Origin of the sequence: Lysobacter antibioticus HS124 (genome assembly GCF_000336385.2) — a bacterium.
Lineage (GTDB): Bacteria > Pseudomonadota > Gammaproteobacteria > Xanthomonadales > Xanthomonadaceae > Lysobacter > Lysobacter firmicutimachus.
The window spans coordinates 57,672-115,342 of the sequence record NZ_HG424620.1 but is presented as its reverse complement, the minus strand read 5'-3'; the positions used below and the strand labels follow the sequence as shown (position 1 = coordinate 115,342).

The 57,671-nt window shown below is 67.4% G+C and carries 28 protein-coding genes (1 of these 28 only partly in view); 13 read left to right on the top strand and 15 right to left on the bottom strand.

The genetic code is table 11. The features are described 5' to 3' along the window. The first annotated feature begins 653 nt into the window (after positions 1-653). From TX83_RS22250 to TX83_RS22215, 8 genes are all read left to right on the top strand, one after another. Positions 654-1,442 carry a sterol desaturase family protein gene (locus TX83_RS22250; protein WP_222423813.1) on the top strand — a complete coding sequence of 263 codons (789 nt, stop codon included), beginning with the start codon at positions 654-656 and terminating at the stop codon, positions 1,440-1,442. 99 nt (positions 1,443-1,541) lie between these two features. Beyond that, entirely contained in the window at positions 1,542-11,036 is a 9,495-nt protein-coding gene (locus tag TX83_RS22245; protein ID WP_079248388.1) for an HSAF biosynthetic non-ribosomal peptide synthetase/polyketide synthase, read from the top strand. Then, entirely contained in the window at positions 11,026-12,804 is a 1,779-nt protein-coding gene (locus TX83_RS22240) for a phytoene desaturase family protein (protein ID WP_079248387.1), read from the top strand. Before TX83_RS22245 ends, TX83_RS22240 begins: the two co-directional genes overlap by 11 nt. Positions 12,805-12,853: 49 nt before the next feature. Further along, positions 12,854-14,557, top strand: coding sequence for a phytoene desaturase family protein (locus tag TX83_RS22235; RefSeq protein ID WP_222423812.1), 1,704 nt, complete (start codon positions 12,854-12,856; stop codon positions 14,555-14,557). Beyond that, on the top strand, positions 14,554-16,017 hold the full coding sequence (locus TX83_RS22230; protein WP_064750167.1) for an MFS transporter: 1,464 nt from the start codon (positions 14,554-14,556) through the stop codon (positions 16,015-16,017). The genes TX83_RS22235 and TX83_RS22230 overlap by 4 nt, the downstream gene beginning before the upstream one ends. Positions 16,018-16,155: 138 nt before the next feature. Continuing rightward, a complete protein-coding gene (locus TX83_RS22225; protein WP_064750166.1) occupies positions 16,156-17,169 on the top strand; it encodes a M15 family metallopeptidase in 1,014 nt (337 codons plus the stop codon). A 43-nt stretch (positions 17,170-17,212) separates the two neighbouring features. Continuing rightward, on the top strand, positions 17,213-17,974 hold the full coding sequence (locus TX83_RS22220) for a hypothetical protein (RefSeq protein WP_064750165.1): 762 nt from the start codon (positions 17,213-17,215) through the stop codon (positions 17,972-17,974). A gap of 142 nt (positions 17,975-18,116) precedes the next feature. Continuing rightward, on the top strand, positions 18,117-19,178 hold the full coding sequence (locus TX83_RS22215; RefSeq protein WP_064750164.1) for a DUF5694 domain-containing protein: 1,062 nt from the start codon (positions 18,117-18,119) through the stop codon (positions 19,176-19,178). 67 nt (positions 19,179-19,245) lie between these two features. Here TX83_RS22215 and lnt read toward each other — a convergent pair whose 3' ends face one another. The 5 genes from lnt to TX83_RS22190 all read right to left on the bottom strand — a co-directional run bounded on the left by lnt (position 19,246) and on the right by TX83_RS22190 (position 38,532). After that, positions 19,246-21,708: an apolipoprotein N-acyltransferase gene (gene lnt, locus TX83_RS22210; RefSeq protein ID WP_222423811.1), complete on the bottom strand. Its 2,463-nt coding sequence runs from the start codon at positions 21,706-21,708 to the stop codon at positions 19,246-19,248. A gap of 24 nt (positions 21,709-21,732) precedes the next feature. Further along, positions 21,733-22,350 (bottom strand): hypothetical protein, encoded by a 618-nt coding sequence (locus tag TX83_RS22205; RefSeq protein ID WP_064750177.1) that lies wholly within the window; start codon positions 22,348-22,350, stop codon positions 21,733-21,735. A gap of 81 nt (positions 22,351-22,431) precedes the next feature. After that, positions 22,432-23,520 (bottom strand): SGNH/GDSL hydrolase family protein, encoded by a 1,089-nt coding sequence (locus TX83_RS22200; protein ID WP_064750163.1) that lies wholly within the window; start codon positions 23,518-23,520, stop codon positions 22,432-22,434. Positions 23,521-24,290: 770 nt separating this feature from the next. Next, positions 24,291-36,785 carry a C80 family cysteine peptidase gene (locus TX83_RS22195; RefSeq protein WP_087960780.1) on the bottom strand — a complete coding sequence of 4,165 codons (12,495 nt, stop codon included), beginning with the start codon at positions 36,783-36,785 and terminating at the stop codon, positions 24,291-24,293. A 49-nt stretch (positions 36,786-36,834) separates the two neighbouring features. Then, positions 36,835-38,532 carry a ShlB/FhaC/HecB family hemolysin secretion/activation protein gene (locus tag TX83_RS22190; RefSeq protein ID WP_079248386.1) on the bottom strand — a complete coding sequence of 566 codons (1,698 nt, stop codon included), beginning with the start codon at positions 38,530-38,532 and terminating at the stop codon, positions 36,835-36,837. 775 nt (positions 38,533-39,307) lie between these two features. Here TX83_RS22190 and mutS point away from each other — a divergent pair. Both mutS and TX83_RS22180 read left to right on the top strand, forming a co-directional pair. Then, entirely contained in the window at positions 39,308-41,851 is a 2,544-nt protein-coding gene (mutS, locus tag TX83_RS22185; RefSeq protein ID WP_064750160.1) for a DNA mismatch repair protein MutS, read from the top strand. Positions 41,852-41,957: 106 nt separating this feature from the next. After that, positions 41,958-45,320 carry an AAA family ATPase gene (locus TX83_RS22180; RefSeq protein ID WP_261370248.1) on the top strand — a complete coding sequence of 1,121 codons (3,363 nt, stop codon included), beginning with the start codon at positions 41,958-41,960 and terminating at the stop codon, positions 45,318-45,320. A 51-nt stretch (positions 45,321-45,371) separates the two neighbouring features. Here the strand turns inward: TX83_RS22180 and TX83_RS22175 are convergent, their stop codons facing one another. Beyond that, positions 45,372-45,581, bottom strand: coding sequence for a hypothetical protein (locus tag TX83_RS22175; protein ID WP_064750158.1), 210 nt, complete (start codon positions 45,579-45,581; stop codon positions 45,372-45,374). Between the two features lie 507 nt (positions 45,582-46,088). On the opposite strand from TX83_RS22175, the gene katG reads away from it, so the two are divergent. After that, a complete protein-coding gene (gene katG, locus TX83_RS22170) occupies positions 46,089-48,269 on the top strand; it encodes a catalase/peroxidase HPI (protein ID WP_064750157.1) in 2,181 nt (726 codons plus the stop codon). A 244-nt stretch (positions 48,270-48,513) separates the two neighbouring features. Continuing rightward, positions 48,514-49,143, top strand: coding sequence for a DUF937 domain-containing protein (locus tag TX83_RS22165; RefSeq protein ID WP_064750156.1), 630 nt, complete (start codon positions 48,514-48,516; stop codon positions 49,141-49,143). 286 nt (positions 49,144-49,429) lie between these two features. Here TX83_RS22165 and TX83_RS22160 read toward each other — a convergent pair whose 3' ends face one another. Continuing rightward, on the bottom strand, positions 49,430-49,849 hold the full coding sequence (locus tag TX83_RS22160) for an RNA-binding S4 domain-containing protein (RefSeq protein WP_064750155.1): 420 nt from the start codon (positions 49,847-49,849) through the stop codon (positions 49,430-49,432). 281 nt (positions 49,850-50,130) lie between these two features. Between TX83_RS22160 and TX83_RS22155 the strand changes: the two genes are divergently transcribed. After that, positions 50,131-51,648 (top strand): MATE family efflux transporter, encoded by a 1,518-nt coding sequence (locus TX83_RS22155; RefSeq protein WP_064750154.1) that lies wholly within the window; start codon positions 50,131-50,133, stop codon positions 51,646-51,648. Between the two features lie 13 nt (positions 51,649-51,661). Here TX83_RS22155 and TX83_RS22150 read toward each other — a convergent pair whose 3' ends face one another. The 8 genes from TX83_RS22150 to ffh form a co-directional block, all read right to left on the bottom strand. Then, positions 51,662-52,027 carry a hypothetical protein gene (locus TX83_RS22150; RefSeq protein WP_141233645.1) on the bottom strand — a complete coding sequence of 122 codons (366 nt, stop codon included), beginning with the start codon at positions 52,025-52,027 and terminating at the stop codon, positions 51,662-51,664. A gap of 227 nt (positions 52,028-52,254) precedes the next feature. Next, positions 52,255-52,653 (bottom strand): 50S ribosomal protein L19, encoded by a 399-nt coding sequence (gene rplS, locus TX83_RS22145; RefSeq protein WP_064750152.1) that lies wholly within the window; start codon positions 52,651-52,653, stop codon positions 52,255-52,257. A 111-nt stretch (positions 52,654-52,764) separates the two neighbouring features. Further along, positions 52,765-53,598: a tRNA (guanosine(37)-N1)-methyltransferase TrmD gene (gene trmD / locus TX83_RS22140; RefSeq protein WP_064750151.1), complete on the bottom strand. Its 834-nt coding sequence runs from the start codon at positions 53,596-53,598 to the stop codon at positions 52,765-52,767. A gap of 85 nt (positions 53,599-53,683) precedes the next feature. Further along, positions 53,684-54,199 carry a ribosome maturation factor RimM gene (rimM, locus tag TX83_RS22135; RefSeq protein WP_064750150.1) on the bottom strand — a complete coding sequence of 172 codons (516 nt, stop codon included), beginning with the start codon at positions 54,197-54,199 and terminating at the stop codon, positions 53,684-53,686. Positions 54,200-54,248: 49 nt separating this feature from the next. Continuing rightward, positions 54,249-54,506 (bottom strand): 30S ribosomal protein S16, encoded by a 258-nt coding sequence (gene rpsP / locus TX83_RS22130; RefSeq protein ID WP_064750149.1) that lies wholly within the window; start codon positions 54,504-54,506, stop codon positions 54,249-54,251. 536 nt (positions 54,507-55,042) lie between these two features. Then, complete coding sequence (locus TX83_RS22120) at positions 55,043-55,972, bottom strand: hypothetical protein (protein WP_261370247.1); 930 nt, start codon at positions 55,970-55,972, stop codon at positions 55,043-55,045. A 294-nt stretch (positions 55,973-56,266) separates the two neighbouring features. Then, positions 56,267-57,181, bottom strand: coding sequence for a hypothetical protein (locus TX83_RS22115; RefSeq protein WP_141233644.1), 915 nt, complete (start codon positions 57,179-57,181; stop codon positions 56,267-56,269). A 274-nt stretch (positions 57,182-57,455) separates the two neighbouring features. Then, positions 57,456-57,671, bottom strand: the end of a protein-coding gene (gene ffh / locus TX83_RS22110) for a signal recognition particle protein (RefSeq protein ID WP_064750146.1). The gene runs 1,152 nt beyond the window's last position; 216 of the gene's 1,368 nt are visible here — the last part of the coding sequence; the start codon falls outside the window, past its right edge; the stop codon is at positions 57,456-57,458.

Genomic DNA, 57,671 nt, shown 5'->3' with positions numbered 1-57,671 from the left:
ATATTCGTCACGCGTCTGACGTGCGGGCGTCATTATTGGGTGCCAGCGCGCGCGGCTCGCATCGTCGCCGGCGGCGATTCGGCCCACCAATACCAGCACATAATATTTCCCACTTGGGAATCAATGTTCCAAAGAATGATCGGCGTCACTCGCGCAGCGGGACTGCGCCTTTGACGGCGACTCGCGCTTGCGTCGATTATTAGCCGCCCGAGTAATCCGGCCGATTAAATCGGCGTTCGCTTCGAATCCCCTTCTGCCCACCAGCGACCATGCGCTGACCGCATGCGTCAGCTGACGCTCTTGGTCACCCCTGAGGCTCGCATGGACGTCCAGCAGTCAGGCATTGCCGCAAAAAAATCAGCCACTTGCGCCGTGCGCTCGACGGACGCATCGCACCCGCGCCGCGCGCCGCGGGATTCGCGGCGCATATTCGCGAATATTGCGGAAATATTCTCATGAGCGCGCCTCCCGACTCCGAGCGAATGGTGATTGGCGTCGCGCTAGAGAATTGTGACCAGAAACTCGAAGATTCGGTTTCACCGCATTTTCACGCCACGTCCGGAAAAACGACGGCGGTCGCGCCGGCGCAGCCTTGGCGCGACCGGCTGCGTTATATCGCCCATCCTTTGCTGATGCTGGCGGTAGCGGTTTATGTGAGCGCCGGATTAATCCTGGACTGGGACCCGGGTCCGGCCAGTTTCGCCTTCGTATTCGCCAGCATTTTCTACCTGGCGATACTCGAATTTATTATTCCGTACGAGCGCGCATGGCAGCCGAGCGGACGCGAGTGGGGCCTGTACGCGGTCTACTTCGTGCTCACCGTGGCGGCCGGCGCGCTGGCCCAATTGCCGGTCGCCGCGGCGGTGGCGGCGCTGTCGCCCCTGCATCCGACCCTGCCGTTGTGGGCCGAGATCCCGCTCGCGCTGCTGTTGAGTTCGCTGGCCAGCTACGCGATCCATCGCGCCGGCCACGACATTCCGCTGCTGTGGCGCCTGCACGGCGTGCACCACGTGCCGGACAAGGTCAACGTCGCCAACAACGGCGTCAATCACGTGTTCGACGTGGTGCTGTCGCAGTTCACGGTGCAGTTGCCGCTGGCCTTGGCCGGCTTCTCGGCGCCCTCGCTGTTCGCGGTCGGCATCTTCGTCATCGCCCAGGGCTACTTCGTCCACGCCAACATCGACGTGCGCCTGGGCTGGCTCAACCAAGTGCTCGCCAGCCCCGAGCTGCATCGCATGCATCACAGCTGCGACCGCAGCGAAGCCGGCCACTTCGGCTCGGATCTGTCGATCTGGGACCGGTTGTTCGGCAGCTACACCTGGCGGCCGGATCGGCGGCCGCGCGGGATCGGCCTGTTCGATCCCGGTTCGTTTCCGCGCACCGGCGCGGTGTTCTCGACCCTGATCCATCCGCTGCGGCCGCGCAAGAAGCGCGCGTCCTGAGCGAAGCGTTCCCCGATGGCGCGCATCGGCGCCACGCCTCCCCTCGCCCGTCCCTCACCTCCCCGGCGTCGCCAGACGTAAAGAACTAAGGACTCGATCATGACGGACCCCAGCAAGAACGCCCCCCACCGCGACCACGCCGACGGCGCCGCGCCCGCAGCCGCCGAAGCCGCCGCGCAAGCGGCCGCCGACCGCGCCCACGAGCCGCTCGAGCGCATCGCCATCGTCGGCATCGGCTGCCGCCTGCCCGGCGGCGCCTGCGACCATCGCGGCTTCTGGCAGAACCTGATCGAAGGCAAGGACTGCCTCACCGATACGCCGCTCAACCGCTACGACGTGGCTACCCTGGGCAGCCGCGACAAGAGCAAGCCCGGCCGCCTGGTCGGCGGCCGCGGCGGCTACATCGACGGCTTCGACGAATTCGATCCGGCGTTCTTCGGCATCAGCCCGCGCGAAGCCGACTACATGGACCCGCAGCAACGCAAGCTGCTGGAAGTGGCCTGGGAAGCCCTGGAAGACGGCGGCCAGAAGCCGGCCGAACTGGCCGGCCGCGACATCGGCGTGTTCGTCGGCGCCTTCACCCTGGACTACAAGATCGTCCAGTTCGCCGACCTCAGCTTCGAGACCCTGGCCGCGCACACCGCGACCGGCACGATGATGACGATGGCGTCGAACCGGATCTCGTACTGCTTCGACTTCCGCGGCCCCAGCCTGTCGATCGACACCGCCTGCAGTTCTTCGCTGGTCGCGGTGCACCTGGCCTGCCAGAGCCTGCGCCGGCGCGAGACCAGCCTGGCCCTGGCCGGCGGCACCCTGCTGCACATGACCCCGCAGTACACCATCGCCGAAACCAAGGGCGGCTTCCTGTCGCCGGAAGGCAAGTCGCGCACCTTCGACGCCGCCGCCAACGGCTACGTACGCGCCGAAGGCGTCGGCCTGGTCGCGCTCAAGCGCCTGGACGACGCGGTGCGCGACGGCGACCCGATCTACGCGGTGATCGTCGGCACCGGCGTCAACCAGGACGGCCACAGCAACGGCATTACCGTGCCCAACCCCGACGCCCAGGTGGCGCTGATCGAACGCGTCTGCCGCGAGGCCGGCATCGCCCCGGGCAGCCTGCAATACATGGAAGCGCACGGCACCTCGACCCCGGTCGGCGACCCGATCGAGGCCAAGGCGCTGGGCCGCGCGCTGGCGGTCGGGCGCAAGCCGGGCGACGAATGCTATGTGGGTTCGGTGAAGACCAACATCGGCCACACCGAGGCCGCCGCCGGCGTCGCCGGCCTGATCAAGACCGCGCTCGCGCTCAAGCACAAGACCATTCCGCCGCACATCAACCTGCAGACGGTCAACCCGGACATCGACCTGGCCTCGATGCCGTACAAGATCCCGACCCAGGTCACGCCGTGGCCGGCGCATGAGGGCCCGGCGCGCGCCGGCGTCAACTCGTTCGGTTTCGGCGGCACCAACGCGCACGTGCTGCTGGAAGAGGCGCCGGCGCGCGCGCCGCGGGCGACGACCGCCGACGACAGCGCCGGCCGCGCCGCAGGCGGCTACAACGTGCTGCCGTTGAGCGCGCGCGACGCCTCGGTGCTGCCGGCGCTGGCCGCAGGCATCGCCCGCGAACTGGATCGCGAAGGCGACGAGGCCGTCGATCTGCGCGACCTGGGCTACACCCTCGCCCATCGCCGCCAGCACTTGGAGTCGCGCCTGTCGATCGTCTACGACAGCCGCGAATCGCTGCGCGAGCGCCTGGCCGCATTCGCCGCCGGCGAAGCGCATCCGCACCTGGTCGCCGACGAACGCCGCGCGACGCCGCCGAAGCTGGCCTGGGTGTTCACCGGCATGGGCCCGCAGTGGTGGGCGATGGGTCGGCAGTTGTTCGAGAACGAACCGGTCTACCGCGAGGTCATCGAGCGCTGCGATCGCGAACTGGCCAAGCATGTCGACTGGTCGCTGATCGCGGAGATGAACGCCGCCGAAGCCGATTCGAAGATGAGCGAGACCTGGCTGGCGCAGCCGGCCAATTTCGCCGTGCAGATCGCCCTGGCGGCGATGTGGCGGGCCAAGGGCGTACGTCCCGACGCGATCGTCGGCCACAGCACCGGCGAAGTCGCGGCCTTCTACGAGGCCGGCGTCTACACCCTGGAACAGGCGGTGCGGGTGGTCGTGCACCGCAGCCGCCTGCAGCAGAAGCTGGTCGACACCGGCACCATGCTCGCGGTCAGCCTGACCGAAGCCGAAGCGCTGCGCCGAGTGCGCCCCTACGGCGACCGGGTCTCGGTCGCCGCGGTCAACAGCCCGACCGCGATCACCCTGGCCGGCGATCAGGACGCGCTGGCCGAACTGGCCGAGAAGCTGCAGGCCGAGCAGCTGTTCGCCAAGTTCCTGGCCGTGCGCGTGCCCTATCACAGCGCCAAGATGGACCTGATCAAGGACGAGCTGCTGGAATCGCTGGACGGGCTGGCGCCGCATCCGGCGCAGGTGCCGCTGTACATGACCGCCAAGCCCGGCATCGCCGCCGGCCACGAACTCGACGCCGGATACTGGTGGGAGAACGTGCGCAACAGCGTCGGCTTCCGCGCCGCGATCGACCAGATGGCCCACGACGGCTACGACCTGTTCCTGGAGATCGGCCCGCACCCGGTGCTCGGTCATTCGATCAACGAATGCTTCGCCGCGCGCGGCGCCAGCGCGCGCAGCCTGCCCTCGATCCGTCGCCAGGAAGACGAAGCCGCGCGCTTCGCCGCCTCGCTGGGCGGCCTGCACAACCTCGGCGCGGCCATCGACTGGAGCGCGCTGCATCCGCAGGGCCGTCCGCTGCCGCTGCCGCGCTATCCGTTCAAGCGCGACCGCTACTGGGTCGAGCCGCGCCCGGTCGAACAGGTCCGCCTCGGCCAGCTCGACCACGGCCTGCTCGGCCGGCGCATGGCCGTCGCCGAACCGACCTGGGAAGCCAAGCTCGACGCCGAGCGCATGCCGTACCTGGAAGACCATCGCATCCAGGGCAACGTGCTGTTCCCCGCCGCCGGCTACATCGAGATGGCGACCCAGGCGGTGCGCGCGCTGACCGGCGGCCACGAGGCCGCGATCGCCGACATCGAACTGCGCAAGGCGCTGTTCCTGTCCGACGCCGAAGCGGCGACGGTGCAGCTGTCGTTCGCCTCCGACGGCGCGACGTTCCAGGTCTCCAGCCTGTCCGCCGACGGCCAGGATCGCACCGTCCACGCCAGCGGCAGCGTGCGCGCCAGCCAGGGCCGGCGCACCGGCGCGCCCCTGGACCTGCGCGCGGTGCGCGAACGCAGCCCGCTGTTCCTGGCGCGCTCGGCCTGTTACGACGCGCTGGCGAAGATGGGCTATCACTACGGCCCGGCGTTCCAAGGCATCGAGGAAGTCTGGGTCGGCCGCGGCGAAGCCCTGGCCCGGATCGTGCCGACCGAACGCCTGCACGGCGACGCCGCCGGCCACCATTTCCATCCGGCCATGCTCGACGCCTGCTTCCAGACCCTGCTGACGCCGCAGATCCTGCAGCAAGCCGAAGACGGCCCCGCAGACACCGGCATTCGCTTGCCGCTGTCGATCGAGGAAGTGCGCACCGACGCGATCGGCGACCGCGCCCTGTGGGTGCATGCCAGCGTGCGCCACGACGGCGGCGACGAGCTGATCGGCGACATCGCCGTCTACGACGAGCATGGCGCGCCGCTCGGCCATGTCGCCGGCTTCCGCGCCGCCAACGTCGAGAACGCCAGCGCCAAGGTCAACCTGGCGACGATCGACAACTGGCTGGCCGAAACCCGCTGGGTCGAACTGCCGCCGATCGCGGCCGCCGACGAAACCGTCGCTGCAGCCGTAGACGAAGCGGCGCCGGCCGACGAGAGCGCCGCGGCGGGCTGGCTGATCCTCGCCGACGCCCAGGGCGTGGGCGACGAACTGGCGACGCTGGCCCAGGCGCGCGGCGAGCGCGTGCACATCGTCCGCCCCGGCAAGCGCTACAAGCTGGAAAAGGATCTGCGCGAATCGACCGTGGTGCCGGGTGCGTTCAAGGACCTGCAGCGCCTGTTCGCCGACCTGGCCAAGGCCGGTGAAGGCGCGTTCGCCCGGGTCGTGCACTTGTGGAATCTCGACCAGCCGCACCTGGAACAGGTCGACGCGACCGAACTCAAGGCGGGCAACGCCCGCGGCGCCTATTCGCTCATCGCGCTGAGCCAATCGCTGCTGGCTTCGCAGCCCGATGCGCGTCTGCACGTGGCGACCCGCGCCGCGCAGGCGGTGGCCGACCGCGACGACGTCGAACCGCTGGGCGCGCCGGCCTGGGGCATCGGCCGGGTGTTGTGGTATCAGGAGCTGGTCGCCCAGCGCGGCAAGCTGATCGACCTGCAGGCCGCCGGCGAGGAAACCGCGGAGGCCGCCGACGCCGCGCGCCGCAGCGAAGCCCAGGCCCTGCTCGCCGAAGTGCTGCAGCAAGACGAGGACGAGATCGCCCTGCGCGACGGCAAGCGCTACACCAGCCGTCTGCAGCCGGCCGCTGGGCTGAACAAGCCGTTGCCGTTGCGCCTGCGCGCCGACGGCGCCTACCTGGTGACCGGCGCGTTCGGCGCGCTGGGCCGCCTGCTCTGCCGCACCCTGGTCAAGCGCGGCGCGCGCAAGCTGATCCTGGTCGGCCGCAGCAAACTGCCGCCGCGCGCGCAATGGCGCGACACCGATCCGGCCAGCGCGATCGGCCGCAACGTACGCTTCATCAAGCAGTTGGAGCTGCTCGGCGCCGAACCGATCCTGGCCCAGCTCGACGTCACCGACGAAGGCGCGCTGGCAGCCTGGCTGCAGGACTACAAGCAACGCGACCTGCCGCCGATCCGCGGCGCTTTCCACCTGGCCGGCCAGGTCCGCGACACCCTGCTCGGCGAAATGACCCGCGATGCCTTCGACCCGGTCTACGACCCCAAGGTGATCGGCGGCTGGCTGCTGCATCGGCACCTGATCGACCAGCCGCTGGAGCACTTCGTCCTGTTCGCCTCGATCGCTTCGCTGGTGACCACCGCCGGCCAGACCAACTACGCCGCCGGCAACGCCTTCCTCGACGCCCTCGCCCACCATCGCCGCGCGCTCGGCCTGCCGGCGCTGAGCCTGGACTGGGGCCCGTGGGCCACCGGCATGATCGAAGAGCTCGGCCTGATCGACCATTACCGCAACAGCCGCGGCATGAGCTCGCTCTCGCCCGACGCCGGCATGGACGTGCTCGAACGCGTCATCGGCCAGGACCGCGCCCAGTTGTTGGTCGCGACCGTGGTCGACTGGCCGATCTTCCTCGCCTGGTACGCCTCGCCGCCGCCGTTGGTGAGCGAACTGGCCAAGCACGGCGCCGGCGCCGACAGCGGCGAGCGCGGCAGCTTCGTCGAAACCTTCCGCGCCGCCGATGGCGACACCCGCCGGCGCCTGCTCGACGAGCGCTTCCACGCCCTGATCGCCCAGGTGATGCGGATCAAGAGCGAGCAGATCGACACCGACGCCAGCCTCAACGCGCTCGGCCTGGATTCGCTGCTGGCGATGGAGCTGCGCGCGCGCATCCACACCGAGCTCAAGGTCGCCCTGCCGGTGGTCACCCTGCTCAGCAGCAGCTCGATCGGCACCCTCGGCGACCAGCTCTACGCCGGCCTGGCCGAACTGGTCGCGGGCGACGGCGAAGACGCCGGCGACTCGGGCTTCGTCGCCCACAGCGACGAAACCCGTTACCCACTGACCCAGAACCAGAACGCGCTGTGGTTCCTCAAGCAGCTCAACCCCGACGGCTTCGCCTACAACATCGGCGGCGCGGTGGAGGTGCGCACCGAACTGGAACCGGAACTGATGTTCGAGGCCGTGCGCCGGCTGATCGCGCGCCATCCCAGCCTGCGCGCGAACTTCATGCTCGACCAGGGCCAGGCGGTGCAGAAGATCTCGGCCGAAGGCAAGCACGACCTGGCCCTGTTCGACGTCCAGGACAAGCCCTGGGACGAGGTCTACCAGCAGATCATCCGCGAGTACCGCAAGCCCTACGACCTCGAGCACGACCCGCTGGTGCGCTTCCGCCTGTTCAAGCGCGGCAAGGACCGCTGGGTGATCATGAAGGCCGTCCACCACATCATTTCGGACGCGATCTCCACCTTCACCTTCATCGAGGAACTGCTGGAGATCTACGAGGGCCTGCGCCGCGGCGAACAGGTCGAGCTGGCGCCGGTGCGCGCGCGCTATCTCGATTTCCTCAACTGGCAGAACCGTTTCCTCGCCACCCGCGACGCGGCCAAGATGCTGGACTACTGGCAGGACCACCTGCCCGCGCAGGTGCCGATCCTCAACCTGCCGACCGACAAGCCGCGCCCGATCGTGCAGACCCACAACGGCGCATCGGAGTTCTTCGCCCTCGACCCCGAGCTCAGCGCGCGCATCCACCAGCTGGCGCGCGACAACGGCGTCACCGTGTTCATGGTGCTGCTGAGCGCCTACTACCTGTTGCTGCACCGCTACACCGGCCAGGACGACGTGATCGTCGGCAGCCCGGTCATGGGCCGCACCCAGGAGGAGTTCGCCCAGGTCTACGGCTACTTCGTCAATCCGCTGCCGCTGCACGTCAACCTGGCTTCGCAGCCGAACATCGCCGAGCTGCTGGCGCAGGTGCAGCGCATCGTGCTCAACGGCCTGGACAACCAGGAGTACCCGTTCGTGCTGCTGGTCGAGAAGCTCGGCCTGCAGCACGATCCGAGCCGCTCGGCGGTGTTCCAGGCGATGTTCATCCTGCTCGCGCACAAGGTCGCGACCGAGAAATACGGCTATCGCCTGGAGTACATCGAACTGCCGGAAGAGGAAGGCCAGTTCGACCTGACCCTGTCGGCCTACGAGGACGAAGCCGACCAGCGCTTCCACTGCGTGTTCAAGTACAACACCGACCTGTTCCTGCCGCAGACCATGCAGCGCCTGGCCGGACACTACGTCAACCTGCTCGAGGAACTGACCCGGGCCCCGGCCACGACCTCGATCGCCCGGCTGCGCTTGCTCGGCGACGACGAGCGCCGCACGGTGCTGGAACAGTGGAGCGGCGCGGCCGACACCGTCGCCGCCGATCGCCCGGCGCACGAACTGATCGGCGAGATCGCCCGCGCCCGTCCCGACGCGATCGCGGTGTCGGCGCCGAGCGAATCCGGCGCGGTGCGCCAGCTCGGCTACGGCGAGTTGGAGCGGCGCTCCAACCGCCTGGCGCGCAAGCTGCGCGAGCTCGGCGTCGGCGAAGGCACCGTGGTGGCGTTGTGCCTGGACAAGTCGCCCGAGCTGATCGTGACCCTGCTGGCCGTGCTCAAGGCCGGCGGCGCCTACCTGCCGCTGGACCCGGACTACCCCGCTGAGCGCCTGGCCTATATGGCCACGCACGCCGAGGCCAGATTCGCCGTGGTCGACGAAACCCGCCGCGCGCGCCTGGCCGGCTGGGGCGGCGAGGTGCTGACCCCGGACGACCTGCACCTGATCGCCGACGCCGACACCGACGCCTCGGCCCTGGATCTGGCCGTGCCGCTGTCCGCGACCGCCTACGTCATCTACACCTCCGGCTCCACCGGCAAGCCCAAGGCGGTGCGGGTCACCCACGCCAACCTGGCCTCGGCCTACGCCGGCTGGCAGCGCGAATACCGCTTGGGCGAGACCCAGGCCCATCTGCAGATGGCCAGCTTCTCCTTCGACGTGTTCGCCGGCGACCTGGTGCGGGCGCTGTGCTCCGGCGCCAAGCTGGTGCTGGTGCCGCGCGAACTGCTGTTCAACACCGAGCGCCTGTACCGGACCATGCTCGACGAGCGGGTCGACGCCGCCGAGTTCGTGCCGGCGGTGGTGCGCTCGGTGATGGACTATTGCGAACGCGAAGGCAAGCGCCTGGACTTCATGCGCCTGCTCGCGGTCGGCTCGGACGTGTGGAAGGTGGAGGAGTACCGGCGCCTGCGCGCCCTGGCCGGGCCGTCCAGCCGGGTGGTGAACTCCTACGGCCTCAGCGAAGCGACCATCGACAGCACCTACTTCGAAGGCCCGACCGACGACCTCGATCCCAGCCGCATGGTGCCGATCGGCCGGCCGTTCCCGAACAGCGAGCTGTACATCCTCGATGCGCACCGCCAGCCGGTGCCGGCCGGGGTGCCGGGCGAGCTGTGGATCGGCGGCGCCGGCGTCAGCGCCGGCTACGTCGGCGACGATGCGCAGACCGCGCAGCGCTTCGTCGAGCTCGAACTCGGCGACGGCCGCCTGCGCCGGCTGTACCGCACGGGCGATCTGGCGCGCTGGAGCGCGTCCGGCGAAGTGCAACTGATCGGCCGCGTCGACAGCCAGGTCAAGGTGCGCGGGCACCGGGTCGAGATCGGCGAGATCGAATCCCAGCTCGCCGCCTGGCCGGCGATCCGCGAAGCGGTGCTGACCGTGCGCGAAGACGGCCGCGGCGAAGCCTCGCTGTGCGCCTATTGCGTGCCGGCCGAATCCGGCGTGGCCTTGAACTGGCGCGCGCTGCGCGAGCATCTGGCCAGCTATCTGCCGACCTTCATGATCCCGGCGCGCTTCGTCCAGCTCGACGCCCTGCCCTTGTCGGCCAACGGCAAGGTCGACCTGGCCGCGCTGCCGGCCCCGGACGCCAACGCCGGCGCGGCCGAGTTCGAGCCGCCGACCACCCTGTTCGAACTGCGCATGGCCGAACACTGGCAACGCCTGCTCGGCCTGGAGCAGGTCGGCCTGCAGGACGACTTCTTCGAGGTCGGCGGCAGCTCGATCAAGCTGATCGAACTGATCTACAACCTGCAGACCGAGTTCAACATCGCCATCGCGGTCAGCCAGCTGTTCAAGGTCACCACCTTGCACGGCATGGCCAAGACCGTAGAAGCGATCAGCACCGGCCGCATCGCCGGCGCCCAGCCCTACCTGCGCTTCAACGTCGGCCACGGCCAGACCATCTTCTGCTTCCCGCCCGCCGGCGGCCACGGCCTGGTCTACCGTCAGCTCGCGGTGCATCTGCCGGAGTACGAGTTCGTCTCGTTCAACTACATCCTCGGCGACGAGAAGGTGGCCAGCTACGCCGACCTGATCGAAGGCATCCATGCCGACGGCCACTGCACCCTGTTCGGCTACTCGCTGGGCGGCAACCTCGCCTTCGAAGTAGCCAAGGAACTGGAGCGCCGCGGCCGCGAGGTGCCGAACGTGGTGATCATGGACTCGTACCGGATCCCGGAGTCGTTCGAACTCGGCAACGAGCACTTCGAGGCCTTCGAACGCGAACTCAGCGAACATCTGCGCAAGCACACCGGTTCGGACATCGTCGCCGAGGAAACCCTGCAGCAGGCCAAGGACTACATCCGCTTCTGCAGCCAGACCCCGAACACCGGCGTGATCTCGGCCCCGGTCAGCGTGATCTCGGACGAAGACAAGGTGGTGTTCTACGGCAACGGCCAGCGCGGCACCTGGCACGGCAGCTCCAGCACCCGCACCGAAGTGTTCAAGGGCTTCGGCAAGCACGCCGACATGCTCGACCAGGACTACATCGCGCTCAACGCCGCCCTGGCGCGCGGCATCCTGGTCGGGGAGGTCAGCGATGCCGGCTGATTCCGGACACCGCCCCGAAGCGCCGGCGCCCGCCGGCGCCAAATCCCCCGTCGGGCCGCGCTGGGAGGCGCGCGCCCGCGGTCCCGGCGACAAGCCGCGCGTGATCGTGATCGGCGCCGGCGTGGCCGGCCTGGCCTCGGGCTGCTACGGCCAGATGAGCGGCATGGAAACCCGCATCTTCGAAAAGCACGTGTTGCCGGGCGGATGCTGCACCGCCTGGTCGCGCCAGGGCTACATCTTCGATTACTGCATCGAATGGCTCAACGGCACCGCGGCCGGCAACGACGCCAACCGGGTCTGGCGCGAACTGGGCGCGCTAGACGGCAAGTCGATCCGCCTGTTCGACAGCTTCAACACCGTCAGCGACGAGCACGGCCGCTCGGTCACCTTCTACAACGACCCCGACCGGCTCGAACGCCATCTGATCGAGCTGTCGCCGGTCGACGCCCCCCTGATCCGGCAGTTCTGCGCGGACTTGCGCCGCTTCGCCGGCATGGCCTTGCATCCGTTCCTGAAGCCTCCGCCGCTGGAGAACTGGCGCGACAAATACGCCACCCTGCGCCAGGTGTTGCCGGCGTTCCGGCTGTTCTGGCGCAACGGCGCGACCCAGATGAACGATTTCGCCGACCGTTTCCAGGACCCGTTGCTGCGGCGCGGCTTGCGCAACATCTTCTTCCAGGACCCGGGCAATTTCTCGCTGGTGCCCTACCTGTACAACATCGCCGAGGCGCACAACGGCAACGTCGGTTTCCCGCAGGGCGGCTCGCTCGGGCTGTCGCGCTCGATCGAGTCGCGCTACCTCGAACTGGGCGGGCGCATCGATTACCGCGCCCGGGTCAGCCGGATCCTGGTCGAGAACGGGCGCGCGGTCGGTATCGAGCTCAAGAACGGCGAACGCCACTACGCCGATCACGTGATCGCCGCCTGCGACGGCCTGACCGCACTGCGCAGCCTGCTCGACGGCAAGTACGGCAATCCGCGCGTGGACAAGCTCTACGACCAGGTGCTCGATCGGCCGGGCGAGCGCTACCCGGGCGTGGTCTCGGCCTTCGTCGGCTTCGAGGGCGATCTGCCGCCGGATACGCCGCACAGCACCACGTACCTGCTCTCGGCCGAGGACGCCGCAGCCCTGCCCGGCGCGATCCAGGGCAGCCTGGTGGTGCAGCTGCGTTCGCGCTACTGCGACGGTTTCGCCCCGCCCGGTCATTCGATCCTGCACTGCACTTACTTCAGCGACTACGACTACTGGAAGCGCCTGCGCAGCAGCGACCGCAAGCAGTACTGGGCGCTCAAGCGCCAGGTCGCCGAGTTCGTGCGCGACTTCCTCGAACGCCGCCACTCCGGCCTGGGCGCGCGCATCCGACTGGTCGACGTCGGCACTCCAGCCTCGACCGAACGCTACACCGGCAATTACAAGGGCGCGATCCTGGCCTGGAAATCGCCGGAAGCCGACGATCTGATGGCCGATCTGGTCAAGAAAGACCGCATGCGCCTGCGCGGGCTGGGCGGCTTCTCGATGGCCGGCCATTGGGTCGGCGGCGGCGGCCTGATCCGCTCCGCCGCCACCGGCCGCTTCGCGATCCAGTTCCTGTGCCGGGAATTCGGCCTGCCGTTCAAGGCCTGGGAAAGCGGCAACACGGCACCGTGGCGGATCGAACAGCTCGGCCACTTCCCGCAATTGGACAAGGGACCGCCGCTGGAGCGAAGCGTGCCGAAACTGCGCGCCGTCGAATCCCCCGCCCCGATCGCAACGGCGCCCGTCGCCTGACCGCCAAGGAAGCCAGGACATGTCGCATACACCGGGCAACAGAGAAAGCATGATCATCATCGGCGCGGGGCTGGGCGGCCTGTCCACCGGCTGCTACGCGCAGATGAACGGCTACAAGACCCAGATCTTCGAGATGCACGAAATCCCCGGCGGCTGCTGCACCGCCTGGGAGCGCGGCGATTTCACCTTCGACTGCTGCATCAGCTGGCTGCTCGGCAACGGCCCGGGCAACGAGATGCACCAGATCTGGATGGAACTCGGCGCCCTGCAAGGCAAGCAGATGCGCCACTTCGACGTGTTCAACATCGTCCGCGGCAGCAACGGGCAGGTGGTGTACTTCTACTCCGACCCGGACCGGCTGGAAGCGCATCTGCTGGAAATCTCGCCGGCCGACGCCAAGCTGATCCGCGACTTCGTCGGCGGGCTGCGCAAGTTCCGCAAGGCGCTGGCGGTGTACCCCTTCCTCAAGCCGGTCGGGCTGATGGGGCGCTGGGAACGCTGGAAGATGCTGGCTTCCTTCATCCCCTACTTCAACGCCATCCGCAAGTCGATCACGGTGCTGATGACCGACTACTCGGCCAAATTCAAGGACCCGTTCCTGCGCGAGGCGTTCAATTTCATCCTCTACGAAAAGCACCAGAACTTCCCGGTGCTGCCGTTCTACTTCCAGCTCGCCTCGCACGCGAATCTCTCGGCCGGCGTGCCCGAAGGCGGTTCGCTGGGCCTGGCCAAATCGATCGAGGCGCGCTACCGCCGGCTCGGCGGCCAGGTGCACTACAACGCCAAGGTCGAGGAGATCCTGGTCGAGGACGATCGCGCGGTCGGCGTGCGCCTGAGCGACGGTCGCGAGTTCCGCGCCGACATCGTGGTCTCCGCCGCCGACGGCTACACCACGATGATGCGCTTCCTCAAGGGCCGCTACCTCAACGACACCTTCCGCAAGCTCTATACCGAGACCATCAACGAACCGCACATGGTGTTTCCGGGCTATTTCATCGCCTTCCTCGGCCTGGACAAGCCCTTCCCCGAAGGCGAGCCGTGCACCACGTATCTGCTCGAACCGGAAGAGGCGGAGGAGATGATCGGCATCCGCCATCCCAGCATCAACGTGCAGTTCCGCAGCCGGCATTATCCCGAACTGGCGCCGGACGGCACCAGCATCGTCTACGCCACCTACTTCTGCGACATCGCGCCGTGGCGCGCGCTCAACGAAGGCCCCGAGCAGGTCAGCCGGGTGCGCAAGGGCGAGGAACTGCACACCCTGCCGGTGCGGCGCGGTCACGAGTACCACGCCGCCAAGCGCCGGGTCAGCAACGCCATGATCCGCTTCCTGGAAAAGCGCTACCCCGGGCTCAAGGACTCGATCAGCGTGCGCGACGTGTCCAGCCCGCTGACCCAGGTGCGCTACACCGGCAACTTCGACGGCACCGTGCTCGGCTGGCAGCCGTTCGTGGAAAGCGGCGAGACCCTGGAGGAAGCGATCAAGGAACACGGCCCGGTGATGCAAGGCTTGTCGAACTTCTACATCTCCGGCGTGTGGGCGACCACCGGCGGTCTCATCCGCGCCGCCGCCGCCGGCCGCCACGTCATGCATTTCATCTGCAAGGACGACGGCAAGGACTTCACCGCCAGCATCGATGAAACCGCGCCGCCGCCGACCCACCTGATCGTACCGGTCGGTCCCGCCGCGCACGGCGTGGCGGCGCCGCAGGGCTTTCCGCAACTGGCCGCGGCGCGGGCGGTCGGCGCATGAGCGCGGCCGCGGCGACGGATCGCCGCGCGGTCGGCGGGCTGATGCTGGCGGTGTTCCTGGGCGCGCTGGAGCAGACCGTGGTCGCGACCGCGCTGCCGGCGATCGTGCGCGAACTGCAGCGTATCGACCTGCTCGGCTGGACGATCTCGATCTATCTGCTCGCCACCGCCGCGGCCACGCCGGTGATCGCCAAACTCGGCGACCTGCACGGCCGGCGCCGGCTGATGCACGCCTGCGTCGCGCTGTTCGTCCTGGGCTCGCTGGCCTGCGCGCTGGCGCCGAGCCTGCCGGCGCTGATCGCCGCACGCGCCGTGCAAGGCGTCGGCGGCGCCGGACTGATCGTGATCGCGCAGGCGTCGGTCGCCGAAATCGCCGGGCCGCGCGAACGCAGCCGATACACCGGACTGTTCGCGATGGTGTGGGCGTTGGCCGGCCTGATCGGACCGGTGCTCGGCGGCTTGCTGACCGATACGCTGGGCTGGCGCGCGGTGTTCTGGATCAACTTGCCGCTGGGCGCGCTGGCGCTGTGGGCCGGCGCACCCGCGTTGCGCCGGCTCGGCGCCGGCCGGCCGGGCGGACGCATCGACCTGGCCGGCACCGCGCTGTTCGTGTTCGCCACCTGCGCCCTGCTGACCGCGCTGTCCTGGGGCGGCGGCCGCTACGCGTGGCTGTCCGCGCCGGTGCTCGGCGGCTTCGGCCTGGCCGCGCTGGGCGCGCTGGCGTTCGCCCGCCGACAAGGCCGCAGCGCCGAGCCGATGTTGCCGCCGGCGTTGCTGCGCGATGCGGTGATCGGCCCGGCCTTGCTGGTCTGTCTGCTCATGTACGGCTTCTACATCGCCGTGGCGGTGCTGATTCCGGCCTACTTCCAGATCGGCCACGGCCTGCCCGCTTCGCGCGCCGGGTTGCTGCTGGTGCCGGCGCTGGTGTCCGGCGCGATCGGCGCGTTATGGGCCGGGCGCTACGCCGCACGCAGCGGCGACTATCGGCGCCCGGTGTTGGCCACGCTGCCGATCGCGATGCTGGCCGCGCTGGCGATGGGCGTGTGGGCGCAGTCGCTGAGCCCGCTGGCGGCGGCCCTGTTGTTCGCCGCCGTCGGCCTGGGCACTGGCCCGTGCAGCGCGCTGGTCAACGTGATCGCGCAGAACGCCGCACCGGCCGAGCAGCTCGGCGCGGTCACCGGCGCGATGGCGTTCGCGCGCACGCTGGGCGCGGCGATCGTCACCACCGCCGGATCGGCGCTGATCCTCATGCACGTGCGCGGCAGCGGCGGCGAGTTCGCCGGCGCGCGGTTGAGCGAACTGGCCGCCCAGACCTTGCCGGCGCCGACTCGCGAACTGTTCCGCGCCGGCTTCGCCCAGTTGTTCTTCGCCACCGCGCTGGCGATGGCCGCGACCTGGCTGGTCTATGCGGCGATCCGTTCGCCGGTGCTGAACCTGCGCCCGGCCGCGGCCGAGTCCTGAGACAGGCGCTGAATTGCGAACCCGCTCGCAGTTCGGCGCCTGGATCGGCGCCGGACTAGGGTCGTTCCCAGGTAGCGCCGGCCCAGGCCGCGTCGTGCAATGCGCCTACAGGGGCGCAATTACGACGAGGGACCGCTCATGGACAGCGTCAACGGCGCATCGCGCAGCAACGAAACCCAGTCCGCCAACGCCAGCGATCCGGCCCAGGCCACACCGACCGCGAGCGAGCTGCGCGAAGACGAACTGCGCGAAACGTTGCGCGAAAATCCGCAGGCGGTGGCTGCGCTGGACCGTCTGGTCGCCGACCGGAATTTCGCCCAGCTGACCGACGAGCAGAAAGTCGAGTCGCTGAATTCCTTCGCCGCCGCGCCCAACGCCGCCACCGCGAGCTATCTGCAAGGCGCCGCCGAACTCAGCCTGAATCCGCAGGCCACACCGAGCGGCCTGACCCCCGACGCCGGCACCCTGACGCTCGACGGCGTCACTTACGGCATCGAACAAGGGCGCCTGCTCGATGCCCAGGGCCGGACGGTCGGCACCATCCGCAACGACGGCAGCCTGCAATTGGCGGTCGAGACCGCGCCGCGCAGCGTCTACGACAACATCTCCACCCGGGTGCAGCTGCAAGAACTCGACGGCACCCAGATGCGCAACGTGCTCGACCTGCACGCGGCCGATCCGCGCGGCCGCCTGGACAACCCCAACCTCAACCAAGAGGTCGCCAACCGGGTCACCGCGGTGATCGAACAGGCCCGCCGCGAAGGCATGAACATGCGCGTGGACACCGCCTACCGCAGCTTCCCCGAGCAGGACGCGCTGTACGCGCAGGGCCGCACCGCGCCCGGCAACCGGGTCACCAACGCGCGCGGCGGTCAGTCCTGGCACAACTACGGCGTCGCGGTCGACGTGGTGTTCAACGACGCCAACGGCCGGCCGAGCTGGGCCGAAACCAACAACTGGGACCGCTACGGCCAGATCGCGGTGTCGCAGGGCCTGGAATGGGGCGGCAATTGGCAAGGCTTGGTCGACCGTCCGCATGTCGAGTACCACCCCGGCTTCGACGCCGGCGATGCGCGTCACATGCAGCAGAGCCATCGCCAGGGCGGGCTGGAAGCGGTCTGGGACCGCATGGGCATCGGCCAGCGGCCTTGATCCGCAGAACCGCCGCGCATCCGCGCGCTAGACTGCCTCGGCCATGAACGCCGAACGTCTCGCCACGATCGACCGATGCCGCGCTGCGAAACCCGCGCCGCGGCGCCGCTGGGCCCGCATCGCCGCCGGCGCGCTGAGCCTGGTCTTGCCGCTGGCCTTGTCCGCCTGCCTGGCCGGGCCGCCGCCGGCCACCGCCAGCGCAGCGGCGATCGTCGATTCGCAACCGCTGACGGGCACCGGCGCGGTCGCCTTCCATCCGCAGCGCGCGCTGCTGGCCTGGGCCGACGGCAACCGCTGGCACACGCTCGACCTCGACAGCGGCCGGCGCAGCGACCATCTCGCCGAGTCGCCGGTGGCCGACCTGGGCTTCGCCGCCGACGGCGACCTGTGGCTGATCGCCGACCGCGCCGAGCGTTGGCGCGACGGCCAGCGCGCGTGCCGCAGCGAGGCCGGCGATCTCAGCCGCTGGTTCGGCGCCGATGCCGAGGGCGCGGCGGTGGCCCGCTACAGTCATTCCGACGGCATCGGCCCGCTGCGCCAGCAACTGTGGCTGTCGTCCGACTGCCGCACCGTGCGCGAAGACACGCGGCCTTTGCCCGCGCACATCCGCGACGTCGGCGACGACCCGGGCGAACCGCTGCGCACCGGCGCCGCGCCGGCGTCGAGCGGCCTGGCCGCGCAACTGCCCTCGCTCGGCGCCGACGGCACCGCCCCGCGCCGCACCCTCGCCCTCTCCCACGACGGCCGCTGGCGCGTACTCGAAGAAAACGGCCAGCGCATCCTGCGCCGCACCGACGCCCCCTGACCCCACGCTCCAGCGCTGGCCCTTCGACCTCGAATCCCCAATCCCCGCAGCCTCCGCGCAGCGGCCGCGACTGACACATGGCACTGTCGCGCCGCACGCCCGCCGTCCTACCGTCGCCGGACGTTTTCTACACGGTGCGAGCATGAGCAAGCAGTGGGCGGTGTGGGGGTTGGCGCTGGCGGCCGCGACGGCGCAGGCGCAGCAGGTCGATCTGTCGGCGCTGGACAAGAACATGCACGGCCGCCCGGCGCAGGTGCTGGTGCTCGGCACCGTGCATCTGTCGGACATGCCGAAGACCTTCGACGCCAAGGCGCTGGCGCCGCTGCTCGACCGGGTCGCCGCGTTCGAGCCCGAGATCATCACCATCGAGTCGATCTCCGGCGAAAGCTGCGACCTGGTCGCGCGCCACCCGGCCGTCTACAGCGCGGACGACTTCAAACCCTATTGCCGCGACACTTCGGACGCGCGCGCGGCGACCGGCCTGGACGTGCCGGCGGCGATCGCCGAAGCCAACCGGACCCTCAAGCAGTGGCCGGCCCAGCCCAGCGCGGCGCAACGCCGGCGTCTGGCCGCGGTGTTCCTGGCCGCCGGCGATTCGACCTCGGCCCTGGTGCAATGGCTGTACCTGCCGGCCGCCGAACGCCGCGCCGGCGACGGCCTCGACGCCAAGCTCGTCGCCCGACTGGAAAAAGCGCGCGCCGGCCGCAGCGAGAACGAACTGATCGCCGCGCCGCTGGCGGTGCGCGCCGGCTTGCAGCGGGTCCACCCGACCGACGACCACACCGGCGACGCCGTCGACGTCTCCGACCCGCAGGCCTACGGCCAGGCGATCATGGCCGCCTGGGCCTCGGCCAAGGAGGCCTCCAAGACAGTGCGCGAACGCGACGATGCGCTGCGCCGCGGCCAGGACATGCTGGCCCTGTACCGCTACATCAATCGCCCGGACGTGCTCGGCGTCGTCGCCGACGGCGATTTCGGCGCAGCGATGCGCGAGGCCTCGCCGCAGCGCCTGGCCCAGGTCTACGTCGCCGGCTGGGAAACCCGCAACCTGCGCATGGTCGCCAACATCCGCGCCAGCTTCCGCGAGCGTCCCGGCGCGCGCGTGCTGGCGATCGTCGGCAGCCAGCACAAGCCCTGGTTCGACTCGCTGCTGGGGCAGATGCAGGGCGTGGAGATCGTCGACCTGCAGCAAGTGCTGAAGTGAGTCGCCGATCCGGCCGTCGCCCGCTGTCCCAGCGGGCGCGGTCCGCCGGCCAGGCGCCGGTTCGCCGTCACACGGCCAACAGGCGCATCGCCAGCCACGCCGGAACGCCGAGGTAGAACGCCGCCCGCCCCAGCCACTCCAGCGCGTCGCGCAACGCCGCCGCGTGCGCGCTGCGCAGCGCGACCGCCAGCGCCGCGACCGCCTCGATCGCGATCCGCAGCGCGGCGGCGAACAGCATCAGGCCGATCGACCACGAGGCCCACCAGATCGCCAGGCCGGTCAGGTAGGCGACCAGCCCGTAGCTGTAGTACTCGCCGAACGTACCGCCGAAGGCGATGATCTGGTGCAGGCGGAACGCGACCAGCGCCAGCAGCAGCGGGAACAAGCCGAACTTCAGCAAGGCATGGTCGAGCCGCGGCCGGCGCGCGTCGGCGCGGCTTTGCGCCAATTCGGCCAGGCCGGCGGCGAACCGGCCTTCCAGGCGCCACGGCGCGCCCGCCGCCGCGGTCATGCGCTGCAACGCGCGCGGGTTCGCCCGCGCCAGGCCGCGCGACCACAGCGGGCCTTCGGCCAGGCGCAGATCGGCGCCGCCGCGCGGCAGCGGGACGTACCAGGGCCGCAGCGCGACGATCGACGCCAGCGGAAGCTCGATCCGTTGCCGGCGCCGATCCAGCACCAGCAACCTCGCTTCGACACGCGCCTGAGCGGCGAAGCTGCGCTCGATCGCCCACGCCGCCACGAGCGGCGCGACCACCAGCACGGCGAACAGCATCAGCTGCGACAAGGACTGGATCTGCAGCCCGGTGCGCAGCAGCATGTCGGCGGCCAGCCACAGCAAGCCCGCGCCCGCGCACAGCCGCAGCGCGCCGCTCGCCGCGCGCCACAACGGCGTCAGTACGACGACCTCGAGCGTCGCTGGCGCCGCGTCGGCGGCAGCGGTGCGGCCGCGCGCGGTCCGCCACAGCGTGAACGCCGCCAGGCCGAGCAGGAACACCGCCGCGGCACGCCCGACCCAATCGCCCCAGCGCACCATCAGGGTCGGCGCCGGATCGCGGGCGCTGACGAACGCGGTCAACACCGCCTGGTCGCCGGTCGAGGTGCTGGCCAACACCTCGCCGGTGTCGTCGATGATCGCGCTGAGCCCGTTGGTGGTGACGCGCACCTGCGGCAGGCGGGTTTCGATGCTGCGGAAGGCCGCCACCGCCAGGTGCAGGCGCGCGCCGACCGGGTAATCGGTGAACCAGGAATCGTTGGACAGGCCGACGATGGCCTGCGCGCCGAGCCGGGCGCCGTCGATGGCCAAGTCGGTCTCCACATCGTCCAGGCAAATCAGCGGCACCACGTTGACCTCGCGCCCGTCGGCGCTGCGCAACGGCAGTACCCGCGCGCCGTCGCCCGGGCGCCAGCCGCCGGTCCACGGCAACCAGCGGCGCAGCCGTGGCCCGTCCAGCCAGGCCGGCACGTGCTCGGTCAACGGGAAGGGGTGGGTCTTGCGATACATGCCGAGCAAACCGCGGCCCGGTTCGAGGAAAGCGGCCGCGTTGTATTCGCCTTGTCCGTCGCGATCGTACGTACCGAACACCAGCGGCACGCCCGCGGCATCGACGAAGCCCTGGATCTCGCGATCCAGCGCCGCGCCGTCCTCGCTGCGCGGGTTGCCGTAGCTGGTCGGGTACACGGTTTCCGACCACAGCAGCACGTCGGCGCCGTGGTCGCGGATCGCCGACCACGACAGCGCGTAATGCGTGTCCAGCACCTTGCGCACCACCGCATAGGCGCCGATCTGCTTACGCAGGCGTTCGTAATCGGTGATGCTCGCCTGGACCATGGCCACGCGCAGCGTCGGCGCATCGGCGGCCGGCGGCGCCTGCAGGCCGTCGCGCCTTACCGCGCCGTAACCGGCCATGCAGGCCACGATCCCGGCGCCCAACCATAGCGGCTTCAGCAACGCGCGCGCGCCGAGGCCGCGGCGCTCGATCGCGGCCGCCAGCGCCTCGTTGACCAGCAGCAACAGCAGCGTCAGGCCCACGGCGCCGCCGAGGTCGGCGACCTGGCGCAGCGTCGCGGACGGAAACAGGCCGTGGCCCAGCGTGTCGCCCAGCAGCTTGGGCGCCAGCCACTCGCAGGCCACCCAGGCGCAGGCCGCAGCCAGCGCGCGCAACAGCACGCCATAACGGCGTCCGGCCCATTGCCGGACCAGCGCGTAGGCCAGGAACTGCGGCTGCATCAGCGGCGCCAGCGCCAGCAGCAGCGCGGTCGCCGTCGCCGCGCCCATGCCGGTGTAGGCGCCGATCGCCGCACCGAACCAATGCAACACCGCGGCGACGAAGGCGACGCTCATCAACGCCGCGTTGGCCAACGCGCCCGAGGCGGTGCCGACGCGGTTCAAGGCCAGCAGCCACGGCACCAGGGCGACGAAGCCCAGTCCCCAGGCGGGGCCGCCGCGAGCGTACAGGCCGAGCAACACCGCGGTGGCGAGGATGCCGGCGTAGCTACGCCAGCGGGGCTGGGACAGCCGCTCCGTGGTCAAGTCGAAGAACTCCGTGTCGCGGTCTTAGCGCGGGGGGATCTGGATCTGCCGCAACGGCAGGCCGGGCGGCGCCAGCGCCGGCGGCACGACCCGGTCGGCCGGCATCGCGATCGGCCGGCCCTGCGCGTCGTGCAGGACGAAATCGGGCGAGAACATCAGGATCGGCTCGATCGCCACGCCCTCGTCGGTCACCTGGTGGTGGCGCACGTAGCCCGGCGGCAGCGCGAAATCCTCCGGCACCGCCAGCCCGACCAGCGGCGGGCTGGTGCCGGGCGGGTTGAACGCGCCCAGGCCGGTGCGGATGCCCGCCTGCTGCAGCGCCTCGATGACCTGCGCGCCGGTAGGTTCGGGATCGCCGGGCTGGAAGTAAGCGGCCAGATCGTCGGGGTCTTGGTTCGGCATGGCCAGCCTCCCCTGCGTCGCGTCGCGCGGCGCGCGAGGCGCTGAAGCGAGCCGCTCGTCGCTGGCGCCGTTCGCCGCATCGCCTGGCGCATCCGCCTGGGCGACGGTGCCGGCAGCGCCGGAAGCCGGTTCGTGCATCGACCACCATCCCGCCAGTGCCAGTGCCAGCGCCACCGCGACGACCGCCGCCCACGCCAACTTGCCGCCGCGGGCGACGGGCGCCTTGTCGATCACGCGCATGCCCTCGCCGTCCGCGCGGGACGGCGGGGCATGCGGCGGGCGACGCTCGGCCACGGTTCGGTACTCCGCCGGTCGCGCCGATCAGGGATTGGCCGGCTGATACACCGACAACGCCCAGCCCATGCGCTCGTGCCCGTACTGGTTCCAGATCGGGCTGCGGCCGTTGCTGAAGCTCGAGTAGCGCGGCGCGCCGGTGCCCGTGCTGCCGCCCCACAGACCGGCCGATACCGTGCCGCCGGTGTAGGTCGGATGGGTGTCGTCGGACTGGATGTAGTCGAACGAGCTGGACGAGGAGACGAACTTGGCGTTGGCGTCGCGCAGGGTCGAGCGCAGGGTCACCGCGGTGCGGTTGATGTAGCTGGCCTCGCTCTCGCCGGACACGTAGCGCAGCGCGTCGGCGTCGACCTTACCGTCGCCATTGCTGTCGTAGTCCGCGCCCATGTACTGGGCGAAGCTGTCCACGCACTGGAAGCCCTTCTGGCGCGCGTATTCGCACATCCAGTAGTTCATCTTGGCGATCGCCGGCAGGAACCGGTCGCGCAGGTTCACCGTCTGCCCGGTGCCGGCGTCGCGGCACGAGCTCTGCACGTTGTCGGCGTTGTAGCCCGGGTAGTACAGGTTGGAAATGACCTTCAGCCGGGTATTGGCGTGCGCGTTGGCGTTGATGTAGTCCATCGCCGCCGCGACGTAGGTCTTGCAGGAATTGATCGCCGCATCCAGCCCGCTGTAATCGCAGGTGCCGCTCTGCGACTTGAACGCCGAACGCGCCTGCAGGCCGTCGTTGCCGCACATCTCGAAGCTCACCACCCGGGTCGAGGCGGCCTGCATGTAGGAGCGCTCGGCGACGATCTTGTTCTCGTAGACGTCGCGCGCCACCGCGCCCGATTTGGCCCGGCGCACGCTTTCGATGTCCGCATTCCAGCGCGCCGACAGGTACTCGGCGTCCACGGTCGGCGCCGAATAACGCGCCGCGTTGCTGATCGAACCGTTGTAGCCGGCGAAGATCGAATCGCCGTAAGCGACCACCCGGTACTTGGCCGCGGTCCCGGCCCGGTCGATGGTCCACGACACGTTCTGGTTGAGCGTATTGGCCAGGCCCGGAGCCGACAGCGCGAGCAGCGCGGCAGCCGAGAGCCACCGCCCCGCCTTGTTGCGGAACAGAGTCTTCATCCGTAATTCCCCTTCGAGATGGAATGCGCCACGGACACCGACCGGTGCCCGATGAGAAAACGCGAAACCCGAATCACGACGAGGAGGCTCCGGAACCCGGGGCGTTTCTCCCCCTGTCATCGCCCCCGGACGCTAGCGTACGGTTTCAAGCCGACGCAATGTGCGCTGCAACAGGCACAGTGAGCGACGTCACGTTTTCAAACACCCCGTGTTCTCCGTCGTCTCTACAATTGTTCAAAACTACGAATTGTTCAAAACTACGAAGATCATCAGCACATTTACGATTTGTGCGTCGCAGGCGAGCACAGGCATTGGCTTACAGCGGAACAATGCGCAGAACCACCAGCTTCAACCATCGATGGCGGTTCTCGCCTCAAAGCCAATCGTCGCCCCTCGAGCCGACATCCGGGCCAAATCTTCCCGCAAGTCCGACACCTGGGTTGGCGTCGGCGGCCAGATCTTGAGCCGCCGCTTCATAGTCAAGCCCTCTTGGATTCGATCCGATCAGACTAGAGGCTCGCTTGTCTGGCTCGCCCATTCGAACGACGTAGCGCGCCGCGGAGCCATCGCCACGGCACCGGTTACGCGATAGTGATCGCGCAACCGGTGACACATGAACCATAGAGGCCGAGACTACGCCAACGGCCAGATGGTACCGTGCATAGCACGCATGCCCCAAGGAGCAGCGGCATCTCCTACTACTGCTGACGATAGAGGGAGGCATCGCGCGTTGCGTCCCGGCCTTCCCGAGTCGCAAGCGCGCAACATCCTCATTTGCCAGTAGTTGGTTTCTGCACTTTCGGAACAGCGGGCTTGGCGGTCTTATCGTCGCTACGGCCATAGTTCACGACACCGGGCCTGGTCGCCGAATCCTTGAACGTCCTAACCCCATCGGGGTTCCAGGTTTCCTTCACCCGGGCGCCGACGCTCTTGTAGTACTCGGCCAGTTCGTTGGCATCGTTGATGATCGACCATTTACCGCGGTCCACCATCGCTACCGGGAACTCACCCGGCCTAGCCACCACGCCCAGAAGCCCTCCATCCTTTTTGACTTTGCTAGCTTCGTTTTTGAGCATGTAGCTAGAAAAGTTCACTTGCGGACCGTGTCGAATCACGTTGTGCTCGATGGCCTCGACGGGACGATTCTCGTCGACTGCGGCAACCGATCGATTGATTCCACCCATGATCGAGCGTTCGGTTTTGGACCCGACCAACGGCGTATGCGGCCGGCCGGCCCCGCGGAACGTCAGCATGTCGTGCGCGTCGTAGTCGCCGGTGAACGGCAGCGCTTGCCAATTCCCCTTTTCCTTGAGCGCGCTCAACGATTCTTCCAGCCGATCCATGTCGATCGGATAGACATTGCCATCGACCGCGTCGCCAAGACCGTGATCACTGCTGAGATAGATCCCTTTGAGTTTTCCGTTCTTGTCCCAATGGCCTACGTAGCCTTCGATTCCGGCGTCGCGCACTTTCTGCATTTCAGGAGAGTTCTCCCCATAAGCCTTCGCCATCGACGACGATTTGATAGTTTTTTCGAGGATGTCGTGTCCTTTCGCTGCAGCGCCTTTTTCAAGAGCCGCCAACGTAGCCGGGCCGGCCGCTCTGAAACTGATCGCAAAGTTGCCTTGGCGCGAGGCCTCTTCGATCGCCAGTCGATGTTGCGGGGTCACGAATTCCCGCTCGACCTGCTCGATGATCGCACGGTCTTTCGGCACACTCGCGCTCGACCCGCTTTCGGCCTGGCGTTTGTGCCCGGTTTCGGCCGTACCCGCACCAGTCTTCGACTTCAGCGGCGGGTATGAAACGCCCGTGCCCGCACCGCCGCCGATACCCGTGCCCCGCTGCAAGGGCTCCGGACGCGCAGGGCTGGAAACACCACGGCCGAATGCCACTTGCGTCGTCTTCGGCGCTCCGGCCCGATCGGGAGCGCGCTGACCGCGCCCTTCAGCCGGTTTCGAAGCCCTCGCAGAGCCAGCACCTGCCGTCACAGACAATTGCGAACCGTCCGCCTCCACCTTGGGCGCTTGTCCAACGCTGTCGGGGAAACTGCTCGCGTCATACGGAAGCGCCGTGACCTTGATGATTCGCTTTATTCCATCCTTCTTGCCTTTAGAAGTATCCGACAACGGCAACGATTCGCGCTTTTCCATGAATTTCGGGTTCTCGGGAACAAGTACTTCATCGATGCGCAACTTCGTTCCCGGCGGCATCAGCACCTCGTCTTCGCCCTTAAACGCGGCGACCGCCCCTATATCACGTGCAGCGTGCCCCGGCGGCAAATCGATTACCAAAATGGTGTCATTAATCCACGACTTACTCGGCGAGGTGCTCAGAAAAGATTCCGAGGTAACAATACTTCCTACACTCATGTAAGAGCGCTTTAAACCCTCCAGTCCAGCCGTATCCAAAGCCAAACCACGATACGTGACCTCCAGGCCCTGCGGCGGCGGCAGCTTCAGCATCGCCCGTGTCATATCCCCCAAGAACGCGCGCGCTGCACCTTCAAATTCGGCCGAATTAAGGGGGGTATCTTCGTCATTTAAATAGCCCTTCGCCAGCAGCATATCTCTCAACGCCCATGTATTCTCCTGGCCGCGCAGGAACTTATTGATAGGCGAGTAGCTCTGACCGGAATACGTCCGTATCAATGCAGCCTCAGTGTCCGTTAGTCCGGCTATTCCCTGCTTTTCCACCTCCTGCTTCGCCGCGGCCGCTTCCGCTTCCGCTTTCATTTTCATTTTGCTGGCAGCACCTGCCATCAACTTCGCAAAGTCCGCCCCGCTCGACGGCGGCGGCGGCGGCGGCGGCAGACCTGCGGCCAGCGGCGGCGCAGACGCGCTCGCGTCGCCGCCTCGGTCGGACTCGTCAGCCGACGTATCGCTCGGCCTGCCCAGTCCGCCGGTCTCGACCCGACGCTTTTGCCCGCCATCATTCAGACCCACACGACCATCGTAGCCCTTGACCGGCACATCGATGCCGCGCGCTTGCAGGCCTCGGCCCACATCCTGCGCCAAACCCGGACGGGTGCAACTGCCGGTATCACAGCCCACGGTATTCACCTTGGCCAAGTCCACCGGCGCGCGACCGTCTTGCGACAACTCGTCGCGCAGTCCGGTCACTTCCTGCACCAATCCAGCCGCGTCCAGCCCAGCCAAACGCTTGCTGCTCGTGCCGCCTCCGGCACCATCGCCATGGCCGAACAGTTCGAGTTTGGTCCGGCCGCCGTCGGGGTGCAGCTTGCCGGCCACGACGACATGGTTGCCTTGCGCGTCGCGCTCCATCAGCACACTGTTATCCGGGTGCTTTTCGAACGCGCGCCGCGCCGACTGCACGCTGATCGCGTCGCCTGGCTGCAAATTTACGAGCACACGCTGGTCGTACTTGTCCGTAGGTTTCGAGGCGCCGCCCGTCCGCTTGCCGGCGTCTTCGGGTCGTTCCGCCGGAGCGAACGGATCGCAGCACACTCGCTCCCTGCGCAAGTCGCGCATCGCATCGAACCCGCGTTTAACCGCCTGATCCAACAACGCCTTCGTCTTGGGATCGTTCTTGAAACCGTCGAAATAGGCTTGGTAGTCCGCTTTGAACTTCGAAGCGTCCGGCTCGACAGTTTGATGCCCGTTGAGGATGCCGTGCTTCGCCTTGCCTTCGGTCTGGTTCAGCGTCCACAGCATTTCGTGCAACGAGTGCCCGCCGTCGTAGGTGAGGAACATTCCGGCGGCCAGCATCGCGTGACGAGGATCGATCTGTGCGCCCTTCTTGTTGGCTGCATCCACCATATGGACGATCAGGTTGGTCGAGCCCGACACCCCCGAACCGAATGGAATGCCATTTTCCAGTTCGAGCATGGCCGCGGTAGTCGGCTTTTCGCTCTTGTGCGCGCCCGACAACTCCCTCAAGCGCTCGCTATCCGGATAGATCGGTTCGTTACTGAGAGTCGGCCGCTTGGAGGAGCCTCCATCGGCGGACGTACCAGCCGCTGGCGGTTGATGGGCCAACGTAATACCCGCCATGCGGCCCGAGGGTATTACCTTCTCGCGAATGTCCGGCGGCGCGGCATTTGCGGCAAGCTGCGTGGAACGCTGGCCAATCTTGAGGATATTGCCCGGATCGACCCGTCCAACCGAGGACTGAATAGCCCCGTAGTTGTCGTTCGCCGTCCTCACGCCGGGCAACTCGATACTCCCGCTACTGCCACTTTTAAGTTCGGTGGCCAATTTGACTGCCAAGAACGGGCGAGCGATGACGTCCAAGCCGTCCTGAACCGGCTTGTTCAGAATCGTCTTCAATAGCTCCTTACGGCGCGCCACCACCTTGTCATACGCATCCGGATCCGCCGGAGACGTGAGCGAAAGAAACTCTTTGTACTCCGGATTCTTCTTTTCGAACTCGGCCATCCAGAAGCGCCGGTTATCGCTCTTGTCGAGCGTGCTACGCAAGGTCTCGATTGCTCTATCGAAGTTGCGGTCGCTTTCCTTTTCGGCGATGGACTTCCACAGCGCGGCTCCGAACTGCTCCATAGACCGCTTGACGTCCTCGGGTGGATTGCGCACGAGATGATCGACCATCGCAGTCTCGAAGGTGCGCCCGTAAACGTTGTCGAATAGGCGCGTCGCCGGCGGCTGCTGATCCCGGCCGTATTCAGCAAGTTCGCCATCCAAGCGCGCAGCCAGATCCTTGAGCTTCCGGCCTTGCGGAACCTCGCCACTGCCCAGAGACGTCACTGCCTTCTCCAACATCGACCGTACGTCGCCAGTTTTTAGGTCGTGCTTAAGCCACTGACTTTCTGCGTCGGCCAACAATCCTTCCAATGACTTGCGAGCCGGACCAGACGGCAGTTCGCTGATCGTCTGCTGTACCCCGGACATCCAGTTGGTCATCACCTCGGTGGGCCCCCGAGCCATATCCCGCGGCGCCGGATTGGTCGGTTTCTGGGACTCCGCAACGGATTTTTGCAGATCGTGCGAAATCGCAGCCAATTCCCGCTGCGAAGCCTTCTTCTGGAAGTCATTCGACACCAAAGCGTCGACCCGAGACTTCAGCGTTTTGAACGCATCATCGTCGGACAGCTTTTTCTGATGGCTCTCTAGGATCCGACTCCATGCTTGTTCGGAATTCTCGCTTTCCGCCAAACTCTTGATTTCGGCGGTCAACGACTTCCACTCTTGTTCCAAGCGCTCCTTAGCCTTGGCCTTTGGGGCCTTATCGATCGAAGATTGCGGTGCGCCTTCCAGCATCGAAGCAAGAACCTCCGCTCGCTCCCTATCGACAGCGGCCTTCTCGAACTCCTTAGTCTGAACCGCGCCCAGCCGTTGCTTCAATTTGGCCAGTTCGGCGTCGGGCACGCTCGAACGGTAACGGTCCAATTCGTTTCTCACCACATCGTCGCTAAGCACTTTTTGCCCGCCATCGGCATCGGTCCGGCCGTCACCGCGACGATTACGGCCCAGCCCGCCCTCTTCAACCGGACGTTTGTGCCCGGTCTCGGTCAGCCCAACACGGCCATCGTAGCCCTTGACCGGCACATCGATGCCACGCGCCTGCAGGTCTTGGCCCACGTCCTGCGCCAAACCCGGACGGGTGCAGCTGCCGGTATCGCAGCCCACGGTATTCACCTTGGCCAGGTCCACCTGCGCCCGACCACCTTGCGACAGCTCGTCGCGCAGCCCTGCAACTTCCTGCGCCAGCCCGGCTGCGTCCAGTCCGGCCAGACGCGTGCTGCCCGCTCCGTCTCCGGCGCCATCGCCGTGGCCGACCAACTCGAGCTTGGTCCGGCCGCCTTCGGCACGTAGCTCGCCTTCCACTACGGCGTGGTTGCCCAGCGCGTCGCGCTTGATCAACACGCTATTATCCGGATGCTTGTCGAAGATCCGCTTCGCGGACGCCTCGCTGGTCGCGTCGGACTCCAACTGCACGATCACGCGCTGATCGTATTTGTCCGTCGGCTTGGCCGCGTCAGCGGAGTCCTTGTTCACCGTCGTCAGCGATTGCGAACGGCCCGCTTCCACCTCAGGCCCCTGTCGATCATCTCCATTCGCTACCACCGAACGCGCAGCGTCCGACTGCGCTACCTCGGTATCGGCGCCATCTACGGCACGGCCGTTCGGCGAATCGGGCACTTCTGCCAGATTCGTGCGTCCCGTCTCCTGGTCGTTACCCACCCTGCCTCGGCCTCGCTCACTGCCGCCGGCACCGTCGGCGCTCTCGGCCGCGCGCGGCGCCTGCGTCCGCGATAGAGCATCGCCAGCGGCCGATCGAGAACGGCCGTCACCAACAGCAGGGCTGGCAACCCCGTCCGGCTTCGTAGCAACAGATTCGCCGCTGGACCTGCTCGGCGCATTGGGAACCACTGCCGGATTCGTGCGGCCCGCCCGCTGATTGTCGGCCAATCCGATGCGACCTCGGTCGCCGCCGCGGGTATCGGTGCTTTCGGCCACGCGCGGCAGTTGCACCTGCAACGAAGCATCGCCGGCGACCGACTGAGAACGACCGTCGTCCTGAGCAGGGCTCGTAGTGCCGTCCGGTTTCGCAGCTACCGATTCGGCTTCGGGTTTGCGCGGAGCAGTCGCTGCATCGTCCGCTTTGCGCGAAGAGCGACTTCCGTCCGACGCGCCGCTCTTTCCGCTATCCGAAGAGCCGATCTTCTTTCCCAGTGATTCTTTTACGTCGCCCACGCCGATGGTGATGCCGGCGGAGTTTCCGGCGATTTTCCTATCTTCGGTGACGGTTTCGAGCTTTCTAGCGTCTGTATTGACCCTGCCTCGAGTGCCGCCGGCCGCGTTGACGCTTAAGCCTGCCAATGTCGCATGCTGAGTGGCCTCGTAGTGCACTTGATCGACGCGCTCGATCGACAGGTCGACCGACGCCAAACCGGTTTTGCTGATACCTCCGCCGCCGCCGCCGCTGCCGCCGTCCTTATGCCGTGAGTCCTGCAATTCTTCGGCCACGATGCGCCCAGCGACGTCGAGACTTCCGCCGCCGTTCTCGTCGACCAGATGCCCACCTTTGAGATGAACGTTGCCACCGACCTTAGCCACCAGGTTTTTCGATGCCTTGATCCCCGACTGGGTATTGGTCAGCGCGCTGTTGTCGTAGTCCGCCCCGCCGCCGCCGTTCACCGAGAACGTGGGTGCGACGATGCTCTGCGTCGTCACGGCCGCGCCCACGGTAGCGCCCCAGTTGCCGGTCTCGTGCCGCATCTGGCTGGTGTCTTGGACAGACTCGACCTTCAGATTGCGGCCGACATCGAGCGTGACATCGTCCGCCTCGACCGTTGCGCCCACCAGCGCGGTATCGCGCTTGGACTTCAGCGTGACCGAGCCACCATTTACTTGGGTATGGGAATAGCTGGCACCGGATTCGACCGTCTTGTCGATACTGCCCTGATAGCCCGTAGACAAGCCAATCCCGGCGCCGCCCGGCGCCACCGACGCGCTGGCTTCGAGCAGAGTAACATCGTGAGACTGAGTCGTACTTTCCGAATGCGTGGTGGTCTTGGCAGCGCCCAGCTTGATATCGCGAGCCGAGTCCAACTCCACCGACCCTTTTCCGCCATCCAAAGTGACGCCACTCAAGGCGATATCACCCTGAGTGCTCTTGATCTTGATATTGCCGACGATCGAGCTGGTGTTCTCGCTTCGGGTCGAAGACTTCGACGTAGTTTCTTCGTGCCTGATCCCTACTTTCGTGGAAGAGGCGGCAAGATCATTGAACGCCAGGTTGGTCGCATCGCCAGCCGCCTGGAGTGCGGTCAGACCGGGGTCGACTTCCATGCCCTCCTTGGTCTTGTTCGCCAACGTCATCGATTTTCCGACTGTGTCGGCCACCGAGCTTTGAACCGAGCTGCTCAGACCGGCGAAAGTATTTTTGGTTTGGGTGCTACGCTCGTCCACGTCCTCGTACTTCGTGGTCTTGACGTCGGCCGCGACGATGGAGATATCGCCGTTGACACGATTGTCTCCCTCGCCCTTTACCGCGCGTATATCGGCGCCGCCCAAATCAGCGGTGCCGCCGGCGATCACATCGAGTTTGGATCCGAAGTTAAACTTGGCATTGCGATTCTTGACCGTATCGTGCGTGGTCGTTTCCTCTACACGCTCGTAGCCGATCCGGGCACTGCCCAGCTCTCCGGTTATCACCTTATCACTGCCCGCAGACTGGTTCTGCGGCGTCGCCACGGCGACCTTGGGGCCATCCAGGCCCCACTCGGCGCCCGCGCCATAGCCGCCGATACCTCCCTGCACGCCCACCACCAGACCTTCTTTGACGACCTTAGTTTCGGTATGACTGTAGTCTTGCGACGTCTTCGCCGTCGAATTCCGTCCGGCCTTGAAGGTGCCCTGGTCGGCCGCGTATTCGCCTCCTTCCAGCGCTATATCCCGACCGGCCTCAACCTTGAGCGTGCTGCCTTCTCCGCTCGCGACGATTTGGGTGCCCTGAGCGATCGCGCTCACCGTCTTGGTGGTTTCGCTGGAGGAGCCAAGACCAAGGAAACCAGCACTGCCGGTCTTATGCTGAAGCCGGGATTCAACCTCGTGGATATCGCTGGTCAGGACATCGTTGCCCGCCGTCAGCTCGATATCCTTGCCGGTTATCCGTGCCGCTTGCAACTTAATGTCTTTGTCCGCCTGAATAGACACTCGGCCCGTGGCATCGACAGCGCCCTTGTCCGCGACGATCAAGTCGCCCTTGTCGTTGTAGGTAGTTCGGGCCTGGCTGGCGAACGAGCCTTCTGTCTTGACCGCCACATCGGCCGCCGCAATCGAGGCGCCCACATTGGTGACGTCGCCCTTCGCGGAAATTTCGATCTTCCTACCCGCGCGAATTCCGCCATCCAACCCCACGCCCGACGCGTTGTCGACCGTCGACGTGGAATCGATCTTCACATTACCACGCGCAGATATCGAACCGTTGACGTTCGAAACACCGCCGGCGTCAGCGCTGATGCGTACGTCCTTGCCTGCGGAAACGCCGGCTACGCCATCGGCACGCCCTTCCTTGATCGCCGTCAACGTCTTCGATGCCAGATATAGCGTCGGCACTAGCACGTCTTGACCGTCGACCTGCGTCGCGACCAGCCAGACGATATCGCGATCAAGTTTGTCCAGCTGCGCCCGGGTCGGCTCGACCCCGACCGTCAAGCCGATAGCGTCGTCGACCTGGCCGGCATTGAACAGCAGCTGTTGGGCCAGACGCAGGCCATTGGAATGGTAGTAGGAATTGAGGAATCCGCCGGTCAGCCGCTTGACCTGCTGGTCGATCAGCTCGTTGATCAAATAGTTGTCGCCAATCACGCTGATCGTGCGGCCCGGGTTGTATCCGACTTGCTGGAAAAAATACTCCGAACCGTAGAACTGGCTTTGATCGATGAACGGCAGTCGCGTTTCATAAAGCGGATAGATGCCCGGATCGGACTTGGCGGCCTTGTCGGGACTCTGCGCGCGATTGGGAACGAACTTCTTGGCTCCGACCCCGCTCAGCGCGTTTTTCCACACATCCGCCGGCCGCAAGGATTGGATCAACTCGCCCAGATTGACCGCCACGGCGAAGTTGCCTTCCACCGTCTCCACTTGCCGGGACCCGACGGAGACAGTTAACGGCTTATTGTTTTCGCGCTTGGCGCCGTCGCCATTGATGAAGGCCCCACTGCCATCGGCGTGCAGAACGCTGCCGCCGGCCGCAATGGTCGCCGGCTTATCGGCCGTAAACTTCAGCGGATCCTTGCTTGCGACATTTCCCTTGAACGCATTCCAGCGCTCAATCAGCGTATCGTAGTCTACGGCCCTCCAATCCGGTCCGAAAACCTTGGATAGCAGCTGATTGTAGACCGGAATATCTTCGAACTGCTGGATCGCATAATTCACCTCGCGCGAGTCCCAATTAATCCCAGCGATGCCGAGACCCTCGCTCCATTCCTTGGAGTAGATATTGTCGAGCAGTTCCCAAAGGCTATTGAATTCCTTGTTTCCCCGCTGCTCCAGCGCTTTCACCTTAATTTCGATGTAAGTCTCGCGCTGCAGATACTCCTGCAAGCTCACCTGACGCATCACGCCGATGTTCTCGACGGTTCCGCCCACATGCAGATCGTTACCAGACAGGATCTGGCCGCTGTTTTTGACCGTCGCAGCCTTGCCTTTCTGCGCGGCTTGATTCAAGCGCATCTCTCCACCGGCTTCGATGACGCCTTGAGCCGTAACCTTAATATCGGAGCCCAACGTCTCTAGCCCCTTCCCTTTGTCGACGAAAGTGCCGTTGTAGGTCTGACCGATAAAAAGTTCGTACTTGTCTTTGCGGATGGCATTATGGTAGTCGATATGCTCCTTTCTACCTCTCGACTCCCCAGTGACTTTCACCCCGCCCGAACTGGTCACTTCGTTCTGTAGCCGCTCGGCGTCGATGGCGATATCGCGCTTAGCGACGATACGACCGCCCGCGGCATTCGTCACCGCCCGGGCATCGATCTTGACATCGCGCAACGCCTCGATCTCGGCGCCCGACTCGTTCCGCAGCTCGTCGCTGCGCAACTGGATATCGCCCTTCGCCCACAACAAGGAGCGGTTCCGGATGTCGCCGGCCGAGTTCAATGCGATATCGCCGCCCGAGAGGAGACCGTTATCGAGGTCGATGTCGCCGGCCGCATTGATGCGTATATCGCCGATGTTCTCCAGATCCCGGTCCGCGCTGTAGCGACCAACGTTCAGGGTCAAGGCGCCATGGGCCGAAGGGGCCAGCGTCGTGCCGGTCAGGCGGAAGTCCCCGCCGCCGCGAAGGGTCAGCTCGGCGTTGCGACCGCTGACGATCTTGCCGGTATTGGCGTACGAGCCGGCGTCCAACGTCGCGTCCTGGCCAGCTTCGATAGTCCCTTGCGTTTGATTGTCCAGTGCGGCGGCGCTGAGCTTGGCATCAGTGCTCGCCGCGATGCGACCGCTATTAGTCAGTTGAGCAGCCTTAGCCATAACTCGGTCGGCGCTCAGCTCACCGCTGTTATGAATGAGGTCCGCCGTCACGCTCAGCCCATCGGCCGCCTGCAACGCGCTGCCGGGCCCGGTGTTATCGACTCGGGCCGCCGCAATATCCAAGTTGCCGGCCGCAACAGTACCGCGACTGTTATTACGCAACGCCCGAGCAGCAATGGAAATCCGATCGGTCGCGGCGATCGTTCCGCCCGTATTGGTGATGTCGCGCGCCGCTCGAAATTGAGCGTTTCCGGCCGATTGCAAAGTCGCCTGATCGTTGACGATTTCGCCACCATCCAGACTGGTGGACTCGCCCGCCGCGATTATTGCGCCTTCTGCGTTCGTGATCGAGCCAGCGCTCTTCAGGTCAATGTACGTCGCCGAGACCGTACCCTTCTCTCGATTTTCTATTGAACCCGCCGTCGCGCTTACGTTCTTAGTCGCGCTGATTTCGGCCGCTTGATTGTAGAGTTCGCCCGTCGCGGTAATCGATACGCTGTCCGCCACGATGCCGGAACCATTGCTGTTTCGCACACCCGCACCTGACGTGATCGCGAGCGCCCCAAGCGAGCCTATCGTAGCCTGATCGAAATTGGTGACGCCGGACTTGGCAGAAACCGTCGCCGCCTTGGCGCCGAACAGCTTCGCCCTTCCGCTATTGCTCACCGCGCCCTCTCGGCTGGCGACAACGAGTTCGCCCGAAGAGGCGATAGACGAACCACCTTCGTTGACGACCCCTGCTGTAGCGGCGACGGTCGCGGTCTTGTCGGCCAGGATGCGACTCCCTCCGATGTTGTTCAACGTACCGTCGCTATTGATGTCCAAACGATCGCTGGCTTCTACCGAGGCGCCGCTATCGTTGTAAACACCGGCTCCAGAGCGCATATCCACTTTCGCTCCAGATATAGTCGCCCCGTCATTGCGCAGTGCGCCGCCGGCGCTCAGGGTCACGTCGCCACCGCCCCACACGGCCTGATCGGAATTGACGAGGTCGCCGCCCACATTCAAGCTGGAACGCACGCCGCCGTACACCTGCGCAAGCGCGCCGTGATTCAGCATCTGCGCCGCGCTCAGGCTCAAATCGCCTTGGGACAGCAACTGACCTCGATTGTCCACCTGGCCCGAAGCCGAAAGCGACAGGGCATCCACGCCGCTGACCACGCCCGTATTGGTCACGCTGCCAGCACGCACATTCAACGCCGCACCGGCCCTCACTTGACCGGTATCCGCGTTGTCCAAGCTACCCAGGACGAAGCCGGCGTTCTGCACGCTCTCGATCCGCCCGCTATTCACCAAGCCGGCCGCGCTTACCTGCACACCCGCATCGGCAGCGACGGTCGCGCCACGCTCGACGACAAGGGCCCCATCGGAAGAGATGTGAATATCGCCGCTGGACGTGATTGTTCCGGCGTGACGAACCCCAAGACCCGATTCGGTGCTGATCAACTGCACCGCCGAGCCGTGCATCGCACCCACCGCCGAGCCGCTGATGGCGTATTGCGGCGCGCCTTCGACCGCGCCATCCGCTAGTTTGCGCACTTCGCGCGTCCCGACGTCGTACGCGTTCAAACCCGCTGCAAACTTCAGTTGCGCGTCGCCTGCGACGGCGCCATTGAGCTCGATGCTCCTGGCGACAACGTCGAAGAATCGCAGTCCGGTCGTGTTGACTGGGCCCGCGATATTGACCTGCCCACCGCCGACTTCGAACCCAGCGCCGGCCTGAATCGGCCTGCCCGTGGTCAGAAGCAGGCTATTGGCATTAATCGTGGACAGGCCGTTGACGTAAAGGCCGTTCTGATTAGCGATGAGCAGATCCGCCGACTTGCCAAATACTTCCAATGCGCCGCTAATGCGCGATGCTTCATTACCGGTGACTTCTGCCAGAATCGCATTTGCGGGCCTGGACAGATTCGGATTATTGATCGTGTCCCCGCCGATCTTCGAAACCCCATCCGCCTGGCTATTGTTGAAGACGACGCCGGGAGCGGAAACGTCGAACCGCGTGAACTTGTTGTGCGACAGTCCGCTCGCGTTAGGATCAACGATATTGATCAACGCGGTGCCGTTCGCGGTGTTTGATACCGACGGCGCGGATGCGCCAGCAGTTTGGTCTGGCGTCGCCTGCGCGAGCACGCTCCCCGGCAAGTGGCAAGCCAGCGCCAGCATTAGGCACAGAGCGCGCGGAACGAAGGCCCGCCCAGCCCCTCCGGCCGAACTCTGGGGCGATTTCTTCGCGCCGCAGGTTATTTCCGCAACGGGAATCAGGGCACCGGTTCGGATGTCGAAAATGAGGCGGTAGAGCTTGGCGTTCATATATCACCTGGTATGAGCATGCTTTCGGTCCGTCTTGCACGGGATTCGATTAGAATTTCAAATTTGCGGTCATATACACGACCGCCTCGTCCGGATAGCCCTTGGGCCGATCCACGGGTTTGGCATAAGACAGCGACCATCTGGTCATTGCGGTTTGCCCTCTGATTCCGATTACCGCGCCCGATAGACGCTCGGATGGGCGGCCGCGATCCTTGGCGACGCCTAAATCGAAACCGACGAAGGGTGTCAAGCGTCCTTTTGCGAGAGGCAGTTCCAAAGTGTTCGACAGATATGCGCCGCTGTCGCCATACACCGTGCCGCCCTTGAATCCGCGCACGGTGAATTCGTCGCCCAGGGTCATTTTGTTGGCCGCCAGAAGAGGCCCGTCGCCGTACTGCCAGCCCCCACGCGCGGCGTAGTTGAAGGCCGCGCGCCCTTGCCAAGAACGCGACCAACTGAAATTTCCCGATATTTTGTCGTACAGCGCCGGCCGGATGCCACGCACATCGGGCTGAGTGTCGTTCGCGCCCAGCCAGCTCAATCCTTTTCCATAGGCGACATCCAGGTAGTAGACGCCACCGGCGAGTTTTCCGACGCGAGTCAGGCCCAACGAGATATCGGTGTACTTGCGACTGTTGACGTCGAGCCGATAGCCGTCGATGAAGTTTTCGTTGCTGCGCTGGGCGAGCCGCGCGAAAAAAGTGTACTTGCCGGTCTGCTCTCGACCGAAAACCCGTTCGACCTTTAGGCTATTGTCTTCGGAACGGCCGCTCGACAAATAGCGCCCGAAATTCCCGCCGATAAGTCTTTTGTATTCCGATCGGGTGTGACGCAGTTCGAAGTCCCAGTAGCCCAACGGCACGGTGCCGTACGCGCTCCAATTTTTTTCCTGGTCCGGGCCTTCGCGAAAGTAGCGCTGACCGTAGCTAACGCCCCAGAAGTCGCTACCCGCCCCTTTGAACATCAGTTCGGCATTCACGCGATAGCGCCCGGCGTCATGATCTCCGGTTCCGGAGTTATCGAGCCCTACACTGAAGCCCCAGGGCTTCGAACGTCGCTGCGCGATATTCAGATACGAATACGAAAGCGTTTCCGCCGGCACGATATCGATCGTCGCTGCGCCCAAGCCTCCGTTAAGAATCTCTACGGATTGATCGATGTCGCGTATATTGAGTTTGCGTCCGGTCGTTTTCGGCAGCGTCGCCAGCAACAAGCGTTGTCGCCAGGTTCGCGCCGGAGCGCCATCGATTCGCCAGCCCTGCACCTGCCCCCAGTTCACCTGAACTTGCAACAGGCCCGACTTTATGTTTTGCCGATTCAAAGTGACCGTAGTGGTCACATAGCCCATTTGACCGTAATAGTTCGTCAGATCTCGGACCAAGGCCAGCATCTCACCTGCGCCCATGCGGGTGTTTTCATAGCGCGCCAGTACCTTATCTCTAGCTGCCGATGCCTCCGGATCTCCAATCACGATGATTTTGGTTATTAGGAAGGCCGCCCCACCTTCGCTTGCAGTTCCCTGACGCTGGGACGTCTCCGGCACAGGCCGCTTTTTCTCCTCGTCCAGTTGCCGCTGGATGTTCTCTTCCAGGCGTTGCCGTTCAAGGCGGTTGCGCACCGCATCGAGTTCATTGGGAGGCGCCATGCCGTGCGATTGCGCATAGCAGATCGGCACTGGCAGCAGCCAGATTCCGCCAATCACCAATGCACGGACCTTTGTTTGGAATTTTCGCCTAGAAGGAATCATGTGAGCCTCGAGTCCATCTGTCGCTCACGCCCGACAGCGTATGCGCAATGCAGTCCGACGCTGGAGAGTTGGGACTGCGTTGCCGGCGAGCACGCCGGAATGCGCACTTTTCGGCGCAGAGAGGGGATGCAATGGACGCAAATCCGAACATGCATCACAATTTAGATGCCTTCTATTGGCACCTCCATCGGCAAAGTTCCTAGACGATCGTTTTCGCGAAGCGGCCGAACTAAGACATGTCTTATTTGATCCATTTCACACATTTTTTTGCTGTCGTGCTTATCTCGAAGGCCCGCAAGTCCCCCAACCTCTCTGGGCATCTTTCTCTAAGCGTGAAGCGTGGCGTTGGCCGATGGCGATGCTCGCCCTTTTGCTCCCGCCCAGTCCCTGGACCAGCCCATGCTGACGGCTCGAACAATCATTACGATCTCGATTCAATAAGGAGCAGTCCGACTTGACCTCAGCTCTCCGAGCTGCGCCAACGCATCTCGCCTACGCCATAGACAAGCTGCAGACAGCTCACCGACGGTCTCGCAGCCGTCGAGGCGGCTGCTAGCCCTGGAAGCTGAGAGCACTCTCGCTAGCAAGGTGACTGGCCAAATATTGCGCAGCCGATGCCGACTCGGCCTAGCCACCCCGCCGGGCGGCCACCCCACCCGGACTGGCATACTGTCACCCCGCCGGCGCCCCGCGCCGCCCCGTTCATCGTCCAACGCCGCGCTACGTGTCCGCTTCCGAATCCTCCGCCCGCAATAACGACGCCCATACCCCGCTGATGCGCCAGTTCTTCGCCGCCAAGGCGGAGCACCCGGACGTATTGCTGTTTTTCCGCATGGGCGATTTCTACGAGCTGTTCTACGACGACGCGCGCAAGGCGGCGCGGTTGCTCGATATCACCCTGACCCAGCGCGGCGCTTCGGCCGGTCAGCCGATTCCGATGGCCGGGGTGCCGCACCATTCGGCCGAGGGCTACCTGGCGCGCCTGGTCGCGCTGGGCGAATCGGTGGCGATCTGCGAGCAGATCGGCGACCCGGCGCTGGCCAAGGGCATCGTCGAACGCAAGGTGGTGCGGATCATCACCCCGGGCACGGTCACCGACGAAGCCCTGCTCAACGAGCGCCGCGATACGCTGCTGCTGGCGGTGGCGCGCGGCAAGCACGGTTACGGCGTGGCCTGGGCCGATCTGGCCGCGGGCCGCTTCCTGGTCAACGAAGTCGCCAGCGAGGACGCGCTGGAAGCCGAGCTGGCGCGGCTGGAGCCGGCCGAACTGCTGGTCGCCGACGAGGACGGCTGGGCGCCGTTCGTGGCCGAGCGCACCGGCGTGCGCCGGCGGCCGCCGTGGCTGTTCGACAGCGACAGCGGCCGCCGCCAGCTGCTGCGTTTCTTCGGCCTGCACGACCTGTCCGGTTTCGGCCTGGAAGACAAGCCGCTGGCGATCGCCGCGGCCGCGGCCTTGCTCGGCTATGTCGAGGAAACCCAGAAACAGCGCCTGCCGCATCTGACTTCGATCGCGATCGAGTCCGGCGACGGCGCGATCGCGATGAACGCCGCGACCCGGCGCCATCTGGAACTGGACAGCCGCATCGACGGCGACAGCCGCACCACCCTGCTCGGCGTGCTCGACAGCACGGTCACGCCGATGGGCGGGCGCTTGCTGCGGCGTTGGCTGCACCGCCCGCTGCGCGATCGCGACACGCTGCGCCATCGCCATCAGGCGGTAGCGACGCTGATCGAATCGCGCGTCGGGGACGAGGTGCGCGAGCGCTTCCGCGCGCTCGGCGACCTGGAGCGCATCCTCTCGCGCATCGCCCTGCGCAGTGCGCGCCCGCGCGACCTGTCGACCCTGCGCGACGGCCTCGGCCTGCTGCCGGACGTGCGCGGCCTGCTCTCGCCGCTGGACGCGCCGCGGCTGGCCGCGCTGTGCGCCGAACTCGGCGAGCACGACGAGCACGCGCACCTGCTGGCGCAGGCGATCGTGCCGCAGCCGCCGGTGCTGGCCCGCGACGGCGGCGTGTTCGCAGCCGGCTACGACGCCGAACTCGACGAACTGCGCACGCTGTCGACCAACGCCGATCAGTTCCTGGTCGACCTGGAAACGCGCGAACGCGCCAGCAGCGGCATCCCGACCCTCAAGGTCGGCTACAACCGCGTCCACGGCTATTACCTGGAAATCAGCAAGGCCCAGGCCGACAAGGCGCCGACCCACTACACCCGCCGCCAGACCCTCAGCAACGCCGAGCGCTACATCACCGAAGAACTCAAGCAGTTCGAGGACAAGGTGTTGTCGGCGCGCGAACGCGCGCTGGCGCGCGAGCGGCTGCTGTACGAACAGCTGCTGGACGCGCTCAACGAACGCCTGGAACCGCTCAAGCGCTGCGCCGCGGCGCTGTCCGAGCTGGACGTGCTGTGCGCTTTCGCCGAGCGCGCGGCGAGCTTGGACTGGTCGCTGCCGGAATTGAGCGAGCAGCCCGGCCTGCGCATCGAACGCGGCCGCCATCCGGTGGTCGAGGCGGTGCGCAAGGAACCGTTCGAACCCAACGACCTGATCCTCGACGAGGCCAACGGCCGCCGCATGCTGGTCATCACCGGCCCGAACATGGGCGGCAAGTCGACCTACATGCGCCAGAACGCGCTGATCGTGCTGCTGGCCCACATCGGCAGCTTCGTGCCGGCGGCGCGGGCGACGATCGGCCCGATCGACCGCATCCTGACCCGCATCGGCGCCGGCGACGACCTCGCCCGCGGCCAGTCGACCTTCATGGTCGAGATGAGCGAGACCAGCTACATCCTCCATCACGCCACCGACCGTTCGCTGGTGCTGATGGACGAGATCGGCCGCGGCACCTCGACCTACGACGGCCTGGCCCTGGCCGAGGCTTGCGCGCGCCATCTGGCCCACCACAACCGCGCCTACACCCTGTTCGCCACCCACTACTTCGAGCTGACCGCGCTGGCCGAGCCTGGCAACGGCATCGCCAACGTCCACCTCGACGCGGTCGAGCACGGCGAGCAACTGGTGTTCATGCACGCGGTCAAGGACGGCCCGGCCGACCGCAGCTTCGGCCTGCAGGTCGCGGCGCTGGCCGGCCTGCCCAAGTCGGTGGTCAAGCAGGCGCGCGGACGCCTGGCCGAACTGGAACAGCAGGGCCGCGACACGCCCAAGCCTTCGTTCGCCCAGGCCGCGCTCGACGCGCCGCAGCAGTTCGGATTGTTCGCGCCGTCCTCGGCCGCGCTCGACGCGCTGGCCGCGGTCGATCCGGACGAACTCACCCCGAAGCAGGCGCTGGAAGCGCTGTACCGGATCAAAGCGCTGAGCTGAGCCGCCGCGCCCGGCTCGGCCCGGGCGCGGTTTCGCCTCCTGCGTTCGCAGTCCCCGGCGCGCGGCCACCGCTACACTGACGCCCGGAACGGACACCGGAGCGCTCGTGGAAGCCTTGTTATTCGTGGTCGGCGTGGTCGCTGGCCTGATTCTCGCCCGTCTCTACCGAACGCCGCCGCCGGCGAATGCGCAATCGGCCCTCGCCGCAACCGGCGACGCCGGCGACGACGACACCGCGCATGCCAGCGCCGATGAGGGCGAGAGCGGCGATGCCACGCCGCCGGTCGCGCAGACCGGCGAGGAAACCCCGCAGGACCGCCTGTTCGCGCTGATCCGCCGCATCGATGCGGTCGACGAACGCATCCAGCGCCCGCAGGACCTGCTCGCCCTGGCCGAATTCCACCAGGGCGCCGACCTGCTCGCCGGCGAGGCCTTCAGCGCCGAGGAACTGCTGCGCCATCTCAACGGCAGCGGCTACGTGCTGCAGTCGATGATCGCCAAGGCCCTGCCGCGACGCACCGACGTGGCGCTGGACGCGGTCGTCGACCACGCCGGCCAGTTCGGCGGCTATCCGCTGCACTTCCTGCTCGAACACCTGCAACGGCAGCCGGACGCAAGCGCCTTGCCGCGGCTGATGCGGTACGCGCAGGCCTGGTGGTGGGACTTCGCCCCGACCCGGCAACAACTGCGCGACTACCTGCAATGGGCCGCCGCCTTCCCGCCGGCGCCGGCGCCCGAGGGCCTGGACGAACTCGACGAACAACAGGCCGCGCACTTGCGCGAGCTGCTGCAGAAGTTCCAGTCGCCGCTGCTGCAGCCCTTGCTGGACCGGCTCGACGGCATCGCCGGCGCGCGCCGCGAGACCCGCGTGCTCGGCGCCTTCGGCCGGGTCAATCCCAGCCCCAAGCCGGCCGTGCGCATCGTCCACGATGCGCTGGCGCAGCAATTGCAACGCCTGCGCGAGTCCTTCGACGGCGACGGCGGCGGCTCGGTGCTGGTGGTCGGCGAACACGGCGTCGGCAAGACCGTGCTGGTCGACTTGCTGGTCGAACGCCTGCAAGGCGACGGCTGGCTGGTGTTCGAAGCCTCGGCGGCGGAAGTGCTGTCCGGACAGAGCTACATCGGCGAACTGGAAGGGCGCGTGCGCGAAATGCTCGCCGTGCTCGACCGCCGACGCGCGCTGTGGCGCGCGCCGGAGTTCTTCGACCTGCTGGCCAAGGGCGCGCATTCGCGCGACCCGCGCGGCCTGCTCGACTTGGTGCTGCCGGCGATCGAGCGCGGCCAGCTGCGCCTGATCGGCGAGGTGACCCCGCGCCAGTTGGCCGAACTGCTGGTCGCGCGTCCGGTGATCAAGCATCACTTCGAACTGCTGCAGCTGGCGCCGCTGGACCCGGCCGCGCTGGCGCCGATCGCCAGCGAATGGGCGCGCCTGGAAGCCGCGCGCCTGGGCCGCGAAGTCGCCGACGAGCGCACCCTGGCCGAAGCCGCGCGCATGGCCGCGCAGTACTTCCCCGAGCAGCAGGAGCCCGGGCGCCTGCTGCGCCTGCTCGGCGACGCCCTGCAGGGCGCGCTGAACCAGCCGCCGCCGGCGCTGCCGCTGGACGGCGAGCGCCTGTTGGCGACGGTGGCCGAACGCAGCGGCCTGCCGCTGGACATCGTCGACGACCGCCAGAGTCTGGACCTGGAGCGGCTGCGCGGTTTCTTCCGCCAACGCGTGCTCGGCCAGGACGAAGCCGTCGACGCCCTGCTCGACCGCATCGCCCTGCTCAAGGCCGGCCTGATCGACAGCGCGCGGCCGATCGGCGTGTTCCTGTTCGCCGGCCCCACCGGCACCGGCAAGACCGAGCTGGCCAAGGCGCTCGGCGAGCTGCTGTTCGGCAGCGACGAGCGTCTGCTGCGGCTGGACATGAGCGAGTTCCAGTCCGAGGACTCGGCCTGGCGCCTGACCGCCGACGACGGCGGCGGCAGCGGCGGCGTGCGTTCGCTGACCGCGCGCATCCGCGAGCAGCCGTTCTCGGTGGTGCTGCTGGACGAATTCGAGAAAGCCCACCCCAAGGTCTGGGACCTGTTCCTGCAGGTGTTCGACGACGCCCGCCTCAGCGACCGCAGCGGCCACACCGCCGACTTCCGCCACAGCATCATCATCCTCACCAGCAACGTCGGCTCGACCATCTCGCGCAACGCCGGCCCCGGCTTCACCGCGGTGCGCGGCGGCTACTCGCGCGACGCGGTGGAGAAGGCGCTGTTCGAGACCTTCCGTCGCGAGTTCATCAACCGCCTCGACCGGGTGGTGCTGTTCAACCCGCTCGACCGCAGCCTGATGCGCGAGATCCTGCACAAGGAACTCAAGCGCGTGCTGACCCGGCGCGGCCTGCGCAACCGCGACTGGGCGGTGGAATGGGAGCCCTCGGCGATCGAATTCCTGCTCGACCGCGGCTTCACCCCCGATCTCGGCGCGCGCCCGCTGCGCCGGGCCATCGAGCACTACCTGCTGGCGCCGCTGGCGCGCAGCATCGTCGAACACCGCGCGCCGCAGGGCGACCAGTTTCTGTTCGTGCGCAGCGCCGGCGACCGGCTCGAGGTGCAGTTCATCGATCCCGATGCCTCGGCGCAGACCGCCGCGGCCGGGCGCGACCGCGCGACGGCGGCGGCGCTTGGCGATCTGCGCGACCTGGTCTATTCGCCGGCCGCCGGCACCGAGACGGCCGCTCGCCTGGACGCGCACTTGCAGCATCTGGAAAACGCCGTCGACGACGGCGACTGGAGCGCGGCCCGCGACGCCGACTACGCCCGCATGGCCCAGGCCGAATTCTGGTCGGCGCCCGATCGCCACGGCGTGCTCGACCGGATCGAACGCCGCGACCGCATCGAGAGCGCGCTCGACACCGCCCGCCGCCTGCACCGGCGCCTGCACCAGGACGGCGGCAACGACGAGTTCGCCGGGCGCCTGGCGCAGTTGCTGTTCCTGCTCGACCCGGCGGTCGCCGCGCTGCGCGCGCAGCGGCCGCAGGACGCACTGCTGGAAATCGACGCCGACGCGGCCGCGCAGCAGCGCCACGGCGCCGAGCTGCGCCTGTGGTGGCAGCGCCTGCTCGGCATGTACCTGGCCTGGGCGCAGCGACGCAATATGCGGGTGGAAGTGCTGCGCCAGGATGCCGAGCGCTGCCGGGCCTGGCTCGCGGTCAGCGGCTTCGGCGCCTACGACCTGCTGCAGGACGAATCCGGCCTGCACGTCTACGAAGAGCAGGACGATGGCGTGACCCAGCGGGTTTCGTTGTCGGTGCAGGTCGCGCCCGACCTGCCCGGCCGCGCACGCACGCCGCAGGCGGCCGGCGACGGCGAACGGCGCATCGTCCGCCGCTACCGCCACGCCCCGTCGCCGCTGGTGCGCGATGGCGTGCGCGGCTGGCGCAGCGGCCGTCTCGACCGCGTGCTCGGCGGCGAGTTCGACGTGATCCAGAACGGTTGAGCCGCGACGGCGCGGCGCGCGGCGGACGCGGACGTCCGCCGCGCCGGTACATCAGCCGGTCTCGCAACCGGCCAGGCACTCGCGGTAGGCGCGGCTGCAATGGGCGCTGCTGCCGCCCGGCGGGACCTGCGCGCGGCAATCGTTCATCAATTCCTGGCAGGCGCTGTAGCAGTCGGGGTCGTAGGCCAACGCGGTGGCGCCGAAGCCCAGCCCGAACACCAGCGCGACGAACGCCGCACGGGTCGCATCGATACGCTTCATTCCTGATCTCTCCTTAGACAGGGTCGGACGCCGGCTGGCGCCCGCGCCAGTATCGGCACCCGCCGAACCGCGATCCGCGACCGACTGCGCGGCCTGCGACGACGACGCGGCGACGCGATTCCCGCGCACGGTCACATCGCCGCAAACGCGGCGCTCGCATCATCGCCCGACGACGCGACCCGGCAAGTGTGCTCTGTCATAGCCCAGCCCTATCGGATACGTCGAAAGGATCGATTTCACATCGAGATCGCGCCGCCCTATCGTCCCGTTGTCCCCAAGACACGGACCGCCAGCGATGAGCCAGCAGGACGCACAACGTGTGTTTGCCCCGAACGCGGCTGTCGCCGTCGCTACGTGCTGCGCCGCAGCGAAACGCAGCGCCGCCGCGTCTATCGACGTCCTCCCTCCCCCCTCCTAGAACAACCGCGAGCGCGGCGTGCCGCCCGCTCGTCGGCGTCCGCTGCAACGATTCCCACCGTCGTCCCTTCACCGTCAAAGGCCTACACCATGTCGACTGAAAGCAAATGCCCGTTCAACCACGCCGCCGGCGGCGGCACCTCCAACCGCGACTGGTGGCCGAACCAACTCAACCTCAAGATGCTGCACCAGCAGGGTCCGCAGTCCGATCCGATGGGCGAGGAGTTCGACTACGCCGCGGCGTTCAAGAGCCTGGACCTGGCCGCGGTGAAGCAGGACCTGCACGCGTTGATGACCGATTCGCAGGAATGGTGGCCGGCCGACTTCGGCCACTACGGCCCGTTGTTCATCCGCATGGCCTGGCATAGCGCCGGCACCTATCGCATCTCCGACGGCCGCGGCGGCGCCGGCGCCGGCCAACAGCGCTTCGCCCCGCTCAACAGCTGGCCGGACAACGGCAACCTGGACAAGGCGCGCCGCCTGCTGTGGCCGATCAAGCAGAAGTACGGCAACAAGATCTCCTGGGCCGACCTGATGATCCTGGCCGGCAACGTCGCCCTGGAATCGATGGGCTTCAAGACCTTCGGTTTCGCCGGCGGCCGCGCCGACGTGTGGGAACCGGAAGAACACGTTTACTGGGGCGCCGAAACCACCTGGCTGGGCGACAAGCGCTACAGCGGCGACCGGGTGCTGGAAAACCCGCTCGGCGCGGTGCAGATGGGCCTGATCTACGTCAATCCGCAGGGCCCCAACGGCAATCCCGACCCGATCGCCGCCGCGCGCGACATCCGCGAGACCTTCGCCCGCATGGCGATGGACGACGAAGAGACCGTGGCCCTGATCGCCGGCGGCCACACCTTCGGCAAGACCCACGGCGCCGGCCCCGAGTCGCACGTCGGCCGCGAGCCCGAAGGCGCCGAACTGGAGCAGCAGGGCCTGGGTTGGGCCAGCAGCTACGGCAGCGGCCTCGGCGGCGACGCCATCACCAGCGGCCTGGAAGTGACCTGGACCAGCACCCCGACCCAGTGGAGCAACGGCTTCTTCGCCAATCTGTTCGGCTACGAGTGGGAGCTCAGCAAGAGCCCGGCCGGCGCCCACCAGTGGGTGGCCAAGAACGGCGCCGGCGCCGACACCATTCCCGACGCCTTCGACCCGAACAAGCGCCGCGCGCCGACCATGCTGACCACCGATCTGTCGCTGCGCTTCGACCCGGCGTACGAAAAGATCTCGCGCCGCTTCTTCGAAAATCCCGACCAGTTCGCCGAGGCCTTCGCCCGCGCCTGGTTCAAGCTGACCCACCGCGACATGGGCCCGCGCGCGCGCTACCTCGGCCCGGAAGTGCCGGCCGAAGCGCTGATCTGGCAGGACCCGGTGCCGGCCGTCGACCACGCGCTGATCGACGAGCAGGACGCGGCGGCGCTGAAGGACAAGATCCTCGCCTACGGTCTGCCGATCGCCCACCTGATCTCCGCCGCCTGGGCCTCGGCCTCGACCTTCCGCGGCTCCGACAAGCGCGGCGGCGCCAACGGCGCGCGCATCCGCCTGGCGCCGCAGAAGGACTGGGAGGTCAACCAGCCGGCGCAGTTGGCCAAGGTGCTGTCGGCCCTGGAAGCGATCCAGCGCGACTTCAATGCCGCGCAGTCCGGCGGCAAGAAGGTCTCGCTGGCCGACCTGATCGTGCTGGCCGGCGCGGCCGGCGTCGAACAGGCGGCCAAGAACGCCGGCGTCGCGGTCAAGGTGCCCTTCACCCCGGGGCGCACCGACGCGACCCAGGAGCAGACCGACGTCGATTCCTTCGCCGTGCTCGAGCCGGTCGCCGACGGCTTCCGCAACTATCTCGGCGGCAAGTTCGGCGCCAGCGCCGAGTCCTTGCTGATCGACAAGGCGCAGCTGCTCAACCTCAGCGCACCGGAACTCACCGTGCTGGTCGGCGGCCTGCGCGTGCTCGGCGCCAACGCCGGGCAGAGCCGGCACGGCGTGTTCACCCATCGCGCCGACACGCTCAGCAACGACTTCTTCGTCAACCTGCTCGACATGGGCACGGTGTGGAAGGCGACCTCCGACGCCAAGGACAGCTTCGAAGGCCGCGACCGCAAGAGCGGCGAACTGAAGTGGACCGCGACCCGGGTCGACCTGGTGTTCGGTTCGCACTCGCAGCTGCGCGCGCTGGCCGAGGTCTACGCCAGCGGCGACGCCAAGGAGAAGTTCGTGCACGACTTCGTCGCCGCCTGGAACAAGGTGATGAACGCCGATCGTTTCGAGCTGGCCTGATCGGGCCGCGACGGCGGGCGCGCTCATCGCGTCCGCAGCGCTTCCCCGTCGCGGAGCCGTGTCCGCGACCTCCGACGCCCGGCTCCGGCCGGGCGTCGGTTTTTCAGTCGACGCGAACGCCATCGATCATCGTCGAATGCCCGTCCATCGGCCGACTAATGTGCCAGCGAAAAAAAACCGCAAATCTCACCCCGCGCTCACTGGCGGGCGCTAGCATCTGGATTCCTCGCAACGGACCACCCCGATGAGCGCTTCGCTGACCGACGATCTCCTCAACCAACTCCAGGGCCAGCCGCTCGCGCAGCTGGGCAGCCAGCTCGGCCTGTCGGGGCCGCAAACCCAGAGCGCAGTCGGCGCGGCGCTGCCGTTGCTGCTCGGCGCGCTGGGCCGCAACGCCAGCCAGCCGCAGGGCGCGGAAGCGCTGTTCGGCGCCCTGCAACGCGATCATGCGGGCGGCGGCGGCAGCGGCCTGGACTTAGGCAGCGTGCTCGGCGCGGTGCTCGGCGGCGGCGGCGGCCGCCAGACCGACGGTGCCGGCATCCTCGGCCACATTTTCGGCGGCCGCGAAGAGGCCGCGGCGCAGGGCCTGGGCCAGAGCACCGGCCTCGGCGGCAACCAGGCCAGCGCCTTGCTGAAGATGCTCGCGCCGATCGTGCTGTCCTACCTCGCCCAGCGCATGCTTTCCGGCGGCAATCAGGCCGCGGCCTCGCCGCAGCAACTGGGCCAAGTGCTGGGCCAGGAGCATCAGCGCATCCAGCAGCAGGACGCCACCAGCGGCCTGCTCGGCGCGGTGCTCGACCAGGACGGCGACGGCCAGCTCGGCCTCGGCGACTTGCTCAAGATCGGCGGCAGCCTGCTCGGCGGCAAGCGCTGAGCCCCGCCTTCCGGCGCCCGCGCCGGAACTTGCCGAACGGCCGCCTTGCGCGGCCGTTCGCGCATCTGCGCGGCGCATGATCGGCTCGGCACGGTGCTGAAGTTTCTGGAGGCCGGCCGGCGCGGGCATGAGGGCCGGGGAGCGCGCAGGCGAACGAAAAGCGCGGCGAGCCCTGCCTACCGCCGTTCCGGCGAAGGCGCGAATCCAGGGCGCTATCGCGACATGGCTGCGAGGCCGGCGGATGCGCGCCGGCGCGGGCATCGCGGGCGAGACGCGCGGCGATGCCTCACATCGCGTCGATATCGCCCAACGCGCGGATCAACCGCCGCGCACGTTTGTCCGGCTTGGTTTCCGGCGCGCGATAACCGGTGCGCTCGGCCACGCGCATGGCGCGCGCCTGCTCGCGGGCCAGACGCGAAGCTTCGCTTTCGGCGTAGAGCGTCTGCGCAACGCTGGCCGGGCCGCGGGTGTCGCTGAGGCCGAGCACGACGATCTCGAACGCTTCCTCGCCGCGCGCCACCCGCATCGCATCGCCGACGCGCACCGCACGCGAGGCCTTGGCGCGCTGGCCGCCGACCTCGACCTTCCCGGTCCCCACCGCCTGCCGTGCGAGACTGCGGGTCTTGAAGAAACGCGCGGCCCACAGCCACAGGTCCAGGCGGACCGACGCTTGCGGCGCGACTTTGGATTCGTGCTGGTCGCTCATCGTCGCGAACGATACCACCGCGATCGTGACCGGACAGCGGACACGCGACCGCAGGCGCGCCGCGGCGGACGACCGGCAATCGGGACGGCCGCCGCCGCGAGGGTCCCGCCGCCCCCGAGATCGCGCGCCATCGGCACGCAGCGCCGAAGACGACCGGTCGCGCGCCGCAGCCCGCGACGCCCGGTGAACACCGGTCACGTCCGCTCACGCATCGGCACCTGCGGCCACGGTCCGCTCACCGCGTTGGCGGCATACTTCCCCATCCCCGCCCGGACCGCCTCATGTCCTCCAGCCACGCCCGCGGCAGCCATCTGCTGACCGAAGGCCCGATCGGCCGCACCATGATCTCGTTCGCGCTGCCGATCATGGCCGGCAACGCAGCGCAATCACTCAACGGCTCGATCAATTCGATCTGGGTCGGGCGCTACCTCGGCGAGGCCGCGTTGACCGCGACCGCGAACGCCAACAACATCATGTTCTTCCTGATCGGCTCGATCTTCGGCATCGGCATGGCCGCGACGATCCTGATCGGCCAGGCCACCGGCGCGCGCGACCTCGCCCGCGCGCGGCGGGTCATGGGCACCAGCGCCAGCTTCTTCATCGGCCTGTCGGCGCTGATCGCCGCGGCCGGCTGGTTCCTCGCCGACCCGGTGCTGCGCGCGATGGGCACGCCGGCCGCGGCGCTGCCGCTGGCCGAGCAGTACCTGCAGGTGATTTTCCTGTCGATGCCGTTCCTGTACGCCTTCGCCTTCGTCTCCGCGGCGCTGCGCGGCGCCGGCGATTCGCGCACGCCGTTCCGCTTCCTGTTGCTGTCGGTGGCGCTGGACATCGCCCTCAACCCGCTGCTGATCTTCGGCTGGGGGCCGGTGCCGGCGCTGGGCATCGCCGGCTCGGCGGCCTCGACCTTCTTCGCCCAGGGCGTGAGCCTGGCGGCGATGCTGCTGCACCTGCGGCGCAAGCGCCATCCGTTGTGGCTGGGCCGGCAAGACGCGCACCTGTTGAAGATCGATCCCGACGTGCTGCGCGCGCTGATCGTCAAAGGCGTGCCGATGGGCCTGCAAATGGTGCTGATCTCGCTGGCGATGATCGCGATGATCTCGCTGGTCAACGCCCACGGCACCGTCACCGCCGCCGGCTACGGCGCCGCGCTGCAGTTGTGGACCTATGTGCAGATGCCGGCGATGGCGATCGGCGCGGCCTGTTCCTCGATCGCCGCGCAAAGCGTCGGCGCCGGGCGCTGGGACCGGGTCGGCGCGGCGGCCCGCACCGGCACGATGTTCAACTTCCTCATGACCGGCGCGCTGATCGCCCCGCTGATCCTGTTCGACCGCTATACCCTGGCGCTGTTCCTGCCCGAGGGCAGCGCCTCGTTCGAGATCGCCCGCCACCTCAACCACATCTCGGTGTGGTCGTTCCTGTTCTTCGGCGTCAGCTTCGTGATCTCCGGCGTGGTACGCGCCACCGGCGCGGTGATTCCGCCGCTGCTGATCCTCGGCTTCGCCCTGTGGGGCATCCGGGTGCCGTTCGCGACCTGGCTGCAGCCGACGCTGGGCACCGACGCGCTGTGGTGGAGTTTCCCGGTCAGCGCGCTGTGCTCGATGCTGATGTCGATCGCCTATTACCGCTGGGGCGGCTGGCGCAAGGCGCGGATGATGGCCGCGCCTGAGCGCGTCGCCGCACCGGCCGCCGCCCGCACCATCGCCGCGCCGGCGGAAGTGCCGGCGCAGCCGCCGGCGCCGGTCGCCGACGCCAGCCCGGACGACGGCCGCATCGCCGCGGTAGCCGCCAAGGCCGACTGAAGCCGACGCGGATTCAGATCTCTTCCAGCGGCACGGTGAATACGCCGGCCTCGCCCTGCTCGTAAGCCGCGCGCCAGACCCGATAGCCTTCCAGGTCGTCCTCGCGCACCGGCATCGAGCCGATCACCCGCGGCTCGACCTCGGCCACGCGCGTGCCGACGATCGGGAAATGCCCCTCCAGCGGCCGGCTCTTGAGCTCGCGCACGTCCTCCAGGTGTTCGCGCAACACCTCGTCGCGGGCATGCACGGCGAACTTGCGCAGCGACAGGGCGTCGCGACCGTCGGCCAACGCGTCGATGCGCAGCACCCAAAAGAAGCCCCACACGCCGTCGCTGCGCAGATAGGTGCAGATGTCGCCTTCGGACAAACCCGGATTCACGGTGCGCTCCTGCCGCGGGGGCGGCCTGATGGCGAACGCTGCGGGCGCAGACGCCGCGTCGGGAATCTAGCGCGAACCGGGGCGTCGCGCACAGCGTCCGCGCGCACCGGCCGTCGGCGCGCAGGCGAACCTTGGACGCCCGCCGCGGCCGCAAACGCGAACGGCCGCCCGAAGGCGGCCGTTGCGGGCGCCGCGCGATACGCGCGACGCAGGCTCTACGACGACGATTACTCGGCGGTCGGAGCGTTCTTGGCGCGCGCGTAGGCGGCCAGATCTTCCTTGATGCGCGCCTTCTTGCCTTCCAGGCCGCGCAGGTAGTACAGCTTGCCCGAGCGGACCTTGCCGCGGCGCTTGACGTTGACCGAATCGATCACGGCGCTGTGGGTCTGGAACACGCGCTCGACGCCGAAGCCGTGGGAAATCTTGCGCACGGTGAACGAGGAGTTCAGGCCGGCGTTCTTCTTCGCGATGACCACGCCTTCGTAGGCCTGGACGCGCTCGCGGTTGCCTTCCTTGACCTTCACGTTGACGACGACGGTGTCGCCGGGGCTGAACTCGGGCAGCTTGCGCTGGACCTGTTCGGCTTCGAAATTCTGCAGCAGGGTGTGGATCGACGGCTTGTTCATGGGTGCGGCCTGTTGGATTAGTTGTTGCGCGAGTGCACGTGGACCCGCGTCATGGCATGGGTACAGCTAAGCGGCTAATTATAGCGGCGTTTTTCCCCGGATGGCTAGGGCTCAGGCGCTTGCGCCCGGGTCCCGGCCGGTCTCGCCCGCGGCCGCGACGGCCGGATCGAGCCTGGAAACGGTTTCGGCCACGCCCGCGGCGGCCTGGGCAGCCAGTTCGGCCCGGTAAGCCGCCAGCAACTGGCGGTCGGCCTTGGACAGGGCAGCCTCGTCGAGCAGGTCCGGGCGGCGTTGCCAGGTCCGGCCCAGCGACTGCTGGCGGCGCCACTTGGCGATCAGGGCATGGTTGCCCGACATCAGCACCGCCGGCACCGCGCCCAGCTCGTGCTCGACCGGGCGGGTGTAGTGCGGGCAGTCCAGCAGGCCGTCCTCGAAGCTGTCCTGGACCGCGGACTCGGCGTCGTTGAGCGCGCCCTCCTGCAGCCGCGCGACTGCGTCGACCACTACCGCCGCCGCCAGTTCGCCGCCGGACAGGACGTAGTCGCCGATCGACACTTCCTCGTCCACCTCGGCCTGGATCAGCCGCTCGTCGACGCCCTCGTAGCGTCCGCACAGCAGGATCAGGCGCTCATGCCCGGCCAATTCGCGGACCTTGGCCTGGTCCAGGCGCGCGCCCTGCGGGCTCAGATAGACCACCCGCGCCGGCGTCGGGTCGGCCGCGCGCGCGGCGCGGATCGCCGCCCGCAGCGGTTCGATCAGCATCACCATGCCCGGGCCGCCGCCGAACGGGCGGTCGTCGACGCGGCGGTAATTGCCCTCGGCGTAATCGCGCGGATTCCAGCCGTGCAGCGCCAACAGCCCGCGCTCGCCGGCCCGGCCGACCACGCCGAACGCCGCGCATTGCGCGACGAACTCGGGGAACAGGCTGACGATGTCGATGCGCATAGGGCCAGGAGCCAGCGAGGAGGAGTCGGGAGACAGCCGCAGCGGAGCCGGTTTTCGCCGATTCCCGGCGGCCGTCCGCCGAGCGCTAGAAATCGGGGTCCCAGTCGACCGTGACCAGATTGGCCTCGAAATCGACCGACAGCACGTACTGCGGAATCACGAACGGAATCATGCGCTCGCGCTCGTCGTCGCGCGCGACCAGCACATCGTTGGCGCCGGTCGCGAACAGATGCGAGACGGTGCCCAGCGACACGCCTTCGGTGGTGACCACGCGCAGGCCTTCCAAGTCGACCCAGTAGTACTCGCCCGGCTTGGGCGGCGGCAGCGCAGAGCGCGGCACGTAGATTTCGGTCCCGCGCATGGCCTCGACCGCGTCGCGGTCGGTCACGTCGGGAAAGGTGGCGATCAGGTACTTGCCGCTTTCGCGCCCGCGCACCCCGGACAATTCGCGCTCGCGCCCTTGCGGGTCGCGCACGGTCCAAGGCTGGTAGCGGAAGATCGCGGCGCGCGGCTCGGTCCAGGACTCGAGCTTGACTTCGCCGCGAATGCCGAAAGCGCCGAGCACCCTGCCCAACAGGATGCGGCGCGTCGTATCGCTCATGATGCGAAGGTCGGGCCGCGCCGCCGAAAACGGTGCGCGGCCCGCCGGATCAGGCGGCCGGAGCGGCCTTGGCGGCCTGCTTGTACAGGTCGGCGACCTTGTCGGTCAGCTGGGCGCCCTTGGAGACCCAGTGCTTGACGCGCTCGAGGTCGAGCTCGACGCGCTTCTCGTTGCCGGCGGCCACCGGGTTGTAGAAACCGACGCGCTCGATGTTGCGGCCGTCGCGGGCGCTGCGGCTGTCGGTGACGATGATGTGGTAGAACGGACGCTTCTTGGCGCCGCCGCGGGTCAGTCGGATCTTGACCATGAGGGTTGCTTTCCTGTGTTGCCCAGCCGTCGGAATGACGGGGTAAGCCGGAAAGTCTAACCGATTCGCGGGCTTAAGCAAACCTGCCGCCCTCGCCGGGGCCACAGCTCCGGTGCCCGCCTGCCGCCAACCGCCCGATGCCGGGCCCGGAGCGCCGGGCGTCCCTGCCCGGCCTCCCCGATCCACGCCCGGCCCACAGCCGCCGTCCCTGGCGCCCGTCCAGGCCGGGCGTCGCCGCCGGCTCCACTCCCTCGGAACCGGGCGGGCGGGTCTGCTGCCCCGCCCTCGCCGGCTCCCCCGGAGCCGGCGCATCGGCGTCCGCCCCCTCGCGGACGCCGACGCAGACCTGGCTGCGCCAGGTCGCGATGCTTTGGAGTCGCCGATGCAACGGCATTGCCGCGCGGTGCAGCGGCCTGGCCTGCGGCTGCGGTTCGATGACGACGCCCCCGATGCGCCCGTAGCCGCCGATGCAAACCATGCTGCGCGGACGCCGTCTCCCGGCACGAGAACCGCCGCGCCGCCGCGGCCGCGCAGGCTCAGGCCTTGTAGCGGAGGGTGCCGCGCAAGGCGGTGACGCCGGCCTCGCAGTGCTGCTCGAAATCCATCAGCAACTGGGTCACCAGGCCGCTGACCGGGTCGACCTCGATCTTCTTGATCGTCGCAGTGCCGGAAATCCGGTTGCAGCCGCGGCCGTTGCCGCCGAAGTCGAAGCCCATCCGCACCGTATCGGCGAAACGCGCGATCGGGTACGTGCCCGGCGCCAGGGTCTTGCCGGTGGGCGCCTGCACGAACGCCATCCAGTCGTCGCGCTGGCCGGAGGCGGCATAGGTCAGATAGCGGTTGTTGCCCTGCAGGGCGAAAACACTGGTGTCGCCGGCGTAGCTCTTCTTGATGCCGCCGCCGATGTAGTCGCCGACGTCGCTGTCCAGGCTCAGCGCCAGCGGTTGCACGTTGTAGCGCAGCACGCCCGCCAACAGCGGTGCGGTCTCGCGCTCGCAGCGCTGCAGCGCGGTGGCCTCCAGCGCGGTCACCGCGCCGTTGGCGTCGAACTCGATCTGCTGGATGTAGACCGAGCCCCAGGTTTCGTTGCAGCCGCGGCCGTTGCCGCCGATGTCGATGCCCGGCGACAGGCCGGTGCGGAACGCCGAGCGCTCGGCGTAGTAGTAACGGCCGCGCTGGAACTTCTGTCCCTGCGGCGCGGCCAGGTCGATGCGCCAGTTGTCGACGCCGGAGCGCACGTTCATCGACAACGCCTGGGCATTGCCGGACACGGTGATGGTCGAATCGGCGTGGGTGTAGACCTTGGACTGGCCGGCGCCGATGTAATCGCCGGCCTGGCTGACGTAGGAGTACAAGGCATCGGCGGCGGCGACCGGCGCGGCGGCGACGCCGATCAGGGCCAGCGCGAACGCGCCGGCCAGGCGGGAATTGCGGGAATTGCGGGAACTGCGCTGCTGCAAAGCCATGCGTACGACCTCCGTGTGTGTGCGCCGCGCGATGGCGGCGAGTGCATGCGGCTGCGAGACGACGGCGGGAAGAGGCGCGGCCTTGCCTGCGATGGGCGCGAAGGCCGGTGATCCGCGTCGTGCATGCATAGGATCGGTTGCGCGGGTCTCGCTGGCCGAGAACCGCGCACCCGCTCGTCGGCGACCGCCGGCTTCGATGCGAAGCGCGGTCGCAACTTGCGCGCCGCTTTCGATCAGGCACAAAAAAAAAGGCCGGCGCATCCGCGCCGGCCTTCGACCGAGAGCCAGGGCCGGTCAGAGTTTGTGGCGGATGACGCCGCGCACTGCGTCGCCGTCCGCGCAGCGGTACTCGAAGTCCGCCCACAGCGCGGTCGCCGCTCCGGCGCTGCTGTAGCGCACGTCCTTGATCTGCAGGGTGCCGGACATGCCCTCGCACAGGAACGCGTGGTGGCCGCTACGCGAATACATATCCAGGCCCAAGGCATTGGCGCTGGCGACGGAAGCGAGCGCGTACGTACCCTTGAGCAGGCGCTTACCGGTAGGCGGCGTGAGTTTCAGACGCCAACGGTTCTGGCGTCCGTCGACCTCGTAGCTGAGCAGGCTGTCGGTTCCGTTCAGCGCGAACAACGACGTGTCGCCGGCGTAGCCCAGATCGACGTTCCTGACCGGATCGCTGAAGGTCCGCTTGAACTTGAACGACAGCGGCGCGACGTTGTGGCTCATCGCCACGGTCAGCAAGGGCATCACATCGTGGTCGCAGCGCTGCTGGACCACCGCCTCCAAACCCTTGATCGCACCGTTGCTGTCGAACGCGATCTGCCGGATCTGCACCGTACTCCAGGCATAGGTGCAGTAGCTGCGGTCGGTGGAAACATAAGCGCCGGCCGCGCGCCCGGTCCGCTCGCGGAAATGCTCGGCCAGGTAGTAACGCCCCGGCCGCAGCCGCTCGCCGGGCGGCGGCGCCAGGCGCACCGTCCACACCTTGTCGCCGGTGGAGATGTCGAGCGTCGCTTCGTAGGCCGTGCCGCGCAGTTGGAACTGGGCGTTGGCGTCGGTGTAGCTGCCGCGCTTGCCGTCGCCGATCACGTCGCCGGTTTCGCTGACATAGGCGAAGCTGGAAGCGGCCATGGCCGCCTGCGGCGCGCCGTACAGGCCGGCGGCGGCGAAGCCGAGCGCGAGCGCGCCGCGGATGGGAAAGGATTGCATCATGCGTTGGATCTCCAAGTGAAATCGCTGCGATGCTTCGCGAGCGATGAAAGACGAACCGAAAGTGCGTCGGCGACGGCCGTCGCGGCGTCCCGAGCGAAGACGAAACGAGCGCGCCGTCGCGACGCGCAGCAAGTGTGCGCAGCGCGCGTCGCGACGCAAGCGACCCGACGCGTGCGGAGCGTGACGCCTCACCGATCGGCACAAACAAAAACGGCGACCCGAAGGCCGCCGTCGCGTTTTGTAACGATGTGCGCCGGGTTCGCGGCGCGGCCGCTCAGCGGAACGGCATCCCGCCGCGGCCGCCCATCATCCCGCGCATGCCGCGCATCAGCCCCTTCATGCCGCCGCCGGAGAGTTTGCTCATCATCTTCTCCATCTGCTGATACTGCTTCATCAGCTTGTTGACGTCGGCCGGGGTCAGGCCGGCGCCCTTGGCGATGCGCGCCCGGCGCGAGCCGTTGAGCAGGGTCGGATTGCGCCGCTCCTTCTT

Coding starts and splice junctions, on each gene's coding strand:
- rpsP (WP_064750149.1), bottom strand. CDS start 54,506: ATGGTCAAGATCCGACTGACCCGCGGCGGCGCCAAGAAGCGTCCGTTC.
- TX83_RS22235 (WP_222423812.1), top strand. CDS start 12,854: ATGATCATCATCGGCGCGGGGCTGGGCGGCCTGTCCACCGGCTGCTAC.
- TX83_RS22200 (WP_064750163.1), bottom strand. CDS start 23,520: ATGAAGACTCTGTTCCGCAACAAGGCGGGGCGGTGGCTCTCGGCTGCC.
- TX83_RS22225 (WP_064750166.1), top strand. CDS start 16,156: ATGGACAGCGTCAACGGCGCATCGCGCAGCAACGAAACCCAGTCCGCC.
- TX83_RS22215 (WP_064750164.1), top strand. CDS start 18,117: ATGAGCAAGCAGTGGGCGGTGTGGGGGTTGGCGCTGGCGGCCGCGACG.
- katG (WP_064750157.1), top strand. CDS start 46,089: ATGTCGACTGAAAGCAAATGCCCGTTCAACCACGCCGCCGGCGGCGGC.
- TX83_RS22190 (WP_079248386.1), bottom strand. CDS start 38,532: ATGATTCCTTCTAGGCGAAAATTCCAAACAAAGGTCCGTGCATTGGTG.
- TX83_RS22120 (WP_261370247.1), bottom strand. CDS start 55,972: ATGGCTTTGCAGCAGCGCAGTTCCCGCAATTCCCGCAATTCCCGCCTG.
- TX83_RS22165 (WP_064750156.1), top strand. CDS start 48,514: ATGAGCGCTTCGCTGACCGACGATCTCCTCAACCAACTCCAGGGCCAG.
- TX83_RS22245 (WP_079248388.1), top strand. CDS start 1,542: ATGACGGACCCCAGCAAGAACGCCCCCCACCGCGACCACGCCGACGGC.
- rplS (WP_064750152.1), bottom strand. CDS start 52,653: ATGAACAAGCCGTCGATCCACACCCTGCTGCAGAATTTCGAAGCCGAA.
- TX83_RS22230 (WP_064750167.1), top strand. CDS start 14,554: ATGAGCGCGGCCGCGGCGACGGATCGCCGCGCGGTCGGCGGGCTGATG.
- TX83_RS22155 (WP_064750154.1), top strand. CDS start 50,131: ATGTCCTCCAGCCACGCCCGCGGCAGCCATCTGCTGACCGAAGGCCCG.
- TX83_RS22115 (WP_141233644.1), bottom strand. CDS start 57,181: ATGATGCAATCCTTTCCCATCCGCGGCGCGCTCGCGCTCGGCTTCGCC.
- TX83_RS22240 (WP_079248387.1), top strand. CDS start 11,026: ATGCCGGCTGATTCCGGACACCGCCCCGAAGCGCCGGCGCCCGCCGGC.
- TX83_RS22160 (WP_064750155.1), bottom strand. CDS start 49,849: ATGAGCGACCAGCACGAATCCAAAGTCGCGCCGCAAGCGTCGGTCCGC.
- mutS (WP_064750160.1), top strand. CDS start 39,308: ATGCGCCAGTTCTTCGCCGCCAAGGCGGAGCACCCGGACGTATTGCTG.
- TX83_RS22220 (WP_064750165.1), top strand. CDS start 17,213: ATGAACGCCGAACGTCTCGCCACGATCGACCGATGCCGCGCTGCGAAA.
- rimM (WP_064750150.1), bottom strand. CDS start 54,199: ATGAGCGATACGACGCGCCGCATCCTGTTGGGCAGGGTGCTCGGCGCT.
- TX83_RS22205 (WP_064750177.1), bottom strand. CDS start 22,350: ATGCGCGTGATCGACAAGGCGCCCGTCGCCCGCGGCGGCAAGTTGGCG.
- trmD (WP_064750151.1), bottom strand. CDS start 53,598: ATGCGCATCGACATCGTCAGCCTGTTCCCCGAGTTCGTCGCGCAATGC.
- TX83_RS22195 (WP_087960780.1), bottom strand. CDS start 36,785: ATGAACGCCAAGCTCTACCGCCTCATTTTCGACATCCGAACCGGTGCC.
- TX83_RS22175 (WP_064750158.1), bottom strand. CDS start 45,581: ATGAAGCGTATCGATGCGACCCGTGCGGCGTTCGTCGCGCTGGTGTTC.